The sequence below is a fragment of the Corynebacterium sp. 11A genome (assembly GCF_008930935.1).
Taxonomy (GTDB): domain Bacteria; phylum Actinomycetota; class Actinomycetes; order Mycobacteriales; family Mycobacteriaceae; genus Corynebacterium; species Corynebacterium megadyptis.
In genome coordinates this window covers 1-57,671 of sequence record NZ_PQMR01000004.1, presented here as the reverse complement: position 1 = coordinate 57,671, position 57,671 = coordinate 1, and the positions used below count along the sequence as shown (strand labels likewise).

The window sequence follows — 57,671 nt, the reverse complement described above, 5'->3', positions numbered from 1 at the left end:
AGCGATGCGCTCCGCGAGGGCAAGCTGTCGTTTAAGGAGTTCTTCCGGGTTGATCGTTTCCTGGGCTTCCTCGGCATCGGCCTTCTCGTAGGACTGTTCACCCTGGTTGGCCTGATACTGCTTATCATTCCGGGCCTCATCGTGGGCGTGTTGCTGTGCTTCTCCCAGATCGCTTATCTGCGTGAACCCGAGCTGGGTGTCTGGGGTGCGATCAAACGCTCCAAGGATGTTGTGAGCAAGAACGTCGGCGTTGTGCTCCTGGCACTGCTGCTCGTGATTCTCGTGAGCATGGTCGGCAGCTGGTTGCTTGTGGCCACCGTGGTCACGACTCCGTTTATTTCCGTGTTCATGACCGTGCTCTACGAGCAGTCGCGCGGCCCGGCGGGGCTGTTCGCTGATCCCAGCTCCCCCTATGCTGGCGTCGCAACCAACGCGACGCAGCCGCAGGGCTACTACCAGCACAATGGCGGGGCCTATCCGGCCTATGGCCAGCCCGGCCAGGATGGCTATCCGCAGCAGGGCTACCCGCAGGGCGGCTACCAGCAGTACCCAGAGCAGGGCTATCCGCAGCAGGGCTACCAGCAGCCGCAGGAGGATTACTCCCAGTACAACGACGGCGCGACTGGCTCGGGGCCGAGCAGCTGGCAGGGCTATAGCTCGCCCGAGCCCACTGCGCAGCCGGAGGCGCACTCGGGATCTGAGTACCAGCATCCGGAGGGAACCTCGGAGTGGCCGGAGCAGCCGGAGAAGCGTGACATGCGCTTCAAGGAGCCCGGAGACGGGGAGGATCCCCGGCCGCAGGGATAAATATCACAGTGTGGGCTTAGCACAGCGTCGCCTACACTAAGGCCTGTGAATACTTCATCATCACGGTCCTCCGCCCGCGCGGACGCCGCACCGCGGCGCCGCACACCACGGCCCAAGCGCAATCGAGCCTGGGTGCCAGATCAGCACGGCGCTTGGGTGATGGTGATTCTTCCCTTCCTCATTGGTGTGTTCCTCGCGGGGGTGCATCCCTTGCATATTCCGCTCGCCATCGCATGGTTGAGCGGATACTTTTGTTTCTTCGCCGCCGGGCTGTTTCTCAAGGTCCGCACCGCTACCCGCGGTGATCGGCGCGCTCAATACGCCACTCCCATGTATGTCTATGGGGCGATTTCGGCGCTCGCATCCCTGATAGTGCTGGTGTTCCAGCCCCAGCTCATTGCCTTCGCGCTGCTCTTCGGCCCGCTCGTGGCTATCGCCGTGTGGGAGGCATGGAATAAACGCGGCCGCTCCTTGGCCTCGGGGCTGTCGACGGTGGTGGCTTCGAGCCTATTGGTTGCCGTGGCATGCGCCATCACGGATCAGCTCGACCGCGGTGTGTGGATCACCACCTTATTGCTGGCCCTGTATTTCGCTGGCACGGTGCCCCTGGTGAAAACCTTGATCCGCGATCGCGGCAGCCGCCGCATGCTGGCTATCTCGCTGGGCATGCACGTTGCCGCCGCTGTGGTGGCGGTGGGATTGTTCTTCGCCGGTGAGGCATCGTGGTTCACGGCCATCGTGTTCTGCCTCCTCGTGGTACGAGCAGCCGTGCTGCCCACAATCAACAACCGCCGCATCGCTGAGGGCGAGGCCCCTCTCAGCGCCAAGAAGGTGGGCCGCTGGGAAAGCCTGTGGACACTCCTTGTCACCGTGGCGATACTGCTGCCGGTTTAAGAGCGCAGTACCCGCCGCAGCGTTTTGCCCGCCGCCGAGCGGGGAATGGATTCCACAAAGCGCACCTGCCGGATACGTTCGAAAGGGGCGACCCGCTCGGCCACAAAGCGCATGAGCGCTGCCGCTTCCACACCGGAATCATCGGCCACCACACAGGCCACGGGCATCTCCTCGCCATCGTCTCCGACACCGGAGACCACGGCGCAGTCGAGGACCCCAGGGCAGCCCAGGACGATCTCCTCGAGTTTCACCGGTGAGACCTGGAAGCCGTGGGATTTAATGATGTCTTTCAAGCGGTCCACGATAAACACCTCACCGCGATCATTGGCATAAGCCATATCTCCGGTGCGCAGCCAGCCATCGACGAGTGCCCCATAAGAATCGGGCCCCGCCCCGGAATAGCCGCGCATCACCTGCGGCCCAGCAACCCATAGCTCGCCCACCTCGCCGAGCTCACGTTCCTGCAGGCTCAACGGATCAACGATGCGCTGCTGGGTATCGCGCAGCGGCGGGCCGATAGAGTTCAGCGGCGACCCCGCCACGCAGAGGTGCGTCACCGGCGAGGCCTCGGTGAGCCCATAGCCTTGGCGGATCGGCACGCCCGTGCGCTGCATGGCGGCGCGCGCTATGGTGGACGGCAGTGAGGCCGCTCCACTAATCATCTGGGTGCAGTGGGAGAAATCAATCTCGTCCACCACGGGGTGCTGTGCCAAAAGACGCGCCAAGGGAGGGGCGATGAAAGTCGTGTTCACCTGCCAGCGCTCGTGGTTGCGCAGGAATTCCATTGCGGAAAAAGGTGCGGTGACCACGCGGGCACGGCAGTACAGCGGCACGGTGAGCAGCGCCGTGAGCCCATAGATATGGCTCAGCGGCAGCATCGACAGGCAGGTCTCGCCCGCGGCGATGCCCACCCGTTCGGCGAATTGCAGCACATTAGCGCATAGGTTGCCGTGGGTGAGCTCCACGGCCTTCGGCGCCCCCGTCGTGCCCGAGGAAAACGGCAGGCACGCGAGATCCTGCTCGCGTGCGGCGGCGAAGTTGGCCAGTGCTGTGTGCGGCTGCTCCACGAGGGCGGCGATATCAGCGCCGCTGCGCAGCGCCAGCTGTGCCCCCGCCTCTCGGAGCTGGGCGGCGGCATCCTTGTCGGAGAGATGGGTGCCCAGAGGGGTAGCCACGGCCCCGGCGGCGAGAACAGCGAAGAAGCTCCGGGCGAAGTCGATCCCATTCGGCAGCTGGATGCCCACCACATCCCCCGCACGGACACCGCTGCTCTGGAGCGCGCCGGCAAGGTCGAGAATATCCGCGCGCAGCTGCGGGTAGCTGATACTGCGGTCGGGGTCCACCACGGCGGTATGAGAGGGGAGGGTGGCGTCGAAAAGCAATGCTGCAAGATTCATGAGCGCACCAGCCTCTGCAGCGCCCCGCGCACCACCGCCGGATCGGCGGTTTCCCACATCGGCGGCAGCGAGCGCCGCAGGAAAGAGCCATAGCGTTTGGTCACAAGCCGCTGATCCAGCACGGCCACCACACCGCGGTCGGTGACCGAACGCAGAAGCCGGCCCGCGCCCTGGGCGAGCAAAAGGGCGGCGTGGGTGGCCGCGACCTCCATGAAGCCATTGCGGTGTTCTGCGTCGGCAGCCTCCTTACGAGCCTGCAAGAGTGGATCATCGGGGCGGGGGAAAGGAACCCGATCAATCATCACCAGCGAGAGCGACCGTCCCGGCACATCGACACCCTGCCACAGGGTGAGAGTGCCAAAAAGACACGTGTTCTCGTGTTTGGCGAACTCGGATACCAGCGCCCCAATGGAGTCATCGCCCTGCAGCAGAATGTCGAAGGGCAGCACAGGGCGCAGTTTTTCGGCCGCTTCGCGGGCGGCCCGCCGCGAGGAGAACAACCCCAGGGTGCGGCCGCCGGCAGCCATGATGAGCTCGCGCATCTCTTCGAGCGTCTGTGGCGATATGCCGTCGCGGCCTGGGGCGGGCAGATGGGTGGCGCAGTAGAGAATGCCCGAGGAGCGGGTATCGAAAGGGGTTCCCGCATCCAAGCTGTCCCAGCTTCCCTGCTTCAGCCCCCAAGAGGCTGCCATCGCGTTGAAGTTGCCGCCCAGCGCCAAGGTGGCGGAGGTGAGCACAACGGTGGAGGTGGCAAATAGCTTCTGCGCCAGCAGCGGCGCCACCGAGAGCGGGGCCACGTTCAGTGAATCGCGCCGAGAGCTGGAGGAAAACCCAGCCGCCTCCGGGGAGGAAGCATAGGGGCGATCGAGCCACACCACATCCTGCTGCTGGGCGGGATTATCGGTATCGAAGACCTCCATGATGCGGTCGATGGCATGCACCAGCTCGCTCACGTGATTGCCCAACGAACGCCGCTCGGCCGCAGTCTCCTGATCTTCGCCCAGCTCGCCGCCTTCGAGAGAGGAGAGCATGCTGCGGCACTGCTTGCGCACGCTCAGCAGCATTCCCGACGCCTCCTCGCTGATCTCTAACCAGCGCCCTGCGTCCTCGGCCTCGAGGGTGCGGTCCCATTCTTCGGCGAGCTCGGTGAGCTTCTGTTCCTTGCCGTCCACGCCCACCTTGCCGGCGCGGGTGGCGGTGAGTTTCAGCGCGGTCGAGGACAACGAGTTCGTGGAGACTGCGGTGATGCGCCCATCGAGTTCGTGGGCCTCGTCGATGATCACCGCATCATGCTCGGGGAGGATATCCACATCGGAGAGCGCATCAATGGCTAAGAGGGCGTGGTTGGTCACCACCACATCCACATCGGAGGCGTGGTGGCGGGCCTGCTCGGCAAAGCAATCCTCGCCGAAGGGGCAGGTGGCCGCGCCCATGCAGTCTTTTGAGCTCACACTCATCAGATTCCACACCCGGTCGCTGACCCCGATGTCGAGATCATCGCGGTCACCGGTCTCAGTCTCATTCGCCCACTCGGTGATGCGGCGCACCTGCTGGCCGAGCTCCGAGAGCTCGGTGGGCTGCTCCTCTGCCTCACCCATCGGCAGGGAGGGGTCCTCGGCATCGAGCTTGTGCAGACAGAGGTAATTATTGCGGCCTTTAAGGATGGCGAAGGTGGGGTCACGCTGCAGCTGGGGGCGTAGGCCCTCGACGAGCGCCGGTAGATCGCGGCCCACGAGCTGCCGCTGCAGGGCGATCGTGGCGGTGGAGACGATGACGGTGGTATCGGTCTCGTGCGCATAGCGAAAGGCCGGTACCAGATAGGCCAAGGATTTGCCGGTGCCGGTGCCGGCTTGGACGGCTAGGTGCCGCTGGCGAAAGAGAGCAGAACTGACCGCGTGGGCCATCTTTTCCTGTCCCTCGCGGCGTGCCCCGCCGAGGTGCTCGACGGCTGCGCTGAGCAGGCCACTGACATCGTCCGTGGGCGAGGCGGTGCTGTCGGGGGAACTCATAACGCTCATAGTAATGAGCGCCCCATGCGGGGTGGAGAGTCAGCTCACCCGAGAACACCGGCCGCGCCCGCAGTGGGGCAGCGCGGCCGGTGGTGCGCGCTTAGTTCTCGAAGCCGTAGAAACGGGTATTCACCGCGGGTTCTCCCCGCGAGAGCGCCAGACCCTCCCACGGCAGCGATTCGATTTCTCGCGCCAGATAGTCGCGGGATTCCTTCAGCGTGGGCAGGCCATCAACGATGGCGCCGCCGCGCATCAGCGGCTGAGTCAGCTCCACGTGCTCGAGGCGTCCGGTGGCGGGGGTGTCGTGGTCGAAGGGGTAGATGATCTCCTCCACGGCGGTGCCGGTGGCGCGCCGGGTACGGATGGCACGCTTGGTGCCGCCGTGGGAGCGCTTATTGGAGGAACGCTTGGACACCGGGTGGCCGTCGACCTCCACGAGTTTGTACACCAGACCTGCGGTGGGGGCGCCGGAGCCGGTGACCACCGAAGTGCCCACGCCGAAGACGTCCACGGGATCACCGCGCAGACCGGCGATGGCGAATTCATCCAAGTCGGAGGACACCACGATCTTGGTATCGCTGGCGCCGGCAGCGTCGAGCTGGTCCCGCACCCGTCTGGTGAGCATGCCGAGATCGCCGGAGTCAATGCGCACTCCGCCGAGCTGTGGCCCGGCCACGGCGAGGGCGGTTTCTACGCCCTTGGTGATGTCGAAGGTATCCACCAGCAGGGTGGTGCCCACACCTTGGGCGGCCACTTGCGAGCGGAAGGCCGCTTCTTCATCCGGTTGGCCATTCTCGTCCACGTGCAGGAGCGTCCAGGCGTGCGCGGCAGTGCCGGAGGCCGGCACACCATAGCGGTGGGAGGCCTCCAAGTTCGAGGTGGCGTAGAAGCCGGCCAGATACGCGGCGCGGGTGGCGGTGACGGCCGCATATTCGTGGGTGCGGCGGGAGCCCATCTCGAGGATCGGCCGGCCATCGGCGGCGGTGACCATGCGTGCGGCGGCGGAGGCTACCGCGGAGTCCGCGTTGAGGATGGAGAGAATGACCGTCTCTAAGATCACGCATTCACCAAAGGTGCCGCGCACCGTGAGCACGGGGGAGTGGGGAAAATACAGCGATCCCTCGTGATAGCCGTCGATATCGCCGGAGAAGTGATAGTTCCGCAGATAATCGAGAGTCTCGGCACTGAGGAAGTCGAGGCTGTCGAGCTGCGCTTCGGAAAACACGAAATTGGTCACGGCATCCAGCACACGGGGTGTACCGGCCACCACGCCATAGCGGCGCTCGCTGGGGAGGCGGCGAGAGAAAACTTCAAACGTGCATTGCCGATTCACCGAGCCGTCCTTGATGGCAGCTTCCAGCATGGTCAATTCATACATGTCGGTGAGCAGCGCCGAGGACAGACTTTTCAGGTTCTCGTGTTCTACCATGCCTTTACCATACGCGTTCGTGCAGCGTTTCTCGCTTATCGACGCCGTCTCCTTGGCCGCAGCTCAGCAGCTGCTCAGGCAGAGAAGTCCCGTGGGCGCTGCTTTATGACTACCCTATGGAGTATGGATGCAATGAGTACCCCCTCGGCGCCGATGGCTACGCCTGAGCTCGACGAAGCGATCGACGTGGATGTCACCACCAGCGAGAATCTGCCGTGGCTGTGCATCTGCTGGGACGATCCCGTGAATCTGATGAGCTATGTCTCCTATATCTTCCACACGGTATTGGGCTACGACAAGAAACGCGCCAATGAATTAATGATGCAGGTCCACACCGAAGGTAAGGCCGTAGTCTCCTCCGGTGAACGAGACAAAGTCGAAGCCGATGTGAAGAAACTGCACACGGCGGGCCTGTGGGCCACGATGCAGCAGGCAGGCTAAGCCGCACCGTCGTCATCGCGCCGCCGAGAACCGAGTTCGCCTCGTAATTTAAGAGAACAAGAAAGCCGAAATGGAATCCTTCAAGCGCAAGAAAGGGCTGATGCGCAGCCCAAAGTACACCGCCGTGTTTGAGCCACTCGAGCGCGAAGTGCTGGGAAATCTCACCGCCACGGTGTCGGAGGCGCTTATTCAGCGCGCCCAATCCGCGCCGAAGGATGAGCTTGAAGAGCTCGTGGGCATGACAGGCGGGCATAAAGAAGCGCCGAAGGATCCTGGGTTGGCTCGTCTTTTGCCGGATTTTGAGCGCGAAGGCGATGAGGAATTCGAGGGCGATAATTCCCTGCTGCGCTCTTTGCACGAAAACGATATTTGCCGAGACAAACTACGCAACCTGCAAGTTATTAATAGCGCCCTCGGCCCTGATGGTGGTGTGAACGTGACCGTGGACGATAGCGAGGTACACGCCTGGCTATCGGGGTTGAATGATCTGCGCCTCTATATTGCGTCTTCGGAGATGGGGAACTACGAGGGCGCGGAAGAAGAACGCGATCAACTGGTGGAGTGGTTGGGATTCGTCCAAGACTCCCTGCTCCACGCCTATATGAGCTAAGACTGTTCATCCACCCACTGCAAGGAGAGTACGAGCGCCGTGGCCGGCCGATTGTGTGATGTGGCGGGGCTTCAAGCCGCGCACTACAGCGATAGTGATACCGGAGTCACGGTGATCGTGGCCCCCGAGTCCGCCACCGGCGCCGTAGATGTGCGTGGCGGCGGCCCCGGCACCCGCGAAACTGATCTGCTGGCGCCCCACAACACCGTGGAGGCCGTACACGCGGTCTGCCTGAGTGGGGGGTCGGCCTTTGGTCTGGCCGCGGCAGACGGAGTGATGGCCTATCTGGAGGAACGCTCGCTCGGTTTCCCCGTGCTCGGGGAGGACAGCGAAGGCCCGCGCGTGCCGATCGTTCCCGCAGCGGTCATCTTCGATCTTCTCGTCGGCTCCGCTCAGGCGCGGCCGCGGCCACTTGACGGGTGGATAGCAGCCCATCGGGCACTCAGCGGCACCGAATTACTCTCGGGCACGGTGGGGGCAGGCACCGCCGCGGCGGCAGGGCGGCTCAAAGGTGGATTCGGCCAATCCTCCACACAGGTGGGGCAGTACGTAGTGGCCGCGGGCATGGTGGCCAATCCGGTGGGAGATGTCGTCGATAAGCATGGCCGGCTGTATGGGGATCCGGACGCTCCCGCCGTCGACTGTGAGGTCTATGCCACGCTGCGCGGTCCGGCCAGCAAGCTCAACACCACGATCGGGGTGGTGGCTACCGATGCGCCGCTAACAAAAGCGCAGGCTACACGGCTGGCGTTGGCCGGCCACGATGGTATCGCCCGCGCTGTGCGCCCCGCCCACTCTCCCCTCGACGGTGACACCCTTTTTGCACTTGCGACAGGTCCGCGCACCGGAGTGGATGTCGAGCAGTTGACGCAGCTGTCCGCGGCGGCCGCGGATGTGGTGGCGGCGGCGATTGTGGATGCGGTGACCTCCGCCGAGTCCACGCATGGAATGCGCGCGTACCGCGATATTCTTCGCTGAGCCCACGTGGTGCCGCCATGGCGCGTGCGTACAATCGTGAGCACACATAATCCGATGCAGCACGAGAGTGAAAAGAGTCGCCCCTCATGCCCCACGGCTATTCGAACTACTCGCACCCGACCTCCTATGGCACGGGCGCTCAGCCCGGCCCAGCGTGGAGCCCGGCGCCGCGGCAGACAGCGCAGCCACCGCAGCGCCGCTCCCGCGGTGGTTTCGGCACCGGCCTGCGGATCGCTCTCGGTTACGTGCTCGTGATCTGGGCGGTGTTCGTCGTGCAGCAGATGGGGATACTCAACCTGTCCTGGTTCGGAATCCATCCCCGCGATACCTCCACGCTATGGCATATCCTCACCTGGTCATTTCTCCACGCCAACCTGGATCACCTCATTGGCAATACGGTGACGGGAGCTCTCTTCGCTTTTTTGGTGGGTGTTACCGGCAGGCGCACCTTCTGGGAAGTCACAGTGATAGCGGCCATCACCGGCGGGCTTGCAGCATGGTTTTTGGGCTATCCCGGCACCAACCACATCGGCGCCTCGGGAGTGATCTATGGCTGGCTCAGCTATCTCATCGTCCGGGGCGTATTCAATCGCTCTCTGCGGCAGATCATTCTCGGCGTGGTGCTGGCCTTTAGCTATTCCGGTTTCGTCTGGGGCGTGATCCCCACAGAAGCCGCGGTGTCGTGGCAGGCGCACCTCGGCGGGGCGCTGGGTGGTGTGCTCGCGGGGGCTGTGATTAGCTCCGACGATCCGGTGAAGAAGATCGCCGCTCGGCCGAACTCGAGTCTCGGCTACTAGCCCCACCACGGGCGGCAGTCTGTCTGCTCCCGCCTTTGAGTGAACTTTCCTCACCCCGCGGTGCACGCATCGCGGGGTGTCTATGTGCTCGCCTTCGCCCGCCACTCTGCGCGTGTCCCACAGCATGATCCGCGCAGCATGATCAGCGGCGAGAGGGGGTTGTGACAGGGGGGAACCGCATACAGTAAATAAGGCAAGGTTAAGACGGCCGATATGGAGGAATGATGGGTTTCTGGGTGATGCTTCTCGCCATCGTGGTGGGTGTTGTTCTCCTCGTGGCCGGAGTGCGACGCCGCACACAGTCGCCGCTGGGTTGGGTACTGGCCGTAGCGGGGCTGGTGTGTATCGGTGCGGGTATCTGGCTGGCGCTACCTCAGTAGCGGCGAGCGCGCGGTGGCCAGCTGAACAACGCAGCGCGCGCTGTGAATCACGCGCGCTCTGGACCACGCTCGTGGGGCCGCTGCTAGTCTTCCCGCGCCCGCCTCGCTAGGCTTGCGTGCTGTGGGTACCAGTGAGGAACGAGACAGCGCAGAGCAGCTAATGGTGGACAATCCGTGGAACTTCCGCACCGTGGTGGATGAGTTCGGCCACGAGCGAGTGCTGGCGGATCAGACCAGCAATAATGCCCCCATCGGCATCTTCGATTCCGGATTGGGCGGGCTCACTGTGGCGAGGTCCATCGTGGACCAGCTGCCCCATGAATCGATTATCTACATTGGGGACACCAAGAACGCCCCCTATGGCCCGCAACCACTGTCGAAGGTGCGGGATCACTCACAGCGGATCGCCGACGAGCTGGTCCGGCGCGGTTGCAAGATGATCGTGATCGCCTGCAATACCGCCACCTCCGCTTTTGTGCGGGATGCCCGCGAACGCTACGACATTCCCGTGGTGGGCGTGATTCTGCCGGCCGTTCGGCGCGCCGTCTCCACCACGCGCAATAACAAGATTGGTGTTATTGGCACCCAGGGAACCATCACCTCGGGGGCCTATCAGGAGTTTTTCGCCGCCTCGCCCCAGGTGGAGGTCACGGCCACCCCCTGCCCGCAGTTTGTGAACTTTGTCGAACGCGGAATCACCTCGGGGCGCCAGATTTTGGGGGTAGCGGAAGGCTATCTCGCACCGCTGCAGGCCGCGGGCGTCGATACTCTCGTGTTGGGCTGCACCCACTATCCCTTGCTCTCTGGCGTAATCCAACTGGCCATGGGCGATGATGTGACGCTGGTGTCCAGCGCGGAGGAAACCGCGAAGGATGTGCTGCGGGTACTGAGCCACAGCGACAAGCTGGCCGATCCTGAGCACGCGGTGGAACGCTCCTTCGAATCCACTGGCGACCCCGCCATTTTCGCCATGCTCGCGCAGCGCTTCCTCGGCCCGCATGTGACTGAGGTCCAACACGTACAGGGTCTGTAACTTTTCAAACACCACCGCGGCTTTTTCCACACGACCGCGGGTTTAGTGGCAAAGTGATGGTATGAAGTTGACCATCATTGGATGCACCGGCAGCATGGGCGGCCCTGGGGGGCCGGCGTCGGGATATCTCCTTCAGGGCGAACGCGGACAGTCCATCATCATGGATATCGGCCCCGGTGTGCTGGCCCAGCTGATGCAGATGATCAACCCCTCCGAGGCGCATGTGGTGTTTTCTCACCTGCACGCGGATCATTGCCTCGATTTCCCCTCGCTGCTCGTGTGGCGGCGTTTCCACCCCGAGCTGGCTGCCCAAGGGCGCAATCTGTGCTTCGGCCCCAGCGATGCCGAGCTGCGGCTGGGGCGTATCTCCGCAGATGAGACCGATGGGGTAGACGATATGTCGGATACCTTTGCCTACGCCCCGTGGCGGCTGGGCGAGGCGGAGCATCTCGAGGGCATCACCATTACCCCGTTTGAGGCCATTCACCCGATCGAGGCCTATAGCCTGCGCATTGAGGAAGAGGCCACGGGGACCGTGTTCGCCTACTCCGGCGACACCAGCTTCACCAACTCCACCCTCGAGTGCGCCCGCGGCGCGGATGTCTTTTTCTGCGAGGCGACCTGGGGCTACACCTCGGAAGGCAAGCCGGAGGGGCTGCATATTTCGGGGCGCGAGGCAGGGCTGCTGGCCCGCGAGGCCGGTGTAGGCACCCTAGTGCTCGTCCACATTCCGCCGTGGGGCGATGTGGAGGGCGCGGTGCGCGCCGCCGCCGAAGAGTTCGACGGCCCCATCGTGGTTGGCGCCCCGGGGCAGGTCTATACCGGCTAGGCCCCAACGTCTGAGGGGATGAGGCGCGCCTGCGGTGTACCCTGAAGCCCATGACTACTAGCTTTCAGCGCGCAGATGGGCGCGCCCTCGATGAGATGCGTCCGGTCCGAATCACCCGTGGTTTCACCACCAATCCCGCTGGCAGTGTGCTGGTGGAGTTCGGCAATACTCGCGTGATGTGCACCGCCTCGATCGAGGAATCGGTGCCGCGTTTCAAGCGGGATTCCGGCGAAGGCTGGCTCACCGCCGAATATTCCATGCTTCCCGCCGCCACCCATGACCGCATGCCGCGCGAGTCCATGCGCGGCAAGGTCAAGGGCCGCACCCACGAGATTTCCCGCCTCGTCGGGCGCTCCCTGCGCGCCGCTGTGGATTTGTCCCAGCTGGGCGAGAACACGATCTCCATCGACTGCGATGTGCTCCAGGCCGATGGCGGTACCCGCACCGCCGCAATCACCGGGGCCTATGTGGCGCTTGCCGACGCCATCTCGGTGCTGCGCGAGCGTGGCGTGCTCAGCGGTGACCCGCTGCTGCCGCCCGTGGCCGCTGTCTCGGTGGGCATCATCGATGGCCACGTGTGCCTCGATCTGCCCTATGAGGAGGATTCCCGCGCCGATGTGGACATGAACGTGATCATGACCGAGTCCGGCGAGTTTGTAGAGATCCAGGGAACCGGCGAGCACAACACCTTCAGCCGCGCGGAAGTCACCGCCATTTTGGACATGGCGGAGAAGGGCTGTCGCGAGCTCATCGACGCCCAAAAGCACGCCCTTCAGGCCTAGCAGAGACGATCAAAGGAGTGATGCGATGCTGCTGCATGTAGCTACTCACAACCCCAAGAAACTCGTCGAGCTGCGCCGTGTCTTGGATGTCGCAGGCATTGAGAACTGCGAGCTGGTGACCTCCGAGGACCTGCTTGGTTATGAGGAGCCGGTAGAAGATGGCCGCACCTTTGCCGATAACGCGCTGATCAAAGCCCGCGCCGGGGCCAAGGCCACCGGCGAGGTGACCTTGGCCGATGATTCCGGTTTGTGCGTGAAGGAAATGAACGGCATGCCGGGTGTGCTCTCTGCTCGGTGGTCCGGTGAGGGCGATGATGACGCCAACAATGAGCTGCTGTTGAAGCAGATGAAAGACGTTCCCCTGGGGCGCCGCGACGCCAGCTTCGTGTCGGTGTGCGCCATCGTCACCCCAGAGGGTGAGGAGTTCATTGAAAAGGGTGAGTGGGCTGGCCGCCTGCTGCGTAACCCCGTGGGCGAGAACGGCTTCGGCTATGATCCGCTGTTCGTGCCGGCCGAAGAGGATGAGCGCGTGGACGGCACCGATGAGCGCCCCCGCAGCTCCGCCGAGCTGAGTGGCGAAGAAAAGGATGCGCTCTCGCACCGCGGCAAGGCCCTCGAGGCCCTGGTTCCGGCGATTTCCTCGCTCGTGGCCCAGTGGGAGGCCCGCAGCAGCGAGGACTCCGAGGACAATGACGACGACACCTCGAGCTAAACAGCTCTAAAGCACACACCACACCGCCGAGTCCGATCACAGTGATCAGGCTCGGCGGTCGTGCGTGCGGCGGTGCGCTGCCGCGGGGGAGGGCGGCGTCGTCAAGCGTGCTGCGCTAGAGCTGGAAGGCCTCGGTAACTTCCTTGCGGCGGCGGGACTCAGCCACAAAGGAGAGGAAGGGGATCGTGCCGGCGAGGGCGGTGAGGATCCAGCGCAATGGCTCCCAGCGGGCCTTCACGCCGAGGTTCAAGGTGGCGATGAGATAGAGCATGTAAAACAGGCCGTGGAGCTGACCAATGATGCGGGCCCACTCCGGCATGTCGATGCCCACCAGATACTCGAGAACCATGCGGGTGGTGAGGATCAACAGCCACACACCGGTGACCCAGGCGGCGATAGAAAAGAGCTTCAGGGCTTGGCGTACCCGCGCCTGACGCTGCGGGGTGGGGGCGGGGCGCTGGGACTGAGAAGAAGAAGTCATGGCTAGGAAGAGCTTTCGTTGGTGTCGGTAGAGGGGGAGCTGGAGCGGCGGCGGTGCTGCTCGTTGAGTGCGTTGAAGGTAGTCACATCCATGCTCGGACGCTGGGGAAGGAAGTCCTCGTCGATCTCGGTCATCTCGCCGCGTTCGGCGATACGTCGATCAACGGGGGAGACCTCCTGGTCATCCTCGAGCAATTCATTCTCGTATTTGAGGTAGCTCCGGTAGGCGTAGACGATAAACGCGCCGAAGAAGGGCCACTGCAGTGCATATCCCAAGTTTTGGAACGTGCCCGAGCCGGACTGAAAACGAGTCCACTGCCAATAGGCCAATCCGAGCGTGGCGGCCACCGCGAGGGCGACGAACACAATCATTCCCACCGACGCGCGCTTGCGGGGCCGTGGTGGTGTGGTTGGCTCACCCTGATTAGTACTCACACCCCTCTACGATACCCAAGATGCTTCACGACGCCGCGCTGTGGGGGCGGTGTAAAGCATGTGGCGAAAACCCCGTGCCAACAGTGTTGTTGGCGATCCCCATAGGCGCTGGATACAATACCCGCAGCGCCGTGTACGCGGCGCGGGCGCCTGTGGCGGAATTGGCAGACGCGCTGGATTTAGGTTCCAGTGTCTTAGGACGTGGGAGTTCAAGTCTCCCCAGGCGCACGAACACCCACCTACAGCAGTAGGTGGGTGTTGGTGTATCTAGGAGAAACTAGAGGGCAGGGGAGAGGCCGGCATCGCTTTGATCGCTGACGCGGTAGAGGTGCTCATTCACAAACTCGCCCACACCCCAGCGGGCCAACTCGCGGCCATAACCGGAGCGGTTAATGCCGCCGAAGGGCAGGTTGGCGGCGGTGACCGAGGATTCGTTGACGAAGGTCATGCCGTCCTCGAGTTGCTGCGCCACTGCATAGGCCTGCTCGAGGTCTGTGCCCCACACCGAGGAGGACAGGCCGTAGTCGGAGTTATTGGCCAGGGCAATGGCCTCGTCCACATTAGCCACCTTGTACACGACGGCGACGGGGCCGAAGATCTCGTTGCAGCCGATCTCCGAGTTGGGGTCGACATCGGTGAGCAGGGTGGGCTCCATGTAGGCGCCGTCGCGATCAATGGCGCCGCCACCGACACGCACCGTGGCGATGCCGTCGCGGGCCGCCTTCTCGAGTCGTTCGACGATCTCATCACGGGCGCCGATAGACGACAGCGGGCCGATATCGGCGTTCTCGTCATCGTAGGAGCCCACCGTCATCGCTGCGATCTTCTTCTCGAGGAACTCGACGGTGCGATCGTAGAAGTCCTCCATCACAATAAGCCGCTTCGGGGCGTTGCAGGCCTGGCCGGTGTTGTACATGCGGATCTTCACAAACTGCTCCAGCACCCAGTCCAGGTTCTGCTCATCCAGGACGATGAAGGGATCATTGCCGCCCAGCTCCAACACGGACTTCTTGTAGTGCTTGCCGGCGGTGGTGGCCACGGCGGAACCGGCAGCCTCCGAACCGGTGAGGGAGACACCCTTGATGCGCTTATCCGCCACGAAGGCATCCATCTGTGAGCCGGAGGCATAGACGTTGATATAGGCATCCTTCGGCAAACCGGCCTCCTCCAGCAGGTCTTGGCAGGCTTGGGAGGACAGCGGGCAGATGGAGGCGTGCTTGAGCACGATGGTGTTGCCCAACAGCAGGTTCGGCGCGGCAACGCGGGCCACCTGGTAGTAGGGGAAGTTCCACGGCATGACGCCGAGCAGCGGGCCGAGCGGCTCCTTTTTCACCACAGTCTGCTGTGCCCCGGAGGCCGGCAGATACTCGTCGGCGAGCAGCTCGTGGGCGTGCTCGGCGTACCAGCGGTAAATATCGGCCACAAGCTGGATTTCGGCCTTGGCCCAGCGGGTCAGCTTGCCCATCTCTCGACCGATGTGGTCGGCCAGCTCATCGATGCGCTCCTCATAAAGATCGGCGGTGGCGTTCAATACCGCCACACGCTCCTCGATGGAGGTGGTGCGCCACGAGGTATAGGCGGCGGTGGAGCGGGAGAGAATATCATCCCGCTCAGCATCCGTGATGCGGTCAAACTCCTGCTCGGAACGGCCGGTGTTCGGGTTTTCTAATGCGAAAGTACTCATATCGCCCTGTATAGTCCTGCCCACCAGTAGCTGCAATGCTCTGGGCGCACACCACAGAGATATCGGTCTATCAGTGCCTAAGCTCACTCAATAACTGGCCCCACACAAGGGTGGCGGGCAGGTGCGTGCCGACGCTGTGCGGCGGCTAGCCGGTGTAGCGCAGCCACGCGAGCACAGCCTTGACGCGGCGGTTGTCGTCCTCGGGCTGGAAGCCGAGTTTCATGAACACATTGGCCACATGCTTGCTCACCGCCGAGGGGCTAAGAAACAGGGTCTTTTCCATATCGCGGTTACTCAGGCCCTGAGCCATGAGCGCGAGCACATCTTTCTCCCGCGGGGTGAGGGTGGTGATGCCGCTGCGCTTGGCATTGAGCAAGGTGGCGATCACTTCCTGATCCACCACTGTCTTTCCCGCAGCCACATCCTCGATTGCTCGGACAAACTCCTCCACCTCAGAGACGCGTTCTTTGAGGAGATAGCCGAAGCCGCCGCCGTCCATGAGCTGATCGAGGTAGCTGGCGGCCACATATTGGCTCAGCACAATCACCGGCAGCCCCAGGCGTTCGCGGCGCAGCTCCGAGGCCGCCTTGAGGCCATCGTCGCGCAGCAGCGGCGGCATGCGTACATCCGTGATCACGAGGTCGATATCTGCTCTACGGCCCTGGTCCCGCAGGGCGTCGGCGTCCGCGACGGCGATCACGCTATGGCCCAGGGCGTGCAGGAGTTGTTCGATGCCCGCGCGCAACAGCGTGGAATCCTCGGCGAGAAGAATATGCATGTGGCTACTTCCTTAGTAGTGGCACCGTGAGGTGCAGCAGCGTCCCGGTGTCAGTGGTGCGCAGCGTCACGGTGCCATCGAGCACAGCGGCACGCTCCCGTAGTCCCATGATCCCCGTGCCCGCACTAGCGGTGGGGGAGTCCGCGCTCAGACCGTCGCCATTGTCGCGCACTGTCACGTGCAGTGCAGAGCCTGTGGCGTCGATGCCGATATCGGCGTGGGTGGCGTGACCGTGCCGAGTGGCGTTCGTCAGCCCCTCGCTGATGCAGTGATAGGCCAGCAAAGCCGTGGTCTCATCCAGCGGCGGCACGGCGGCTGTGTCGGTGTGCAGCGTGGTGTCGATGCCGGCGTGGGCGAGTAGTTCCTCCACCGCTGCCACGACGCCGTTATCGTAGAGCACCTGCGGGGCAATGCCGCGCACCGTGGCCCGCAGGGCGGCCAAGGCTTGGGCCGCGTTTTCTTCGGCCTTGCGTATCGCTGGCTCGGGATCCGCGGCGAGGCGAGCCGCCGCGAGATTGAGTTTCAGCGCAGTGAGGTGCTGCTGGGGGCCATCGTGGAGTTCCCTTTCGATGCGGCGTCGTTCGCCCGAGAAAGCGTCGGCAAGCAATGCTCGCGAAGCTTCAACCTCCCGCACGGAGGGAGCGAGGGTGAGTTGGGAGGCCCGCACCGAGAGCCAGGTCATGGCCCAGCTCAGCGCGAGCAGCAGCACCAGCGCCACCGCGACGAAGGAGAAACAGAGCGCCACATTCACCGCGCGATTCGAGCTCTGCCAAGAATTGAACTCGAGCGTATCCACCATGAAGGGCGCGATCGCAACGAAAACAATGAACGAGCCCAGCATGGTCCACAGCATCAAGCTGAGAATAGACACCACGAGCTGCAGAAAAAGATGGAGCACCTGCCGCCAATCGAACCAGCGAGATACCGTGCGCTGGCGAATGGGGCGAGCAAAGATCCGTGCGCCGCAGCGGCCATAGGCATCCACTGGGCGGGCGAGTAGCGGCAGCCACGGCAGCAGCACGAGGGTAACGGCCAGCGCCGGAATGCACGCTAGTGCGAGCAGAATGTTCCAGCCGGCCGAACGCAGAACTGACATAACTAATAAGCCTAAGCGTTGCAGCCGTGCGAGTAAGTGGAGCTAGCTCCACCATAGATTCGGCAGCCAGCTCCCTCGCGCCAGGCGCGGTGCGCGCGGTGTGATGAGGGCATGTTGACAGCAGAGAACCTCAGCAAGAAGTATGGTCGCCGCCTCGTGTTTCGCGATCTTAGCCTCACGATCGCGCCGGGCGAGTTCGTGGCCATAATGGGGCCCTCGGGCTGCGGTAAGTCCACCTTGCTCAATCTACTCTCGGGGCTGGATAAGCCCAGTTCGGGCACGCTAAACGCGCCGGAGCGCACGGAACGGGCCTTCGTGTTCCAGGACTATAACCTGCTGGAATCGCTTGATGCCCGGACCAATGCGATGCTCACGGCGAAATTCTCTGGGCGCCCGTGCACCCGCGCGGAGGCGGATCGGGTATTTCACGATCTCGGACTGGATGGGTGCCAGCGCCAGATGCCCGCGGAGCTTTCCGGTGGGCAGCAGCAGCGCGTCGCTGTAGCGCGGGCGCTGCTGGCCACGCCCGCGTTCATCTTCGCCGATGAACCCACCGGGGCGCTGGACGATGCCACCGCCACGACCGTGCTGGAGCATTTGCGGGCCGCTGCGCGCAAGGGGGCCACCGTGGTGATGGTGACGCACTCGCATGCCGCCGCCGCAGCCGCGGACCGGATCATAGACATGGAGGCAGACCATGCGCGTGTGGCTTAAGGATGTCTGGGCCAACCGCGTGTCGTGGCTGGCGGTGGTGTTAACGCTCGTGATCTCCGCTGCGAGCTGCGGGCTCGCCCTGCCCCTGATTACTGCGGGTGGGGGCGATGCCGGACCGCTGGGAGGGACGATCCTCGCCATGTCCTTGTGCTCCATCGTGCTGGTGGTGTCGATGCAGATGCGGTTGCTTATCGACGAGCACTGGGAGGTGTATCGCAGCTGGCGCTTAGTGGGCATGCCGGGCTGGATGATCGTGGGATTCGCGCTCGGACAGGTGGTGGTTGTGGCACTCGCCTCGAGCTCCTTGGGTCTAGTGCTGGTGCCGCCGCTGCTTAGCCCGACCGAAGAGGCGCTGCGGGCGGATGGCCTCAGCCTCGACGCGCTGGCGTTCAGTAGCACGTCTGCGCTCGCCGCAGTGGCTATCTGTTCGACGGCAGCGGTGCTGGCGGTGCTGTGGCCCGTGCGGCGCATCTTCCGCCCGGTAGTGGTGCGTTCCTCGTGGTGGACAACCCCGGTGGCGGCGCTACTGGTAGCTGCGGTGCTGGCGCCTTCTATAGCCGCCACGATGGAGCCGGATGCTTTTCTCGGCTGGTCTATGGGGCTGATCGTGGTGGTGTCCTTGGTCATGCCGTGGCTGCTGCCGCTGCTGGATCAGTGGACGCGAGTTGTGGGGATTGCAGGGGCGAATGTGCGCAATCGCCGCCGTTTCAGCGCCCCGCAGATCGTGCCCTGGGTGATCTTTGGTGGGCTGATCGTGGTCGTTGGTTCTGGGATGCGGGCGATGATGATGGCCAGTGGGTCCTGGCATGTCTCCTCGTGGGAGGTGTTCGTGGTGCTGCTTGGGCCCTCGATCATTCCGAGCGTGGTGGCGGCACTCGCTATCTCTTTACTCATGCGCCACCGCATTGCGGCGGACGTGCGCGCCCTTCGGTTAGCTGGGGCGCCGCCGCGGGCCCCGCTCACCATTCAAATAGGCGAGGCGTTCGCGCACACCATTACTGCCGCCGCGGTGGTGGCGCTCATGGCTATCTATGTGGTGGTGCGGCTCAACGGGCTACTCGGCGTGGAGGATCCCTTCACGGGGCTGTGGTGGCAGGCATGGCTGGTCATGTTCTTCGTCATGGCAGCGGTGACGACGCTACTCAAAATCGTGCTCGCCCGGCGGGTCATACAGCTGTGTATTAGCGAGGACGGCTACGTCTAGCTGTGCCGGATGCCCGCGGCGGAGTGGGTGGGCACGCCGGAACCATAAAGATGACGAAATCCTCATGATTACGTGGTAGGTTATTTTCCCACGAGATACCTGTTTGATCCCAAAAGGCAGTGTGTCCCGCGTAGCACCCTGTTCCCCCAAGTTTGAGAAGAGCCGACGACATAGCATGATCACTCCTAACTCCACCCCCTCTCAGCAGGACAGTTCCCCCACTGCAGGGCCGCGCACCCTCAGTGATCGGCTAGAGAACGAGCGCTTCGCCTTAAGTTTTTCGGGCCAAGGTTTTGACTGGCTGCGCCCCCTCGCCGAGGCCACCGAAGCCGGGGCTGATGAGTCCCGCTTGCGCGGGATAGTCGCCGACGCCGAGCAGCGCCTCAGCGAGCTCAACGAAGAACTCGCCGGTGTGCTCCCCCTCGGTTTCACCCCCTTCCGCTGGGCGGGGCTCGATGATGTTCCTGCCGGATCGGATCACGGATATAGCGCCAACGCGGCGGTGTCCGTGCCGGGCATTGTGCTCGCCCAGATCGCCACTCTCGATGCGCTGGGTGCCCAGGACGTGCCTTGGCAGCGCGCCGAGCTGTCCATCGGCCACTCTCAGGGACACCTCGGCGTGGAATATGCCCGCACCCCCGAGCGCGCCAGCGAGCTGCTGGTGATCGCTCGGCTCATCGGTGCGGCGATTACCCGCACCGCCCAGCGCAGTGGTGTGATCAGCGAAGGGGAGCGTCGCCCGATGCTCGCCATCGGTGGTGTCGAGCGCTCCATCGTGGAAGAGGAGCTGCACGGCACCGAGGCCGTCGTGGGGCTGCATAATGCCCCCGATGCACAGGTAATTGTGGGCACCCCCGCCGAGTTGGAGCTGGTGCAGCAGCGTCTGAGCCGCCGCGCCGAGAAGGAACAGCAGGCGCTGGAGAATAAAGAGCGCGGTGGCTCCGCCCTGCGCCCCACGTTCAGCCCCATTGCTGTGACCGCCGGCTTCCACCACCCCGTCATGGAGGATGCTGTTCAGCTCACCCTCGACTGGGCCCGTCGCCTCGAGGTAGATGAGCAGCTCGCCGAGCGCTGTGCCCGCGCCGTGCTGGTCGATAGCGTGGACTGGCCCCGCGAGCTGCGTCGGGTGCGTGAAGCAGGCGTTTCCTGGCTGCTCGAAATCGGCCCAGGGGAGGGCGTGGCGAAGCTCTCGGCACCGCAACTCGCCGGCACCGGCATCGCTGTGGTGCGCGCCGGCACCGCCGAGGGGCAGGGCCAGCTCTCTGACCCGCATGCTGCTACTCCGCAGGCTGTGGACTACACCGACTTTGCCCCGCGCCTCAGCGCCGATGGCCGCCGCGTTGAAACCGCCTTCACGCGGCTGACCGGTCGCTCGCCGATTCTCTTGGCCGGCATGACCCCCACCACGGTGGATCCGGAGATTGTTGCTGCCGCCGCGAATGCCGGCTATTGGGCAGAACTCGCCGGCGGTGGCCAGGTCACCCCGGAGATCCTAGATGAGAACCTCACCCGTTTGGGCGAGCTGCTCGAGCCGGGAGTCAATGCCCAGTTCAACTCCATGTTCCTCGATCCCTACCTCTGGGGCATGCACATCGGCGGTAAGAAGCTGGTGCGCAAGGCCCGCGCCCATGGCGCCCCGATTGATGGTGTGGTGATCACCGCCGGTATTCCGGAGCGCGAGGAAGCCGTGCAGCTCATCCACGAGCTGCGTGCCGAGGGCATTCCGTGGGTGGCCTTCAAGCCGGGCGCGGTCAAGCACATCAAGCAGGTCTTGGCCATTGCCCGCGAGGTTCCCGAGGTGCCGGTGATCATGCACGTCGAAGGCGGCGTCGCTGGCGGTCACCACTCCTGGGAGTCCCTCGATGACTTGCTGCTCAACACCTATGAGCAGATCCGCCGCCAGCCCAATACCGTGCTGGTTGTCGGCGGCGGTATTGGCACTCCCGAGCGCGCCGCGGATTACATCACCGGCCGCTGGGCCGAGGCCTATGGTCGCGTCGCGATGCCGGTGGACGGCGTGCTCGTCGGCACCGCTGCCATGGCGGCGCGCGAGGCCTGCACCTCCCCGCAGGTGAAGCAGGCTCTGGTGGATACCGCAGGCCCGAATGATTGGGTTCCCGCCGGGTCCGCCAAGGGGGGAATGGCCTCCGGTCGCTCCCAGCTGGGCGCCGATATTCACGAGATTGATAATTCCTTCGCCCGCGCCGGACGTCTGCTCGATGAGGTCGCTGGCGACGCCGAGGCCGTGGCCGCCCGTCGCGAGGAGATCATCACCGCCATCAACGCCACCTGCAAGAAGTACTTCGGCGATCTGGAGGAGATGAGCTACCGCAGTTGGTTGGAGCGCTATCTCGAGCTGTCCGGGCCCGATGGCTCCGGCTGGGTGGATAAAACTTGGCACACCCGCTTCCAGCACATGCTTCAGCGCACCGAGGCGCGCCTGAACCCCGCCGATCATGGCGAGCATCCCTCGCAGCTCTCCCCGCTGGAGCTGGGGGACGACCCGGCCGCCGCCGTGGCTGAGGCCGCCGCGGCCTATGATCTCGACCGCCGCCTCCACCCTGCGGATGTGGAGTGGTTCATCGCCGAGCTGCGCACCCCGGGCAAGCCGGTCAACTTCGTGCCCGTGATCGACGAGAACGTCCGCCGCTGGTGGCGTTCCGATTCGCTCTGGCAGGCCCACGACCCGCGCTATAGCGCCGATGAGGTGTGCATCATCCCCGGCCCAGTGGCCGTGGCCGGCATCACCATCAAGGATGAGCCCATTGCCGAGCTGCTCGGCCGTTTCGATGCTGCCGTGGTCGAGGCCGCCCGCGATCGCGAGGCAGCTACCGAAGACACCCCTTCGCGCTTGTCGACGCTGCTCTCCAGCCCCACCACCTACTGGGCAGGCCGCAACGTCTCCTCCATCCTGCACGCGCTTGCCCCCGCTGCCGAGTGGGAGATTCTCTCGGCTGATTCCGCCCGCGAGCCCCGCACGGGTGCCCGCCTGCAGGTGCTCGACGATACGAGCGCTGAGCTGGTCGTCAGCCTCGCCGGCGAACGCCGCTGCGAGGGCCTCGAGCTGCGCGTGAAGCTCGAGCTGCCGCAGGTCGATGGTGCCGCCCCCGTGGTCACCCAGCGTGCCGCGGAAGAGGCGATGGATACCCTCACCGAGATTGCCGCCGGCGGCTCCGTGGCGGAGCTGGTGGAGGGTGCGGCCACCCACGAGTTCACGATCGACGCCGATAGGGCCGCTGACTATCACAACCTCACCAGCGCGGCGCTGCGCGATGTCACCGTGGGCGGTAGCGATTCCCTCGCCCCCGATGTGTTGGTGGGTGCCTGCTGGCCGGCGATCTTCGCCGCTGTGCGCGGCGCCGAGATCCCGGGCCGCCCCGGCGAGCGCGTGGTCGAGGGCATGCTCTCTCTGGTGCACCTCGAGCACCACCTCACCTTGCGGGACGAGCAGGCCTCCACTGCGGCGCTGATCGGGGTGCCGCTGACCGCCACCGCCCATGCCGATGAAGTCAGTGACACCGATATCGGGCGTGTCGTGGTGGTGCGCGTGTCCATCAGCGATGCCGAGGGACGCGTGCGCGCCACATTGACCGAGCGTTTCGCTATCCGTGGCCGCCGTGGCCCTGCGACGGCGCGCACCAATACCTCTGCGCTGCCCTCGATCAGCCCCGTGACCCACTCGGCGCGCACCCGCGCGCAGGTGGTGGCACCGGAATCCATGCTGCCCTTCGCCGCCGTGTCTGGGGATCGCAACCCGATCCACGTCTCGAGCACCGCTGCGCATCTGGCAGGGCTGGATGATGTGATCGTGCACGGCATGTGGACCTCCGCGGTGGCGGAGCTAGTTACCGCCGCCGCCTATGCCGACGATGCCGTGCACACCGAGTCGGCCGCGATCACCGAGTTCACCGCCACCATGCTGCGGCCTATTGCCCCCGGTGAGACCGTGGACTTTAAGGTCGAGCGCACCGGTGTGGATAACCGCCCCGGTCGCGGCGAGGTGCGCGAGGTCACTGCCAGCGTCGATGGCGAGACTGTGCTCACCGCAGTAGCCGTGATGGCAACACCGACGACCTTCTACGCCTTCCCCGGCCAAGGAATCCAGCACGAGGGTATGGGTATGGAGGCCTATGCCTCCTCTCGCGAAGCCAAGCAGGTATGGGATCGCGCCGACGCCCACACACGCGCTGCGCTGGGCTTCTCCGTGCTGGAGATCGTGCGCACCAACCCCCGCGAGGTAGTGGTGGGCGGAGAACGCTTCTTCCACCCCGACGGCGTGCTCTTCCTCACCCAGTTCACCCAGGTGGCCATGGCCACCCTTGGTGTGGCACAGGTGGCGCAGATGCGCGAAGCAGGAGTGCTCGACGATACCGCTTTCTTCGCTGGGCACTCCGTGGGCGAGTACAACGCCCTAGCCGCCTACTCGGGGGTGCTGTCCCTAGAATCTGTGGTGGAAATCGTCTACGCCCGCGGGCTGACGATGCACCGGCTCGTAGAGCGCGATGAGCAAGGCGTATCCAACTATGGCCTCGCCGCCCTGCGCCCCAATAAGTTTGGTTTGGCAGCAGATCAGGTGGCCGACTTCGTGGCCGAGGTATCCCACAGCACCGGCGAGTTCCTCGAAATCGCCAATTACAATCTCAAGGGCAAGCAATACGCGGTGGCCGGAACTCGCGCCGGTCTCAAGGCCCTCGCCGCTGCCGCCGAGCAGCGCGCCCCCGGTGCCCGCGGGCTCATCCTCATCCCCGGCATCGATGTGCCCTTCCACTCCTCCGTCCTGCGCGACGGGGTGGATGACTTCCGCGATCACCTCGACAGCCTGCTGCCCGCAGAAATCGACCCCGAGGTGCTGGTGGGACGCTATATCCCGAACTTGGTGGCTCGCCCCTTCGCGATCACCGCGGAGTTCGTGGAGTCTATGCGGGAGGTCGTGGATTCCCCGATCTTGGACCGCTTGCTCGAGCGTTTCGATGCCGCGGTGGCGGAGAACACCGCCGCAGTGGCACGCACCATCCTGATCGAGCTGCTCGCATGGCAGTTCGCCTCCCCAGTGCGCTGGATCGAAACCCAGGACCTCATGCTCGCGGAGCTTGGTGTCGAGCGCTTCGTGGAGATCGGTGTGGCCAACGCGCCCACCCTGGCCAACATCATGGCCCAGACCGCAGCCGTGACCCCCGGTGGGGAAGGGCTGGAGGTGCTCAATATTGAGCGCGATCGCGGCATCGTCTTCGCCGAGGACAGCTTCTCCTTCGCCGCCCCGGAGGAGGAAGAAGCACCCGCCGAGAGCGCCGAGGATATCGAGCCCGCACCCGCAGCCCCGGCCACTCCGCCGGTGGCAGAGCCCGAGCCCGCCCCGGCCCCGGCTCCCGCTGCGGCCGCTGGCGATACCCCGGAGGTGGAGTTCACCCCGGCCCATGCCACCACTGTGCTGCTGAGCTTGTGGACGAAGGTGCAGCCGGGCCAAATCACCGCCACCGACACCATCGAAACCTTGACGGATGGCGTCTCCTCCCGACGCAACCAGCTCTTGCTGGATCTCGGCGTGGAGTTCGGCCTCGGGGCCATCGATGGCGCCGCCGATGCCGAGATCCCGGACCTGCAGGACACCGTGAGCCGCATGGCCAAGGGCTACCAGGCCTTTGGTCCGGTCCTCGGCGATGCCATCAGCGATGGGCTGCGCAAAGTCACCGGCCCTGCGGGCGCGAAGCCCGCGGCTGTCGCCGAGCGCGTGAGCCAGGTATGGCAGCTCGGCGAGGGCTGGCGTCTCCACGCCGAGGCCCAGATGGTGCTCGGTACCCGCGATGGCGACTCCGTGCGGGGTGGCGCGCTGGCAGAGCTCAGCCCCGCCCAGCCCAGCTCGGCCAGCGAGCTGGATCAGCTCATCGATAATGCTGTGCTCGCTGCGGGAGAGCGCCTGGGAGTGAGCGTCGCTAAGCCCGCGGCGGCAGGAGGGGAGCAGACCGCGGTGGATTCCGCCGCCCTCGGCGCCTTCGCGGAGCAGGTCACCGGCAAGGCCGGCGTGCTCGCCGAAACCGCGCGCATGATCCTCAAGCAGCTCGGCCACGATCACGCCCCGCAAACCGTGGGACTGGATGATCACAGCGCCGACGAGAAGCTCTTCGAGTTGGTCTCGGCGGAGCTCGGCCAGAACTGGCCGCGTATGGTCTCCCGCAATTTCGATCCGCGGCGCGCGGTGCTTCTCGACGACCGCTGGGCCTCGGCGCGCGAGGACATCACCCGCGCCGGGCTGGGCTTGGTGGATCCCGAGAGCATTGACGTCAGTGGCGCAGGCGAAACCGTCGCCGCCCACGCCCGTCACTTCGGGCTCGACTCCCTCGCCCACCAGGCCCTAGAGCAGGGCCGCGGCAGCTTCGCTGAGGACGTGGCTGTGGTCACCGGTTCCTCGCCGCAGTCCATCGCCGCCGCCGTGGTGGGAGAGCTGCTGGCCGAAGGCGCCACCGTGATCACCACCACCTCGAGGCTGAGCCATGAGCGCTTGGAGTTCTACAAGCGGCTCTACGCGGAGCACGCCCGCTTCGGCGCCACCCTGTGGGTGATCCCCGCCAACTTGGCCTCCTATGCGGACCTCGATGCGGTCGTGGAGTGGATCGGCTCCGAACAGCGCGTCACCGTGGGCGCATCCTCCGTGGTGACGAAGCCGGCGCTCGTGCCGAGCCTGATCTTCCCCTTCGCCGCCCCGCCGGTGCAGGGCAGCATCGACGAAGCCGGCCCGCAGGCAGAAAACCAGATGCGTTTGCTCCTGTGGTCGGTGGAACGTCTCATCGCCGGGCTCTCCGCTCTGGGCCGCGATACCCACGTGGGCCAGCGCACCCACGTGGTGCTGCCGGGCTCGCCCAACCGCGGAATCTTCGGCGGCGACGGCGCCTATGGAGAGTCCAAGGCCGCCCTCGACGCCCTGGTGAATCGCTGGAGCGTGGAGGAGAACTTCTCCGCCCGCACCACCCTGGCCCACGCCCTGATCGGATGGGTGCGTGGCACCGGGTTGATGGGCGCTAATGATCCGCTCGTCGAGCTGGTCGAAGCCAAGGGCGTGCGCACCTACTCCACCGACGAGATTGCCCGCGAACTCATTTCTTTGGCCTCGCAGGAGTCGCGCCAGGCTGCCGCCGATACGCCGCTGCTCGCCGATTTCACCGGCGGGCTCGCCGAGGCGCAGCTCAACCTCGCGGAGCTGGCACGCTCCGCGGCCGGCAACCCCGAGGCCGAGCAGCTGCAGGAGGTGGACACCACCCCGCGCTTCCACGCGCTGCCGAATGTGCCGGCACTGCCCGCAGCACCGGCCACGGCCGCCGCAGCCTTCCACGGTTCGGTGAGTGCCTCCCTGGAGAACATGGTGGTCATGGTCTCCGCCGCGGAGCTGGGGCCCTATGGCTCCTCGCGCACCCGCTTCGAGGCCGAGCTGAGCGGCGATCTCAGCGCCGCCGGCGTGGTCGAGTTGGCCTGGTCCATGGGGCTGATCTCCTATGAGGACGGCGCTTGGCTCACGGCCGAAGGCGAGGAGATCGCCGAGGACGAGATCTTTGACGCCTATCATGACGAGGTGCTCGGCCGCGTGGGCGTACGCCAGTACCACGATGATTTCTCCATGGTGTCGAACCTCGCCCCGCAGCTGAGCAAGATCTACCTCGAAGAGGACCTCACCTTCGCCGTGGCGACCCGCGAGGAGGCCGAGGGCTATGCTGCCGAAGACTCCAACACGGTGGTGCGCTTCCATCCAGAAACCGAGGAATGGCTGGTCACCCGACCCGCTGGTTCCGAGGTGCGGGTGCCCACCCGCGCGGTGATGTCGCGCTTCGTGGGCGGGCAGATCCCCGAGGGCTTCGATCCCACGCGCTGGGGCATTCCCGCCGAGATGGTCAATAACCTCGACCGCGTGGCCGTGTGGAACCTCGTGTGCACCGTGGACGCCTTCCTCTCTGCGGGCTTCACTCCCGCCGAGATCCTGGCGCACGTGCACCCGGCGAAGGTCAGCTCCACCCAGGGCACCGGCATGGGCGGCATGTCCTCCATGCGCTCGCTCTACGTGGACGGCTTGCTCAACGAGGCCCGCGCCAACGACATCCTGCAAGAAGCCCTGCCCAATGTGGTGGCGGCACACGTCATGCAGGCCTATGTGGGCGGCTACGGCCAGATGGTGCACCCGGTGGCGGCCTGCGCCACGGCGGCCGTGTCGGTGGAAGAAGGCATGGATAAGATCCGTCTCGGCAAGGCCGATGTGGTGGTCACCGGCGGTATCGATGATCTCTCCGTGGAGGGCATCACCGGCTTCGGCGACATGTCCGCTACCGCTGATTCCCAGGCGATGCGGGATAAGGGCATCGAGGATCGCTACTTCTCCCGCGCGAATGATCGACGCCGCGGTGGGTTCGTGGAATCCGCTGGCGGCGGCACGCTGCTGCTCATGCGCGGCTCGGTGGCCTTGGAGCTGGGTATGCCGGTGCAAGCGGTGGTGGGCTATGCCCAGTCCTTCGCCGATGGCCTGCACACCTCCATCCCCGCGCCGGGGCTCGGTGCTTTGGCCGCGGCCCAAGGTGGCACGCATTCGGCGCTGGCTACCCAGCTGGCCGAGCTGGGCGTGCACGCGGATGACATCCGCGTGGTGTCGAAGCACGACACCTCCACCAACGCCAATGACCCCAACGAGTCTGAGCTGCACGAGCGTATCCAGCAGGCACTTGGTCGCGATGCGGGCAGCCCGCTGTATGTGATCTCGCAGAAGAGTCTCACCGGCCACGCCAAGGGTGGTGCCGCAGCCTTCCAGCTCACCGGCCTCGCCCAGGTGTTGTGCTCCGGTGTGATCCCGGCGAACTTCTCGCTGGACTGCGTGGATCCCGTGCTGGCCGAGCATCCGCACCTTGTGTGGCTGCGCCAGCCGCTCAAGATGCCGGAGCAGGACGTGCTCAAGGCCGGGTTTGTCTCTTCGCTCGGTTTCGGTCACGTCTCGGCGCTGGTGGCCTTGGTCCACCCAGCGGCCTTCTATGAGGCGGTTCGGGCCCAGCGCGGCGAGGACGTGGCAGCAGAGTGGGCCGCACAGGCCGCGGCGCGGGAGCAGGCGGGTGCCGAGCGTATCCTCGCCGGCATCTACGGTGCCGCGCCGCTGTACGAGCGCACCTCCGGCCGCAACCTGGGCGGCGATGGCGATGCCGCCCACGATCGGGAGATCGCCATGCTGCTCGACGCCGACGCCCGGCTCCGCGACGGCCGCTACCGCCTGTCCACCGAGGGCTAAGGCAGTGGACACAGCCCAGCAGCCGAGAGAGATCCCGCACCTGCCGGTGCGTGGGTGCGGGATTGATCTGGTGCACGTGCCGGGTTTTGCCGAGCAGCTCGCCCAGCCAGGTACCCGCTTCGCGCGGGTATTCCACGGCAGTGAGCTGCGCCACTCCCAGCAGCGCGGCCTGACTGGCCTGCCCCGGGCCCGGCATCTCGCGGGGCGATGGGCGGCCAAAGAGGCCTGGATTAAGGCCTGGTCACAAGCGCTGTTTGGGCAGCCTCCCGTGCTGGCGGAACACGAGGTGGATTTCCGCGACATCGTGGTGCAGACCGATCCCTTCGGCCGAGTCCAGCTCCGGCTGCGTGGCCGGCTGCGAGCCCTAGCCGCAGAAAGTCTCGGGATCAGCGCGGAGCACCTCGATGCTTCCGTGCAGCTGAGTATCAGCCATGATGGCGACTACGCAGTGGCGGTCTGCGTACTCAGCTAGCCCCGCCCCATAGCCGCCCCACGGCCCCGCCCGACGCAGGCGCGGGGAGCGGGGCGGCTAGGCTACAAGCTGTGAGTATCTCGAAAGACTTCGATGACTACCTCGCCGAACACCAGCTCGTTCCCGCGGCGGAGGTCATCCCCGAGCACCCCTGCCAAGACTTTTCCCATAATGAGCACGTGGTGGATGCCCCCACCCCTGGCCGCCGTGCCGCGGCGCCCGCAGCAGAGACCGCCGGGCCCGGAGCAGAATCCTCGCAGTCAGAGGAGCAGGACGCGCTAGACGAGGCGGCCCGCCTCGCCCACGCCATGCTGGGAGAAAACCGCTGGGTGTGAGTAGAACACCTAGCCTTGGGCGACGGAGAAGAGATAGGCAATGAGCATGCGCTTGATCTCTTCCACCGTGGTGAGATAGGTCTCCGGCGAGGCGGTGGCATCGCGCACCGCGAAATTAAGCAGCGAGGTGGCGGTGTGCACCAAAATCCCGGCGTGCTTGCGGCGCTCGGGAAGTGGCAGCGTCGGGGCGAGGGGGATGAGTACCTCCGCCAGCAAATCCAAGAGCTCCGATTCGGTGGCCGCACCCGTGGCGCGGGTGGCTGGAGTGGACTGGATGGCATGCCACACCGCTCGCCGGGAGGGATCCGCTTTCCACAATTGGGCGAGGTGGTCGATGAAGTTATCCAGAAAATCCGGCCACTGAATTGACGGATCGCGGCTGGGCCATTTCTTCAGTTCGGCCACGATCACCGCGGTGTCCTGGCGATCCAGCTCGCAGATCATCACATACTTATTGGCAAAGAACTGATACAGCGTGCCAATGGGCACCTCGGCCCGCTTGGCCACCTCGTCGAAGGTGAAGGATTCAAACCCGTGATCGACGAGGACGCTGCGCGCCGCTTCCAGCATGCGGGCGAATTTCTCCCGACTGCGTTGCTGGGCTGGGCGGCGGCGTGGAACCAGAATGGCAGTATCGCCATCGGCGGCGTCGGAGGCATCGCTGCGCTGCTGCGCTGCGGAGTCAGGGTGCTGCATCAAAGAAGGCTCGGACGCGGTGGAGCGCGTCTGGGTGGAGCCGGTGTGATCGGAGGTTCTAGCCATGGTAGCTACCGAGTCTATCGAATCAGAACGCCCCTGTGAACACGGTTTATCCTCGTGCCACCCAGCTATCTGGGCGTTGAGAGTACGTCGCGCAGAATCCGATCGACGTGGCCTTTGGCGCGCACATTGTACTGGGCGCTGGCGATGCGTCCGTGCTCGTCGACCAAGAAGGTGGAGCGAATCACGCCGTGGACTACCTTGCCGTAGTTCTTCTTCTCACCGAAGGCGCCCCACTGTGTCATAACCTCTTTATCGGGATCGGAGAGCAGCGTGAAGGTGAGCCCGTGATCGGCGCGGAAGGCCGCGAGCTTATCCGGGCTATCAGGGGAGATGCCCACCACAGCCACGCCGAGATCATTGAGCCGGGCTAGGTTGTCACGAAAATCGCAGGCTTCGGTGGTGCAGCCGGGGGTGTTGGCGCGCGGGTAGAAATAAACCAGAACGCGCTGCCCACGGAAGTCCGCCAAGCTGACTGTCTCGTTGGCGTCGTTAAGCAAAGTGATAGCGGGGGCGGTATCGCCCTCGCTGAGACGAATGGAAGCGGGTTGAGTCATGGCTCTAGGGTAAGCGAGGGCTCGTCATTTCTGCAGTGCGGTAGGCATGCCGACTAGAAACCACAGCGTGGTTTTAGGTAGGCTCATGCAGGTAAACGCCGCACCCTACGGGGCGCACAATACATGGATAAAACTAGCTAGGGGAGTATCGACAACAGTGGCACGCAATATTGAGGACATTCAGCGCGACATCGAGCGCACTCGCAAGAACCTGGCGAACACCCTCGATGAGCTTGCCGAGCGCAGCCAGCCCAAGAACATCGTGAACGATGCGAAGAAGGAAGCCACCAACAAGCTGCAGGACCCGAAGGTGCAGAAGATTCTGGCTGGCGTGGGCGCGGTTGTTGTGGGGGCAGTCGTCGTTGGCGTGCTGCGTTCCCGCAAGCGCAACAAGGATCTCAAGGAGATTCAGAAGCTGCTCGCTTCCCGTTAATCTTAATCGCTTTTCGCTTTTCGACGCCCCGCCGCGCCGATTATCCCCGAGGGGAGTCGGTGTGGCGCGGGCTTTTTTAAGTCCGGCAACGCTGAATATATGAGACCCCAATGAGTAGCAGTGACCGTCCAGAGCGGCTGACCGTCACATCCCGCCACTACAACGTGGTTGGCCTAATCGGGGTGGCCCTATTTTTCGCCGCCGCCTATACGCCTTCACTGCTGCCCCGTACGTGGTATTACCAAGGAATTGTCTCTGGGGTAACCGCGAATATCGGCTACTGCGTGGGCATGGGTGTGAGTCAGCTGGGGTGGATGCTGTTGTGTCGTCTCGGCCCGCGCGCGGCGCGCCTGCAGCTATCCGATCGTCAGCGCCGGATGATCGACTATATCGGCATCGTGGTGCTTGCTCTCGTGGCGCTCGGGGTGGTGTGGGCATCGCTGTCGTGGCAGGAGCAGCTCGCCACTGCGCAAGGGCTGCCCACACCGCACCTCACCCACTTTTTGCCGCTCTCCGCAGCCCTCGGATTGGCCCTGTGCTTTGGGCTGATCTGGCTGTGGCGGCTGCTGGCGGCGTGGGCGGAGTCCACGGCAGAGGTGCTTGAACATCGCGGCCTGGCGCCTGGGATCGCGGCCGTAGTGTCCAACGTGTTCGTAGTGGTGATCATGGTGGCCAGTGTGGGAATTATCATCCCCAATACAGGCCTAACCATCATCGAGCGCCAAGCTGCCGATCGCAATGCCACCTATCGCGAGGACATCGCCCCACCCACGGTGGCGTATCGCTCGGCTGGACCCGGCAGCGAGATCTCATGGGAGGGCCTAGGGTACGAGGGCTCACGCTTCATCGCCGATGGCGCCACCAAAGAGCGGCTGGAAGCGGTGACGCGGCGCCCCGCCCGCGAGCCTATCCGCCTCTACGCAGGGGTGGGCAATGGCGCGGATATGCAGGAGCGCGTCGATAAGCTCGTGGGGGAACTCGATCGTACCGGGGCGGCCGACCGGCAGGCATTGCTCATCCTCCCAGTCACCGGCACGGGGTGGGCCAATCCGGTGGCGGCCCAGGCCTTCGAGCTGCTTTTTGCTGGCGATACTGCCATTGCCAGTGCCCAATTCGGCGTGCTGCCCTCTGCGGTGTCTTTCCTCAGCGACTCGGGGGCGGCTGCGGAAGCAGGGCGCGAGTTGATCCACACGGTGGCGCAATGGTGGTCTGCGTTGCCCGCTGGGAACCGGCCCCAGCTCTATCTCTACGGCGAGTCCCTCGGCACCACGGGCGTGGAGGCGGCACTGGAGTCCTTGCGCGCTCTGAATGTAGAACCCGATGGTGTGTTCATGGTGGGCCCGCCGCGCAGCAATGAGCTGCACCGCTGGCTCACCACCAATCGCGAACCGGGCAGTCCCGAATACCAGCCGCGCATGCCTGAGTCGAGTGCCGTGCGCTTTGCCGCCACCGGCCGCCACGCGCGGCAGCTGGGAGCAGATCCCCGCTGGGGCGAGCATCGACTGCTCTATCTGCAGCACGCTACCGACCCAGTGGTGTGGTGGGAGCCGAATCTGCTGTGGAAACGCCCCGACTGGCTCGTCGAGCCGCTTGGCCCGGGCCGGGCCCCACAGATGACGTGGTATCCCGTGATCACCTTTTGGCAGGTAAGCGCTGATCTAGGTGGGGCGGCGGACGTGCCGGATGGCTTCGGGCACAATTACGCCACGGAGCTTCTCGACGGTTGGATTGCTGTCACACACAGTTCGCTCTCCAGCGATGCGGATGCTGAGGCGCTGCGCGCGGAACTGGATGTGCTGCTGCAGCGCCAAGGCCCGGAAAAGGGGCACATCAACGAACTCACGGAGAAGTAGGGGCTAGGCACCATTGCTCGGCGTAGGGCGAGGACTAGGGTTTTATATATGAATTCCTCAGCGCGCACTGCAGTCCCTCGGTCCCTCATTGTCGCCTTCTGGGGCACCGGAATCTCTTTGCTGGCCTCGATCGTGATCATGGTGATGCTCTACATAGTGGCCTCGAGCACGGCAGAAGTTCCTATGTTCATCTCAGTCATCATGTTGAACCTCAGTGCCTTCGTGGCGTTCATTGCCGCTAGCCTAGCCGCCGCGCAACACCCAGGACCAGTACGTACCCACGCGACCGTTCTCCTCGCGTCCATCGTGGTTGGCCGGATTATTCTCGCCATCGGCGGCGGAATGGTCGAAACCACGGGGGCGCTTGCCACCTTCCAGATCATCAGCATCGTGCTCCTGCTTGGAGCCATGGTCTACGTTGGGCTCGGAATGAAGAAGGGCTTCGCTGCGGCGTAGAGAGGCTGCCGCAGACGGTGGTGACGAGGCGTGCCGCCGGTACAGCCCGCGCCGAATAGCGAGAAACCCAGTCGGGAGCGCTCCCGACTGGGGTGAAGTGTGTGCCCACTTGGTATGTGGATACTGTGGGTAAACCTCAGGGTTACTTATCGCATGCGATGCCGTCGTTGTCTCGATCGAGCCCGGGGCGATAGCCTGGCTGGCCGGCATAGATGGGGGCTACGCCAGCGGCTCGGGCTGCGTCACAGTTCGGGTAGTAGTCGTTGGCGGGAGCTGGCGCGGGAGCTGGTGCGGGAGCCGGCGCGGGGGCTGGTGCGGGAGCCGGCGCGGGGGCTGGTGCGGGAGCCGGCGCGGGAGCAGGGTTGGGCGACGTGGTTGGAGCACGTTCAGGCTCGGGTTCCGGCGTGGGGACAATATTCGCCTGCGACGGCTCATCCCGCTGGGGCTGAGTTGTGCTATTTGAGGTGCTGCTACGCCGCTCAGGCTCAGGGGACTCTTTCTTGTGGCTCGTGCTGGTGCTAGTGGTAGTAGAGCGCTCAGTCCTAGTAGGTGTGGTGGTGCTAGTCGTTGTCTTGCTCGTGGTGCTAGTCGTCGCCTTGCTTGTGCTGGTGGTTGAGCCGTCTGAAGACCCCTTCTTGTCCGAGGAAGGCAAAACCGCCCCTCCTGCGGCAAGCAGCACGACGCTAGATAAAGCAATGATCACCCATTTACGGGGAGCTTTAGTTACTGGCTCAGACGCCCCCTGTAGGAGTTGGCGGTCTCCCCCGGTGAGGTATCCGGCAAGTTGCCGGTCTAGCTCTACCTGCTGTTGGAGCTTCCTATCGCGGGATTGGTAGTAAAACCACGCTGCGCCGGGGAGGATGATAGCGATGGAGATAAATAGGCCGCCGATAAATGATCGCGCTCCGCTGGTGATGCTGAGAAAGTTGGCGAGAAATAGGAGACCACCGATGATGAGGGATGCGGTGGCAAGAACCTTTGGGATTCTGTTTGTGGTGCGGGTGCTGTTCACGTGGGGTCCTTGGGTAGCGTGATGAGGTAGAGATGGTTGGTTATCGGAGGCGCTGCGGCTGTACAGGCGTGTGGTGATGCTCGCTACACGCTGAGGCGGTACGTGCCTCGCGTCTGTGATGTTATATTCCCGTGTGCCGTAGGTCCTTGGTTTTGGTGAGATTGCGACGGCGTTAGCCCCTACAGGGGGCATGCGTTGAAGTACCTACAACCCCAGTGCAGAGATACAACAATCCTCTCTAGGCGTGATAACCGCCTAGAGAGGATGTAAAGAAAAAGTGCGCCATCAGGGACTCGAACCCCGAACCCGCTGATTAAGAGTCAGCTGCTCTGCCAATTGAGCTAATGGCGCATGCTCTGCGTCCCTGCCGTGGTGGCCGGTGCGCTGTGCAACGAGATGTTATATTACAAACAGTTTCACACCTTGTAAAATCGCCAGCTCAAGGGCTATTTAAGAGGTTCGTGGGTCGCGTGTGGCTGCGTGGTGTGAGACGGGGTGTGTCGCTGCGTTGTGGGGATGATGGGCGGCGCTCCTCGCCGGAATGATGGTGTCGCGGCAGCTGCCTAGCAAGGTCCGGGGGAGGGGCTCGATTTTTGACACACAGTGTCGACAACATGGTGTGTGACATGCGATAAGCAACAGTTTGGTCACGGTTTTGGGAAGCGGTTTTTCCGGCGCGGTCCGAGCGCGCGGGGCGTGTAGAATCCACCGAGACTATGGTTTATCGACGGAGTGAAATGTTTAGCACAGGGCGGTTCTCTTTTAGTGGTCTGACGGGCGAGGTCAGCGGGGGTTATACAGCTCAGCCTCGGCTGCTGCGAGCCGTGATGGCGCTGCTCGTGTCGTGTTCTTTGGTTCTTGCTGGATGCACGATTGGTGACGGCAACACGGAAGAAGAGGCCGCTGGGAAGACCAAGATAGAGAAGGTTCGCGAGGAGGAAACTCCGAAGCTGAATGTTGGCGATGAGGCCACGGATGTCAATCCCACGGATCCCATCGAGGTCACTGTGGAGCACACCACGCTGACGTCGGTGACGATGACGAACGAGGCCGGCAAGGTGGTCGAAGCCGAGATCAGCGATAACGGTAAGAAGTGGCATGTCACAGAGCCACTGGGCTATTACCGCACCTACACCGTGGATGCGCAGGCCGAGAACGGCCAGTCCCTCGAGGCAAGTTTCACCACGGTCGCACCCGATGGCCGGGCGGCTGTCTACTTGGGGCCGCTGGATGGGTCGGTAGTGGGCGTGGGCCAGACCATCTCTTTCCGTTTTAACGCCCCGATTTCTGATCGCCAGGCCGCCCAAGACGCTATTACCGTAAGCACTACCCCTGAGGTAGAGGGCGCATTCTATTGGCTGAATAATTCGGAGATGCGCTGGCGTCCGGCCGAGTTCTGGCCCAGCGGCACCGAGGTTAAGGTGAAGGCCGATATCTATGGCGTCGATTTGGGCAACGGCATGTACGGCAACGCCGATAATGAAATCTCATTCAGCATTGGTGATGAGATCATCAGCACCGTCGATGACTCGACCAAGACGATGACGGTGACCAAGAACGGTGAGGTGCTCAAGACGATGCCCGTCTCCTTGGGTGATGCCGATTTCCCCACGCCGAATGGTATCTACATGATTGGTGATCAGAACCCCTCGATGATCATGGATTCTTCTACCTTCGGCCTAGCCGTGGATAGCCCCCGCGGTTATCGACAGAAGGTGGACTGGGCCACCCAGATGTCCTGGTCGGGAATCTATGTGCACTCCGCGCCGTGGTCCATGTGGGCCCAGGGCAGCACGAATACGTCCCACGGCTGTGTGAACGTCTCTCCGGACAACGCCAAGTGGTTCCAAGAGCTCGTCAAGCGCGGCGATGTGGTGAAGGTGAAAAACACCATCGGCGGTGAGCTCTCCGGCTTTGACGGTCTCGGCGACTGGAATATCCCTTGGGAAACATGGAAGAAAGGCAACGCGGACGAAACCTCCTCGTGGTAGACCCTTTCCCCTAGCGCCGGAGACCAACGGCCCAGCCACCTACGCGATGGCTGGGCCGTTGTCGTGTGTATGCCGTTAGAGTGCTGGATCGGCGCTGGGTAGCTCCCATGCGGCGGAGAGGATCTCCATGGAGTGCAGCATCGCCGCATGCGACGGCGACTGCAGCGAGATCATGAGCTCATCAGCGCCGGTGCGCTCCGCGAACTCCGAGAGATAGCTGCGCACCTCGGGCTTCGTACCGATCGCGGTATAGCGCATCATGGTGCTCACCTGCTGGCCTGCATAGGAGTGCAGCAAGGCGTCGAGCTGTTTTTCGCTGATCTCGCGGCCCCGGGCGGCCAGTGATTTCACCCGACTGCGCCGCACCTGCTCCCAGTCCTCCTGGGCTTGGGCTGTGGTATCGGCGGCCGTCACATTCACCGCGGCGATCACATAGGGGTCGGGATTACCGGCGCTCGGCTGGTAGCGCTCGCGGTAGACGGCGATGGCCTCATCGAGGTGCTGCGGCGCGAAGTGTGAGGCGAAGGCATAGGGCAGGCCGAGTTGTGCGGCCAGCTGGGCGCCAAAGAGGGAGGAGCCGAGAATATACAGCGGCACCTCAGTGGCGGCGCCGGGAATGGCCTGCACGCCAGGGATCCGGCTCTCCCCGGAGAGATACCCCTGCAATTCGGCGACATCCTCGGGGAAGCGCTCGGCGGCGCGAGGGGAGCGTCGTAAAGCCTGCACAGTGCGCTGATCGGTGCCAGGGGCACGGCCCAAGCCCAGCCCGATACGGCCGGGATACATCTCCTCTAAGGCCCCGAATTGTTCGGCGATCACCAGTGGCGCGTGATTCGGCAGCATCACTCCGCCCGCCCCCAGTTTGATGGTGGAGGTGTGCGCGCCCACGTGGGCGATCAGCACGGCCGGGGCGGAGGACGCGATACGCGGCATATTGTGGTGCTCCGCGTACCAGATGCGTTCATAGCCGAGTGTCTCTGCGCGCTGCGCAAGCCGTACCGAGCGCGAGAAACTATCGCGAGGCCGTTCCCCGTCGTAGACGAGGGCGAAATCGATGAGCGACAGCGGAATCATGCGTGCCTTTCTCATACGGGAGTAGTGCTTTCACCCACTGTAGAGAAAAGGCCCACACGTGGTGGGCCTGAGTCTCAGCTTATCGACGCCACGCTGCAGGCGTGCGGCGCGAGGGCTTTAGGATTTCGCTGAATCGGGGGTGTCCGTATCGCGTAGCTGCTCGGCGTCCTCTTCGCTGAAGTCCACGGAATCATCCTGCACCAGCGAATCGGTCACTTCCTCCTGCACCGCATTGGAGAGGTAGTCATCGGAGATCTGGGAATCACCCATCAGCTTCTCCATTTCCGCTGCGTGATCGTCGGTGAATTCCTTATCTGGGTGGTGCTTACGGTAGGCGAGGTCGCGAATCTTATTACGGCGCTTCGACTCCGAGGCGATCTTGCGGCGATCGCGGATGTAGAAAATGATCAGCACGGCGATGAGCAGCAGGCCGAGGTAGCCGAGAATCGGGTACACCTTCGCCATCAGGGAACCGAAACCGATGAAGGAGATGGCGTAGCCCACCAAGGTGGTGATGATGAAGTAGAGGCGGAACTTAGACTGCTTGCCCGCGGATAGGCGGCGGCCCAGGGCGTAGAACATGCCGATAGCGGAGTTATAGATCATCGCGTAGACGATGAACACCGCGATAATGGCCATCACCGGGTGGATCTCCTCGAAGAGAGTGAGGTTGGGCACCGAGGAGCCCTCCACCTTGTCAGCGCCGAGGAAGAGCGTCACCGAGATCATCACCAGCAGCACCGTATAGGCGATACCGCCCACGAGCCCGCCGAGGGAGGATTCGCGTGGGTCGAGGTAGCTGCCGCCGATCACGAGCACCATGGAGATCGCCATGATTTCCACCAAGCCTGCGTAGTTAATGGCCGAGAGCCACCACGGACTGATGGGGGATTCGGCCTGCACGGCCACATCGTTGAGGCTGGACAGATCGTCCGGCAGGTTGAACATCATGTAGGTGAAGGCGATGATCACCGCGATGATCATGGCCGGGGTGAGCGCGCCAATCACGTTCGACACCTTGTTGATGTCGAGGAATCCCGAGGCAATCACCAGCGCCAGCATGACGGTGGAGCCCACCCAAGTCGGCCAGCCGAACTGCTGGTTGAAGGTGGAACCCGCACCGGCGAGCATCACGAATCCCAAGCTGAAGAGGGTGATCATCACCGAGACATCCATGAAGCGGGCCACCCACTTCTTGGAGATGTCTTGGAATACCTCGTTGTGCTCGTCGGCCAGAAAATAGCTGCCCAGCTGGAGCGAGAGCATGCCGCCGATGGAGATGAGCAGCCCGGCCAGCACGGCGCCGGCGATGCCGATGGAGCCGTGGGAGACGAAGTATTGGATCGTTTCCTGGCCGGTGGCGAAACCGGCGCCCACGAGCAAGCCAATGAAGGCAAGCGTGATGGATATGACGCGTTTAAGCATGAATGTGTTCAGTCCTTAAAGAAAGCGGAAGTACAAGGCGCGGTGGCATGCGCCCTGCTCAGCAATAGCAGGGTGCAGTGCACGAGACTCACTAAGACTCAAGAAACCGGTCTCAGCATGCAACCCAGAAACTGTCTTGAGCAGCCAAAACGCAAATAGTTGTTATCTGATTGTTATTAAAGCGGAGGAAACTGTGACGTGCGTTTCTTATTAGTTTTGCGCAGCTAATACGGGGGATTGTGCTGCTCTTCAGCGTACCCGCGTAGGCGCATATGCCGGCGGTTACGCCGGGGCGAGTGGATTCTTTGTCGGGCAGGGGAGGGGGCATGGCAGGACTGCTGTGCGCGGGTTCAGTGGCAGAGACCGCTAGGGGTGAGTGTCCCGCCGAGGGGCAGTAGGTAATCAGGCACAATTGCACTATGTCCTCGGATCTTTCGTCTCCTTCATCCAAGCATGGCCAGTGCACACAACTGACAGGACGGGTATATGACGTTCGGGAGCTGGACTCAATCGCGATCATTCTCGTGGGGGAGTCGAGTCTCAGGGGGCTTTATCGCCTGGGGTTTGCCGATGGCAGCGTCTACGTTGGGCAATCCGTGAATGTGGTCTCTCGCTTTCGCTCCCACCGCAGGCGGTGGAATGACATCGTGACTTTCGAGTTTTTCCCGCTGCCGGAAGGCGATCTAGACGACCCAGAGAGGGCCCTTATTGCTGATAGTGAAAGGGCATCATCGGTCCGGAATGTTCGGGATACGCAACGGCCCCACGGTGGTGCCGATGTTGAGTTCACCTCTATAGAGGGGGGCACCACGGTTCTGCCGTGGGATAGAGAGAAGCGAGTGCGTCCGGGGGAAAACGTCATCGGCAGGGATAGCAAAAAATTCTTAGAACTCGCGAGGATGGTCGAATATGAGGTGCTCCGAGATCTCCTCGGATGGTTCATCTACGAGGCACTGCCTGACCCCTACAACACGCACAGACACCTCTGGATAGTGTCATGCTTGCCAGCGACGAATCGCTCTCAATCACACCGAAGGCTGCTGGTGGTGAGTGCGGGAAACCTCGAGATCTTCGTTGTTTGCCAACATATGGTCGCTGGCGTAGCTGAGATCGAGCTGTTCATTAACACTGCGAGAGTCGATGGTGAGCTGGCCTCACTCCAAGATCCGGAGGGACGATGGTATGTCGAAAACAGTGCCTATCCTCTTTCTGAGGTCACGCGCTGGCATTTCACAATGGAGGGGCTCGAAGACATCCTCACTGGGCTCGTTGATTTCCCGCACACCGAGCCGCTCCTGAATAGCGCATATCAGTTGAATGTTCGTCTGATGCGGCAAGGGGGAACGATGTTCGGGCGTTTTCACAATGAATTGCTCGCCAGCGATCTTCTAGCCGCTTCGCTGAAGTGGGGTAACGACGAGTGGCGGGCAGCCATTCGTATAGGGGAGGAGGCTGCCCACTGAGAGGTCCACAGTCGACACGAACCAGTGCTTCGGGTGTACTCAGTATGTAAGGGGGTCGGTCGAGAGTGCTGGTCGCAGGTATGAGCGCGCCCCATTGTGTGGATGGACGTCATGCAGGTTGTCGGCCGCCCGTTGTGCGTGCCTGTTGGCAGTGGCGCCTTCTCTTCGAGAAGCAGGCCTAAGACTTGCTCGGGGGCGCCGGGTGAGGCAATAAAATAAGCCCCCGGACCCTGTTTCCAAGGCCGGGGGCTCATCGTCGGGGTGGCTGACGGGACTCGAACCCGCGACACCCAGGATCACAACCTGGTGCTCTACCAGCTGAACTACAGCCACCATCGCTGCCGTTTTCTGCAGCGAGAGTTATAGTAGCGCACCGCATAAGAAAAGCAAAAACTGCAGCTGGTATGGGTAATTGCTGGCGCGCAAGCAGTGGGGATGTGGCGCTCTCACTTGACGTAGGATGACTCAGTGATACGGTAACCCTGCTGAGAACCTACGGGTGCGCATGCTCTCACCATTCTCCGCGCGTGGGCGGGGAAGCGGGGAGTGTCGCACGCCCACGCCGTTTCTCTCCTCATATTCTTTTGGGCCCGCTGTCGTGGGCCCCCGCGCTCCCCAAGGACCCCTCGTGTTCGATTATCTCGCCGCCAATCCATTGATTGCGCTGATGGCGATACTTGCCCTCGGCTATCTTCTGGGCAAAGTGAATGTGGCTGGCATATCGCTCGGCTCTGCCGCTGTGTTGTTCGTATCCATTGCTTTTTCCGCGGTCGAGCCGGAGATCCAGCTCCCGCCGTTGCTGTATACCTTTGGCTTGGCGCTGTTTGTGTATGCCATCGGTCTGAGCTTCGGCGCGCAGTTCTTTGCGGAGTTCCGCTCCCGTGGCTGGAAAATCAGCGCTCTCGCCGCCCTCGTGCTCACTGGTGTGATCGTGCTGGCCTATGTCGGTGTGAAGTTTCTGGGGCTCGACGCAGCCCAAGGCGCCGGCAGCATGACGGGCGCAGTCACCTCCACTCCTGGTATGGCGGCCATCGTGGAAACCATGAAGGCCTCGGGTATCACCGATCCCGATGCACTGGCGCTGCCGGTGATCGGCTACTCGCTGGCCTACCCAGGTGGTGTTCTAGGCCTGATCCTCGTGGCCGCCGTGGGAGCGAAGCTGCGCAGGGTGGACCACATCGCAGATGCCAAAGAAGCCGGTGTGATCACCGAGGACCTCCACCTCACCGGCCTTGAGCTCGGCCCCATAGAACCCGGCACGGTCGCAGAGGTGCTGCGCCCCACGGGTGCTGAGGTGGTGGCTACCCGCCTGATCCACCACGAGGATCCGGAACACCAAACTCTCATCACCGCGGATACCGAGGTCTCGAGCGGCGATGTGCTGCTTATCCACGGCACGAAGGAGGAACTCCGGCGGGCTACGCACATCCTGGGCCGCGAGGTGCATTTCCCTATCGATGACCACAATCTCGATTACCGCCGCTTCTCTGTGTCTAATCCGCAGATCGTGGGCCGCACTATCGACGAGCTCGGCCTCGCGGAGAAGCGTTTTCTCATCGCGCGGGTGCGTCGCGGTGACTCCGACTTCATCCCCACGCCCACGACCCGTTTGGAATACTCAGACAAGGTGCGGGTAGTCACCCCGACCCACAAGATGGCCGAGGCGAGGACGTTCTTCGGTGATAGCGAGAACGCCCTGGGCAACTTTGATTTCTTCCCCTTCTTCTTGGGGCTGCTCGCCGGACTTCTGGTGGGTATGATTCCGATCCCGATGCCGGGCGGGCTGACTCTCTCGTTGGGATTCGGTGGTGGCCCCATCCTCATGGGCCTGATCTTGGGGTGGCGTGGCCGGACAGGCCGGTTGCAGTGGATCGTGCCCTTCCAAGCCAACAAGATCTTCATCAATATCGGTTTGGCCCTCTTCCTCGCGGGCGTGGGCACCACCGCCGGAGCCGGCTTCGCCGCGGCGCTCTCTGATGTTGAATCCTTGCTCTACGTGGGCTTCGGTCTTGTTCTCACGCTGGTTGCAGCGATCGCCATGGCTGTTCTTGGCGCGTGGGTGCTGGGGGCGAAATGGGATGAAACCATGGGCATGGCCGGTGGCATCTCCACCAATCCTGCGATTATCGCCTATCTGAATGCGCAGACCGGCACCGATCTCGCCGCGCGGGGCTATGCCACGGTGTATCCGGTGGGCATGATCGGCAAGATCATTGGCGCCCAAGTGCTCTTCCTGCTGCTCGTCTAGGCCCACGGCAAACACGCATAACGCCCGCTCCCTTCACACTGGGTAGCGGGCGTTGGTGGTTTTACTGTCCGAGATGCTCCCGGTAGCGGTCGACGGCCTGAGCGGCGGCGTCGCCGCAGTTCTCCGATGTGGGGCCGGGATCGGCTACGAAGAGAGCGCGGCGATAGTAGTCGAGTTCGCGGATCGATTCCACGATATCCGCCAGCGCGCGGTGGGCGAGGCCCTTGTCCGGCTGGTGGTAGTACACCCGCGGCTGCCAGCGCCGTGCCAGCTCCTTGATGGAGGAGACATCCACCATGCGGTAGTGTAGCGCCGCATCGAGCGCCGGCATATGCGCCTTGATGAAGGCGCGGTCGGTGGCGATGGAGTTACCGGCCAAGGGGGCGGGGTGCTCGGGATCGCAGTGCTCCGCGATGAGCTCCAGCACCATCCGCTCCGCCTCGGCGAGGCTGATAGTGGAGGCTGTGATCTCCTCGGTCAGCCCGCTGGAGGCGTGCATATTCGCCACAAAATCATCCATCTGGGCCAGTTCTTTTTCGCTGGCGTGCACCACGATGTCCACACCCTCGCCGAGGATATTCAGCTGGGCGTCGGTGACCACGGCGGCGATCTCCACGATCACATGTCGCGCGGGGTCCAGACCCGTCATCTCCAGGTCGATCCACACGAGGCGATCATATTTTGCGGGTAGCTGCGGCTCAGACATGGTCACGGAGGGCGCTTTCTAGGGTTGAGAGGAACAACAATGGTTAACCCATTCGAGCATAGAAGGAACCCATCAGTGGCGCGAGTAGGCCCGTCGGTGCCACCTTGGACACCGCATTCATGACCTTCGATAGCGGCCCCGGCACCACGCGGCGCCGGTTATTGGCCAAAGCCTCGAGGGTTTCTTTCGAACAGGATTCATAGGTGGTCCACAGGAAGTCGGGCACCACCTTGTCCACGATGGACTTCTCCTCCTCGGCGATCTCCGCCTCGCGCACCGGCCCAGGAGCCAGCAGGGTGCAGTGCACCCCGGTCTTGCGCAGCTCATAGTGCAGCGCCTCGGTAAAGGCATTCACGCCCGCCTTGGTAAAGACGTAGGTGGCGTTATTCGGGATCGGCACATTACCGGCCGCCGAGCCAACATTGAGGATCGCGCCCTCGCCCCGCTGGAGCATGCCCGCCAGCACAGCATGGGTGAGCTCGAATACGGCCCGAGCGTTGAGCTCGAACTGATCCTGCTCGTAGTTCCAGTCCTGATCGCGGAAGGCTCCGAAGCTGGCGATGCCGGCGGAGTTGATGATGATGGAAATCTCGCGCTGGGCCAGCTCATCCACCAGCTCGGCGCGGGCGTTGGCACGGGCCAAATCAACAGCGCGCACCTCCACTTCCACGCCATGCTTATCGACGAGTTCTGCCGCCAGATCCTGCAGCACGGCCTCGCGGCGTGCAACAAGAATGAGGTTATGGCCCGCTGCGGCGAGATCCCGAGCAATCGCGCGGCCGATACCCTGGCTGGCGCCGGTAACTACGGCTCGCTGCTGGGGTTGGGGGAGAGGAAGAGACATGATGAGGTGATGAATCCTAATTAGTTGGAGTTGGCGGCGCGGTAGGAGGCGAGCACGTCGCTGCCAATAACAATATCTCCGAGACCGGAGCCCAGGTTCTGTGCCACCACGATGCCCTTGGGGCGATCGCCGTTCAGCAGATCGCCGGTAGCGCCGGTGGCCTTGGGGTAGTCCTCGGCGATCTTCGCGGGGCGCAGTGCCTCGTACTGGATGGGGTCATCGGCGACAAGAGTGCTGGCGGCGGCCAGTTCCTTGCCCACCACGGTGCCATAGTCCAGCGGCAGCAGGGTCACATCATCGCGCACTTGTGCGGAGGTGATCTCCTGGCCCGGTACCCGCATGGCGAGGCCGGTGATAATCACCCCGGCGTCGCGGATCGCACCGTCGCGATCCAAGGTGGGCTTCAAGGTGATGCCGGGAGTGTGCTCGGCGGCCCATTCCATCAGCGCATCGAGGGAGGAGGAGCTACGGCCCCACACGGTCATCTCCTCATAACCGAGTCCCTCGAGAATCTGGGCATGCGAGCGGGCCTGCACCCCGGTGCCGAGGAAGGTCACATCACGGCGCTCCCCGCCGTCGATAGCGAGGCTGGCGCCGGTGACGGCGGCGGTACGGAAAGCGGTCAGCGGGGCAGCGTCGAGAATGGCGAGGGTGGAGCCATCATCCGGATCGGAGAGCAGCACGCTGCCCTGGACGAAGGGCAGGCCCTTCTCCGGGTTGTTCGGGGTGAGTGTCACCCACTTGGTGCCAAAAAGATTGCGATCTGGCCAGGCGGCGGGCATCGAGTTGGAATAGGAGCGGCCCTCGCCGGCGCTCACTTGAATCTTCGGCACGGTGTTGGCCGAGCCATCAGCGATGGCGATCAATGCCTCTTTAATGGACTCCACGGCTGCGGCGGGGCTGGGCAAATGGGCTTCGACTGTGTCGTGATCAATAATGAGCATGCCGTCGAGCTTACTAAAACACTCTGGCCACCAAGGTGACACATGTCTCAGCCTGCGGGAATGCGCTGTGCACCCCCGCGTGTGAGGGGATGGGACGTCGGGAAGCGGACAGTACTTCTCGAGGACATCGCGGATCGCCCAGAAAAAGTACCCCCGGCAGGACTCGAACCCGCGACACATGGGGTAGAAACCCACTGCTCTAATCCACTGAGCTACGGAGGTATATCGCTGCACGGGGCGCCAAGAAGGCGCGTGCACAGCGATGCCTACGTATGTTAGTCACCGCGCTGATCAGCGCGCAAAAGGCGGGACCGGGACGCGGCCTAGAAGATGCTGCGGGGAATTGAGGACATGGTCAGTTAACGATCCTCGGGCTGGCGGCTATCCTAAGAACATGGCTGAAGCGACGAGCATCTCCGCTGGTACAACCGCACCGGCACCCTCGGCCCCGACCTCCCCGGCGCGCCCGAGCACGGCGCTCTACGTGCTATTTTTCACTACAGCAGGACTGGTTGCGGGCCTCATTTCTTGGCAATTCCTGAGTGCCTCCCTAGCGGCGCTGGGTATTCCCGACCCCGGCCCGGCCACCACCGCTGGGCTGCCCTTTTTGCGCGCCGGGGGAATGATGCTGGCCGCGCTTGCTGTGGGCTCTTTTTATTTCAGCTCTTTTCTTACTCCGCCGCGTACCCAGCACGTCAGCGAGATGTACGTGGACAAACGCCGGCTTGCGGCGGCGGAGCAGCGCTCCCAAGCGAGCGGCTATGGCTATGAGTTTCACCGCGAATCAGAACTGGCCACCCGGCTGCGGGTAGCGGAACTCGGCGTGGATGGCTCCTTGGCCAGCCGCACCGGTGCGGTGGCGGCGCTGTGCTTCGGCATGATCGCGGTGGCGATGGTGCCGATGTATCTCTCGGATGTCTCCGGCGAATCGCTGTGGCAGGCGATGAAGCCGGGGAATTGGTCCATCGCGATCTCCCAAGTTTCTACCTCCTTGGCCTGGATCGTGGTGGCCTGCGTCGCCCTAGTCGTCGGGCTGGGGGCGCTCTTGAGCAAGAAGTGGATTATGCAGCCAGTGTGGCTGCTGCTGTCGGTGCTCATGATCGTCCCGCTGGGTATGGAGGGGCACTCCGCCAGCGGCGGTAATCACGACTACGGCACGAATTCCTATCTGTGGCACCTGCTGTTCATGGTGCTGTGGGTTGGTGGGCTCATGGCGCTTATCGCACACGGCCGCCGTCGGGGTACCCACCTCGATATTGCTGTTCGACGCTATTCACCGCTCGCGCTGGTGGCTGTTATCGGTATGACGCTGTCCGGTCTACTCAACGCCGCCGTGCGTATCGACTTCTCGGACTGGCTCACCTCCGGCTATGGTCTGTTGATTACCGCCAAGGCTGTGGGCGTGGTGGTGCTCGCCCTCTTCGGCTTCGCCCACCGCCGCATCGCCATCCCGCGGCTGGAGCGCGACCCGAATGATCACCGCACCTTCCGCCGCATCGCCATCGTGGAGGTGCTGGTGATGGGCGCGGTCACCGGCGTCGCCGTGTCGCTGGGCCGCACCCCGCCGCCCCCGCCGCTGGTGGCAGACATCAACACCATGGATATCCAGCTGGGCTACAAGCTCTACGAGGAGCCCACCATCTGGAATGTGTGGACGATGTGGCGCTTCGATATCGCCTTCGCCACCTTCGGGCTGATCCTCGCGGGACTGTATATATACGGCCTCATCAAGCTGCGCCGCAAGGGCGAGAGCTGGCCGGTTCGCCGCAGCGCTTGGTTCCTGCTCGGCTGCGCCACCCTAGTGATCACCATGAGCTCGGGTATCGGCATGAATATCCCGGCCACCTTCTCGATGCACATGGTCGGGCACATGATCCTGTCTATGACCATCCCCGTGTTCTGGGTGCTGGGCCATCCGCTGCAGCTGGCGTTGAAAGCCAATGAGCCGTCGACAAGCGATGTGCCGGGGCTCTATGAATTCGCGGAGATTGCCCTCGATAACCCCGTGCTGCGGGTGGTGGTGCACCCAGTGTTTAACACCGTGCAGTTCCTCGTGATCTTCTATCTGATGTATCTGGTGCCGAGTCTGTACGAGGTGGCGATTTCCGAGCACGCCGGACACCTGAGCATGAATGTGCTGTTTTTGTGGTCGGGCTACATGTATTACTGGGACATCATGGCCACCGACCCGCTGCCGGTGCAGCGCTCGCCGATGTCGAAGACGGCGTGGCTGACGTTTTCGCTTCCTTTCCACATGTACTTCGCGGTCTATCTCATGCAGACCCAGCAGGTAATGGGCGAGGAGTTCTACAGCACCCTTGGTTTGCCCTGGGAGGTGGACCTGCTCTGGGATCAGACCGTAGGCGGCGGCATTGCCTGGGCATCTGGCGCATTCCCACTGGTGATCGTCTACATTGTGGTGCTGCGCAAGTGGCTGACCGCGGATCGCCGCGAGTCCCGCGCCTATGACACGCAGGCGGATGCTACCGACGATGAGCAGCTCGAGGCCTATAACCAGTGGCTACAGCAGGTCAGCCGCGGCGAGGACAGGCAAGACGACTACCACAATAAGGACATTTCGCGGCCGCGCCGCCGCTAACGCTGGGTCTGTGTATATGGCCTGTGGATAACCTTAGCCCCGTGGGGGTGGGCGAGGCGGTTATCCACAGGCCCGTGTGCTCTCTCGGGCCGGCAGTCGGATGGATGGGCCACTCTGGTGATCGCACGCAACATAGAACACCAGAAAGGACCGTGCAGCTATGCCAATGATCCAAACCACTCTGATGGGCAATCTCGGCACCGAGCCCGAATACCGGCTATTTCCCAGCGGCAAGGAACTCACGAAGTTTCGCGTCTGCTCCTCCAAATCCCGCCAAAATGAGCAGGGAGATTGGGAGCAAGTCAGCGAGCTGTGGGTGGATGTCGAATGCTGGGGCAGGATCGCCTCCCCGGCCGCACACGCCTTGCGCTGCGGCATGAGCGTGATTCTTGTCGGCCACTTCTATACCGACGTCTGGGAGGTGGAAGACAATGGGGTGACCTCCAAGCGCAGCCAGGTCAAGTTTAAGGCCCAATTTGTCGGCAGCGATGTCACCCGCTCGCTGCTGCGCGTGGGGGCGGGCAGCGAAGATAGTGCGGCGGATACCGCCGCGGATAATCGCGCCGCTGCCGCGAAAGCGCTGGGGGAGGAGGCCGAATCCGTGCCCTTCTAACCCCGTAGTGCAATGTAGGTGCCCGCGCTGGAACTCATGTACCCTTTAAGGCGGCTAGCAGCGTTTTAGCCCTGCCCTCTGCTCGGGCTGGGGCGGCTGCTCATTACTTAACGTGCACGTCATATTTAATAGGGAGTTACATAAGTTGGGCGAGTTTATCTACACCATGAAAAACGTCCGTAAGGCCCATGGTGACAAGGTCATTCTGGACAATGTCACCATGGCCTTTTATCCGGGCGCGAAGATCGGTGTCGTTGGTCCAAACGGCGCCGGTAAGTCCTCGATTCTGAAGATTATGGCCGGGCTGGACCAGCCCTCCAATGGCGAGGCCTTCCTGGATTCCGGAGCCACCGTCGGCATCCTGCAGCAGGAGCCGCCGCTGAATGAGGAGAAGACCGTCCGCGAGAACGTGGAAGAGGGCTTGGGCGGCATCTTCGAAAAGAAGCAGCGCTTTGAGGCCATCGCTGAGGAGATGGCCACCAATTACACCGATGAGCTCATGGAAGAGATGGGCAAGCTCCAAGAGGAGCTGGATGCCGCTGACGCCTGGGAAGTGGACTCCAAAATCGAGCAGGCCATGGAGGCCCTGCGCTGCCCGCCGTCCGATGAGCCCGTCAACCACCTCTCTGGTGGTGAGCGCCGCCGCGTGGCCCTGGCCAAGCTGCTGCTCTCCGAGCCGGATCTGTTGCTGCTGGACGAGCCCACTAACCACCTGGACGCCGAGTCCGTGCTGTGGCTGGAGAAGCACCTGGCGGACTACCCCGGCGCCGTGCTGGCCGTGACCCACGATCGTTACTTCCTCGATCACGTGGCCGGCTGGATCTGCGAGGTCGACCGCGGCAAGCTCTACCCCTACGAGGGCAACTACTCCACCTATCTGGAGAAGAAGGCCGAGCGCCTCGAGGTAGCCGGCAAGAAGGACGCTAAGCTGCGCAAGCGCCTCAAGGACGAGCTGGCATGGGTTCGCTCCGGCGCCAAGGCCCGCCAGGCCAAGAACAAGGCCCGTCTGGAGCGCTACGAGGAGATGGCCAAGGAAGCCGAGCAGTACAAGAAGCTCGACTTTGAAGAGATTCAGATCCCCACCCCGCCGCGCTTGGGTAACCAGGTGGTGGAGGTGCACAACCTCACCAAGGGCTTCGATGGCCGCACCCTGATTAAGGATCTCTCCTTCACTTTGCCGCGCAACGGCATCGTGGGCGTGATCGGCCCTAATGGTGTGGGTAAGTCCACGCTGTTTAAAACCATTGTTGGTCTCGAGGAGCCGGACTCCGGCGAGGTCAAGGTGGGCCAGACCGTGCAGCTGTCCTATGTGGACCAAAACCGCGAGAATATCGACGGCGAAAAGACCGTCTGGGAGGTTGTCTCCGATGGCCTCGACTACATTCACGTCGGCCAAAACGAGATGCCCTCTCGTGCCTACCTGTCTGCGTTCGGTTTCAAGGGGCCGGACCAGCAGAAGCCGGCCAAGGTGCTCTCCGGTGGTGAGCGCAACCGCCTGAACCTTGCCCTGACCTTGAAGCAGGGCGGCAACTTGATCCTGCTGGACGAGCCGACCAACGACCTCGATGTGGAAACTCTGAGCTCGCTGGAAAACGCGCTGCAGAAATTCCCTGGTTGTGCCGTGGTGATCTCCCACGACCGCTGGTTCCTGGACCGCACCTGTACCCACATCCTGGCTTGGGAAGGCAATATCGCCGAGGGGCAGTGGTTCTGGTTCGAAGGCAACTTCGAGGACTATGAGAAGAATAAGGTGGAGCGCCTCGGCCAAGAGGCCGCACGCCCCTCGCGTGTGACCCACCGCAAGCTCTCTCGCTAGACACTAAGTCGGAGCACCCGCCCCCCACAGCGGGGCCGGTGCGCCGCGAAAAAACACCACCACCTCCGCCGAGCTGGATATCAGCTCAGCGGCGGTGGTTGTTGTCTAGAGACGAGAGCTATTTAGCGCACTTGGCGTACCTCAAACTGCATGCGCGGGTGCGCGAAGGCATCCTGGGTTTCGATGAGCTTCAGCTCACGGCTGCCCGCGGTGTAGGTCGCCTCCACCAGGTCGAAAATGGAGGAGGTGGTGGCGGCGAGTGCGGCGGCGGCGTCGCGGCCCTCGGTGTAGTGGCCGGTGAAGAGCGCGGCGGTGACATCGCCGGAGCCGTTGATCTTAATCGGCAGCTTCGGGGTGGTGACCAGCCAGGCGCCCTTCTCATCGACGGCCAGCATCTCCACGGTGCCCTCCTCGCGGTCGGGGCGCTCCACGGAGGTCACGAGTGCCGCCGAGGGGCCAAGATCGAAAGCGGCGTCCACGGCGGCGAGGGTGGAATCCAGATCGGAGACCTCGCGGTCCACCAAGTAGCCCAGTTCGAACTGGTTGGGCACGATCACATCGGCTTGCGGCACCACCTTGTCGCGCAGTAGCGGTGGGATGGCGTCGGAGACGAAGCACCCTGACTTGGCATTGCCCATCACTGGATCGCACACATAGATGGCGTTCGGGTTGTGTTTTTTCACTCGCGCCACCGCGTCGAGGATCGCATCCGCGATGTCGGGGCCGCCCTGGTAGCCAGACAATACGGCATCCACCGAGCCCAGCACCTCGCGCTCCTCGAGGCCGGTGACGATGTCTGTGACATCAGAGGCGGGCATCAGCGGTCCGCGCCAGGCGCCATAGCCGGTGTGGTTGGAAAACTCCACGGTGTTGATAGCCCACACCTCGTGGCCCATGCGCTGGAGGGGGAACACGGCAGCGGAATTGCCGACGTGCCCGTAGGTGACGTGCGATTGGATTGACAGGATGTTCATGCTCTCTATTGTGCTCGAGAACGTGAGGGAAAAGAAAAATGGGTGCGCCCAGACCACGGGCTGCGAGGTGGGACGCGCAACGGCGAAGATCGCCGAGCCGGTGGTGCCGCTGTCAATCGTGGGTGCCAATCCCGTGCACGGGCGCGCCCGCACTGGCACAATGGCCTAAGTACGCACCTGAGCGAACGCATTGTATGTGAGAAGGTAACCACGATGACCGAAACTGCCGCCCATGTGGAAAGCTCCACGCCCGGCCCCATTCATTCCTGCGCCATTCCGGTGCGCTGGACAGACTTTGACCGCTTCGGGCACATGAGCAACTCCATCTATGTGGAGATTGCTCAGGAGGCGCGGATGCGTTTTGCTATCGACGAGTTCGTGCCCCGCGGCCTCGAGATCCCCACCGTGTTCGTGCGTCGCCTTGATGCCGACTATCTCGCCCCGGTGCTTACCGACACCACCGCAGTGACCGTGGATACCCAAGTCATTAGCATCGGCCACACCTCCTTTACCTCGCGGCAGAAGCTGAAGGATCGCCACGGCAAGATTTGCTGCATTATCGAAGTCGTGCAGATCGCGATGGACCTGCACACCTCGAGCCCGCGTCCTATTAGCGAGCGGGAGATCTCGGTGCTCACCCGCGCCGAGGAGACCAAGGCGATCTCGGACGGCAGTAACTAGAGCGGCGAGGTTGTGGTGCAGTTTTCCTCAGGACAGCAGGGGATCCTCGCGCTGATCACGCGCGCCCTCGCGCTCGATAGTGACGCCCATATCCGCATCGCTCGCCGCTCCGGCGGGCTTGAGTGCTTTGTGCACACCCCCTTTTCGGTGCTCGCAGGGCGGCGCGCGGAAGGGACTATCGACAGCGATGGGGCCGTGTATCGGGCCCAGGATCTACTCACCTTCGATGGCTCGGGGTTGCACCCCCAGCCCAGCCCCGCCCCCGGCGGCGCGCTGTCCTGGCCGGGTGCCCTACCCCCAGAAGACGGGTGGGAGCTCATCGAATCCATTCCAGGAGCCGCGGTGCGGCAGCTCGTGGATGCGGGGCGCGGCTTGGCGAATCAATTTTCTACCGCCATGGGGCCGCCAGTGTCCCTGCTCAACTCCACAGTGATCAGTTGTAGCACCGGCGAGATCACGGTGGAGGTGCCGATGCGCGCGGTGTTCGCGCTCAACGCCTTCGCCTTTATCCCCACAGATACCTCCGAGCCCAGTCATAATCGTTTGTTGGTGTCGCGCTCGGGCAGGTGGGTGCGTATCGACGCCTACTACGGCTCGGTGTGGTACCGGGCCGGTGCGGACTCCCTCACCAGCCTGCTCTAGGTGTGATTGACCAGCATATAGGCCACCCGCACCATGTGCTCCCACACCGCGGCACGGTGGGCGTCGGAAAGCTGCTCGGGGGATAGCTCATCCATGGAGGCTTTCATCAGCTCCAGCCAGCGCTCGGCGGCGGCCGCATCAATCTGAAAAGGCGCATGGCGCATACGAAGCCGCGGATGCCCCCGTTGGGCGGAATACTCGCTGGGTCCGCCCCAGAATTGGATGAGAAACATTTTTAGCCGCCACTCGGCTCCCGCCATATCCTCGGCTGGGTACATGGGCCCGAGGATGTCATCCTCCTTCACGCGGGCATAAAAGCCGGCGACTAAACGATCGAAGGTGGCCTCGCCGATCTCCTCAAAGACGCTGCGCGGTTCAGTCATGTCTATCCATTTTAGGTGCTCGGAGAGCCGCAGGCGATGCGTAGCAGCGAGCGCGCCACCCGGTCGCTTTCCTGGAGCATAGTGGGGTCGGTACGCGGCATCGGCGAGATCGTGGTGTCGGCGAGAAACGCCCCCAAGGGAATGCCCACCGCATGCAGCCGGGGATCGGCCTTTCCCTCGCTACCGAGAACACGGCCAGTATGGGGATCGACTTCCCACGAGCGCGAGGCGCTGCCATCGTCAAAACGGAAGAGCCGAGCCCTCGCGCCCACTGAGCGCACCAAAGGCGAGGCGGATCTGCCCATATCGGGGTTGCGCACGAAGGCATCGAGAAGCACTCGGGCCTCGCGGGCGTCGCGGGTGGTGGGAGAGGACATACGAAAGCCGGTCTCGGTGGTGCTCACCTGTGGGGTGGCGCCGAGAAACTCCACGAGGCCGGCGTCGATAAGCGCCAGCAACTGCCGGGTGCGAAACAGCGGCGGCCCCGATCCCGCCATCTGGCCCAGAGCCATGAATTCGCGGAGGCTGGTGGTGCGCGAGGCGTGGGTGTAGCGGCCGTGTTCGCCGAGAATGCCCACGGCCTTGCGGGAGGCGGCCAGGGCCCACATGCCATTTTTGAAGGCGGATTCACGGGCGCGTTCAGCCTCGTGGATATCGCCGCTGAGTCCTGCGGCGATGTGCTCGGTCAGGGCGGGCGGATCCATGCGGAGCCCCGCCAATGGCTGGGAGTAGGCGAAGGGGTCGAAGGAGCGAGAGGTGGCGTCAAGAAGCGGTGCGATCTGCTCCGGCAAAAGCCGAGGATCGGTGGTGCTATCGATGAGCTGGAGAATTTCCTCCACACGGGCAGGGCGGCTGGTGAGGTAGTAGGCCTCGTGGGCATCGCGCAATAGTGCGGGCAGGACCTCGGTGCCGAAATCGATGCAGCCCAAACCGGTGCGTTCCGATAGCTCGGCGATCACGGCGCGAGTGCGGGGATTATGTGGCGCAGGGGGTAGGGAGTGGTACTCCGATTTCGGCAGATAGGGATAGCCGCGGCCACTGGCCACCACCACCTGCGGTTCCTGGCCGCTCGGCTCATAGCGCAGCCCCGAACGCCGGTAGGTATCAGAGATGAAGCGGCCGCCGCGCCCCTCGGTGAGTAGCAGGAGGGAATCGAAGAAGCTCATGCCTAACCCCCGCACCAGCACGGTCTCGCCGGCGACGATGGGGGAGAGATCCTGATCAATGGGGTTGCCCGGGGCGATCCACTGGCCGCTCGCTTGGGCGAGGGCCTCCTCCTCGGCGGAGGGAGCTGGGGTGTCCCAGCCGAGGGCCAACACGGTGGCATCGGCCAGCAGGGTGGTGCCATCGGCGAGTGTTATCAGATCCTGGGAGCCCTGCGGCTCGATGGCGGTGGCGGCATGGGGGTGCTCGCGCACAGTCATCGTCTCTGGCAGGGTGTCGCGCAGCTGCTGGTAGACGGCACGGAGATACTCGCCGTAGAGGGCGCGGCTGGGATTGGACTCCGGTTTGGTGGCGCGCATCTCCTCCCAGAACTCGCTCGCCCGCGCGTCTGGGTCCTGCAGCTGTGCGCGGATCCACTCATACATGGTGGGGCCGGTGCGTGGTGGAATGCCGACGCTGGCGCCAGGGTCGGGGTAGAGGGTGACAGCATCGGCAAGGGTGTTCATGCACATGGTCCGCGGCTGGTCGGTGCGCCATACCTGCCCCGCCCCGATCTGGTGGGGGTCGAGGAGATGCACCGTCAAGGGGGTGGGCTGATCGCTGTGGCGCTGAGCCGTGGATAGTCGCTCAAGCAGGGAGATCCCGCGGGGTCCTGCTCCGATGATGGCGATGCTGCGGGGGTGAGCGTGAGCCGAGTGTGAAATACCCATAATAGACAGATTAGTCCTTTATAAATAGAATGGCCAGTCTAATATCGTGCTGTGCGCGCCGCGGCGGGGCTGAGGGGCCGCGTCTGGCGGGCACCTGCTGTTGTGTTTATCGCATAGGAAGGCTCCGTCCATGACACTCTCACGACGCCCTCATCTCGCCCCGCTTCTTGCCGCGCTCGCGATTCCCATGCTGATGCTCGCCAGCTGTGCCGCGCCCCTCAAAGCCAACCCCGATGATCGCGCCGCCGCCGCGGAGCTGACCTATGCCGATTCGGCCCCGTGGACCAGCCTCTACCCGCCGACCGCGGGCTTCTACCCCAATGGGGGCATCGTGGGAAACATCACCGATCGCCTCTTATGGCAAGACCCCGAGACCCTCGAGCTGCACCCGTGGATCGCCACGGAGCTGCCCGAGATCAACGAGGATGCCACCGAATACACCTTCCGGCTACGTGAGGGCGTGACCTACTCCGATGGCAGCGCCCTCGACGCCGCGAATGTGGTGGCCAACTTTGATCTCTTCGGGCGCGGCGACGCCGAGCGCACCCTGCCGCCCAGCGAGCAGATCAACAACTATGAGCGCGGCGAGGTGCTCGATGAGCACACCGTGCGCTTCCACTTCTCCGCCCCCGCGCCGGGCTTCGCGCAAGCCACCTCCACCCTGAATGCTGGGTTATTGTCGACTGCCACGCTGCGTCGCGACGCCGAGGGCTTCGGCCCCGGCAATGCGGTAAACGTGGTGGCCAGCGGCCCCTTCGTGATCGAGGAGGAGGAACTGGGCACCCAGATCCGGCTGGTGCGGCGCGAAGACTATGACTGGGGCCCGCCGGCGGCCTCCCATCACGGCCCGGCGAAGCTCACCACCCTCACCATCGTCACCGCCCCAGAGGACTCGGTGCGCACCGGTGCTCTGCTCGCTGGCCAGGCCGACGTGATTCGCCAGGTGGAAGCACCCGATGAGCGCCGCTTTCGGGAGCTGGGTGTGCGCATCCATGCCGGCGGCACCGGCGGGATGAATAACTCCATCAACTTTCACTTCGCCCACCCCTATCTCGCGGATCAGCGGGTCCGCGAGGCGCTCATCAAGGGCGTGAACCGAGAGGAAATCCTCGACACCTTGTTCACCGACTCCTACCCGCTGGCCACCTCCACGCTTTCGAGCGAGGCGCGCGGCTATGAGGATCAATCCGAGCACTATGTCTACGACCCCGAGGCCGCGCGGCAGCTGCTCGACGAGGCCGGCTGGCAGCTGCCCGCAGGCGCGGGCCCAGGCGCCATCCGGGAGAAGGACGGCGAGCGCCTGAGCCTCACGGTCAACGAGGCGGTGCCGCAGCCACGCTCCAAGGAGATTGTGACCATGATGCAGGCACAGCTGCGCCGCATCGGGGTAGACCTGCAGCTCTACCCGGGAGACTATGCCGCCCAAACCGCCGCGGCCAAGGACATCGAGAAGATTCAATTGGCCCATCACATTGTGGGCCGTGCCGATGCGGACGTGGTGACCTCCCTCTGGCATTCGGAGAAACGCAATGTTTTGCTCAATGGCGATACAGATACGGGAGAGATCCACGATCCTGAACTTGAACGACTGATGAACGCCATCTCTGGCACCGCGGACCCTGTCGCCCGAGAGCGCGTGGTGGGGGAAAGCCAGAACTATGTGTCGGACAAAGCCTATGCCTTGCCGCTTTTTGAGGAACCCCAAGTGTTTGCCCTAGGCGATAACGTGCGGGATTTCCACACCGGCCCCACCGCCCGTCCGTGGTTCTATGCCACCAGCCTGAGCGCCGCGAAGGAGAACTAGATATGACTCGGTCTGCTGTGTTGTCGCGCATCCTCCAAGCCTTCACCGTGATACTGCTGGTGTTCATCTCCGCCTTCGTGCTGCTCGCCGCCTTGCCCGGCGATGCGGTCGAAGCCCGCTATGCCAGCCCCGAGCTCGGTCTCTCGCCGCAACAGGTGGAGGAGATTCGCCGCTCCTATGGCGCGGATAAGCCCCTGGTGGTGCAGTTCTTCGTGCTCCTCGGTGGCTATCTCACAGGAAACTTCGGTACCTCGGTGGCCCAAGGCAGTGCCGTGTCCACTCTCTTGGGCGAGGCTCTTCCGCACACGCTGGCTCTGGCTGTCAGCGGCTTTCTCCTCGGCGTGGTGCTGGCGGTCCTCATCGCCACCGCCGCCACCTTCGGACCCTTCCGCTGGCTGCGGGCGCTGGCCGGATCGCTGCCGCCACTTTTTGCTTCTACCCCTACCTTCTTCGTCGGCATCGTGCTAATCCAGTTGCTGAGTTTCCGCTTCGCCATCATCCCCGTGATCGGCGGCTCCGCCCTGCATGAGCTGGTGTTGCCGGTGATCACCCTCTCGATTCCGGTGGCTGCGCCCCTCGCGCAGGTGCTCATCCGTTCCATCGATGACGTGGAGGCCAGCCCCTTTGTCACCGTGTTGCGGGCCCGCGGCGCCACCGAACGGTGGGTGCTGTGGCGCGGCATCATGCGCAATGCGCTGCTTCCCACCCTCACTATCGCCGGCATGATCTTCGGCGAACTCATCGGCGGCTCGGTGGTGACCGAGGCCGTCTTCGGCCGAGCCGGGATCGGGGCGCTCACCGTGAACGCGGTATCCAATCGCGACACCCCTGTACTCATGGCCATCGTGGTGCTCGCCGCGGCACTGTTCGTGCTGATCAACCTCATCGTGGATTTGTGCTACCCGCTGCTTGATCCACGCCTGCGCACGGTGCGCACTGCCCGCACTGGCCCCGCCGCCGAGCCCCTCGCAGCC

General features: G+C 63.6%; 49 protein-coding genes and 4 tRNA genes (1 of these 53 running past the window's edge). 31 read left to right on the top strand and 22 right to left on the bottom strand.

Annotation, left to right across the window (positions count from 1 at the left end):
* Nucleotides 1-807, top strand: partial view of a hypothetical protein gene (locus GBB18_RS04820; RefSeq protein ID WP_151640917.1) — the 3' portion only. The gene continues 354 nt to the left of window position 1, outside the view; 807 of the gene's 1,161 nt are visible here — the last part of the coding sequence; its start codon lies beyond the left edge, outside the window; its stop codon occupies nt 805-807.
* Nucleotides 808-852: 45 nt separating this feature from the next.
* Nucleotides 853-1,701 carry a YwiC-like family protein gene (locus GBB18_RS04815; RefSeq protein WP_151640916.1) on the top strand — a complete coding sequence of 283 codons (849 nt, stop codon included), beginning with the start codon at nt 853-855 and terminating at the stop codon, nt 1,699-1,701.
* Here GBB18_RS04815 and GBB18_RS04810 read toward each other — a convergent pair.
* The 3 genes from GBB18_RS04810 to GBB18_RS04800 form a co-directional block, all read right to left on the bottom strand.
* Nucleotides 1,698-3,098: a class I adenylate-forming enzyme family protein gene (locus GBB18_RS04810; RefSeq protein ID WP_151640915.1), complete on the bottom strand. Its 1,401-nt coding sequence runs from the start codon at nt 3,096-3,098 to the stop codon at nt 1,698-1,700. The genes GBB18_RS04815 and GBB18_RS04810 overlap by 4 nt on opposite strands.
* A complete protein-coding gene (locus GBB18_RS04805; protein WP_151640914.1) occupies nt 3,095-5,107 on the bottom strand; it encodes an ATP-dependent DNA helicase in 2,013 nt (670 codons plus the stop codon). The genes GBB18_RS04810 and GBB18_RS04805 overlap by 4 nt, the downstream gene beginning before the upstream one ends.
* Nucleotides 5,108-5,207: 100 nt before the next feature.
* Entirely contained in the window at nt 5,208-6,536 is a 1,329-nt protein-coding gene (locus GBB18_RS04800) for a nicotinate phosphoribosyltransferase (RefSeq protein ID WP_151549902.1), read from the bottom strand.
* A 132-nt stretch (nt 6,537-6,668) separates the two neighbouring features.
* Here GBB18_RS04800 and clpS point away from each other — a divergent pair, with 132 nt between their 5' ends.
* From clpS to rdgB, 9 genes are all read left to right on the top strand, one after another.
* Nucleotides 6,669-6,977: an ATP-dependent Clp protease adapter ClpS gene (gene clpS, locus GBB18_RS04795; RefSeq protein WP_151529773.1), complete on the top strand. Its 309-nt coding sequence runs from the start codon at nt 6,669-6,671 to the stop codon at nt 6,975-6,977.
* 70 nt (nt 6,978-7,047) lie between these two features.
* Nucleotides 7,048-7,587, top strand: coding sequence for a DUF2017 domain-containing protein (locus GBB18_RS04790; RefSeq protein ID WP_151529772.1), 540 nt, complete (start codon nt 7,048-7,050; stop codon nt 7,585-7,587).
* 39 nt (nt 7,588-7,626) lie between these two features.
* On the top strand, nt 7,627-8,565 hold the full coding sequence (locus GBB18_RS04785) for a P1 family peptidase (protein WP_225990238.1): 939 nt from the start codon (nt 7,627-7,629) through the stop codon (nt 8,563-8,565).
* Nucleotides 8,566-8,651: 86 nt separating this feature from the next.
* Nucleotides 8,652-9,362, top strand: a complete 711-nt coding sequence (locus GBB18_RS04780) for a rhomboid family intramembrane serine protease (RefSeq protein ID WP_151549903.1) — start codon at nt 8,652-8,654, stop codon at nt 9,360-9,362.
* Nucleotides 9,363-9,583: 221 nt separating this feature from the next.
* Nucleotides 9,584-9,742 (top strand): hypothetical protein, encoded by a 159-nt coding sequence (locus tag GBB18_RS10630; protein WP_192795928.1) that lies wholly within the window; start codon nt 9,584-9,586, stop codon nt 9,740-9,742.
* A 160-nt stretch (nt 9,743-9,902) separates the two neighbouring features.
* Nucleotides 9,903-10,775 carry a glutamate racemase gene (murI, locus tag GBB18_RS04775; RefSeq protein WP_225976625.1) on the top strand — a complete coding sequence of 291 codons (873 nt, stop codon included), beginning with the start codon at nt 9,903-9,905 and terminating at the stop codon, nt 10,773-10,775.
* 61 nt (nt 10,776-10,836) lie between these two features.
* Nucleotides 10,837-11,604 carry an MBL fold metallo-hydrolase gene (locus GBB18_RS04770; RefSeq protein ID WP_151529770.1) on the top strand — a complete coding sequence of 256 codons (768 nt, stop codon included), beginning with the start codon at nt 10,837-10,839 and terminating at the stop codon, nt 11,602-11,604.
* Nucleotides 11,605-11,654: 50 nt separating this feature from the next.
* On the top strand, nt 11,655-12,386 hold the full coding sequence (gene rph / locus GBB18_RS04765) for a ribonuclease PH (protein ID WP_151529769.1): 732 nt from the start codon (nt 11,655-11,657) through the stop codon (nt 12,384-12,386).
* Nucleotides 12,387-12,411: 25 nt separating this feature from the next.
* On the top strand, nt 12,412-13,098 hold the full coding sequence (rdgB, locus tag GBB18_RS04760) for an RdgB/HAM1 family non-canonical purine NTP pyrophosphatase (RefSeq protein WP_151549904.1): 687 nt from the start codon (nt 12,412-12,414) through the stop codon (nt 13,096-13,098).
* A 115-nt stretch (nt 13,099-13,213) separates the two neighbouring features.
* Here rdgB and GBB18_RS04755 read toward each other — a convergent pair whose 3' ends face one another.
* Nucleotides 13,214-13,579: a DUF3817 domain-containing protein gene (locus GBB18_RS04755; protein ID WP_151640913.1), complete on the bottom strand. Its 366-nt coding sequence runs from the start codon at nt 13,577-13,579 to the stop codon at nt 13,214-13,216.
* A 2-nt stretch (nt 13,580-13,581) separates the two neighbouring features.
* Complete coding sequence (locus GBB18_RS04750) at nt 13,582-13,950, bottom strand: hypothetical protein (protein ID WP_151529867.1); 369 nt, start codon at nt 13,948-13,950, stop codon at nt 13,582-13,584.
* 209 nt (nt 13,951-14,159) lie between these two features.
* On the opposite strand from GBB18_RS04750, the gene GBB18_RS04745 reads away from it, so the two are divergent.
* Nucleotides 14,160-14,241, top strand: a tRNA-Leu gene (locus tag GBB18_RS04745).
* A gap of 49 nt (nt 14,242-14,290) precedes the next feature.
* Here the strand turns inward: GBB18_RS04745 and GBB18_RS04740 are convergent.
* The 3 genes from GBB18_RS04740 to GBB18_RS04730 form a co-directional block, all read right to left on the bottom strand.
* A complete protein-coding gene (locus GBB18_RS04740; RefSeq protein ID WP_151640912.1) occupies nt 14,291-15,697 on the bottom strand; it encodes an NAD-dependent succinate-semialdehyde dehydrogenase in 1,407 nt (468 codons plus the stop codon).
* A 145-nt stretch (nt 15,698-15,842) separates the two neighbouring features.
* The gene (locus GBB18_RS04735; RefSeq protein ID WP_151640911.1) at nt 15,843-16,475 is read right to left on the bottom strand and encodes a response regulator transcription factor; all 633 of its coding nucleotides are present in this window, start codon (nt 16,473-16,475) and stop codon (nt 15,843-15,845) included.
* A 4-nt stretch (nt 16,476-16,479) separates the two neighbouring features.
* The gene (locus tag GBB18_RS04730) at nt 16,480-17,571 is read right to left on the bottom strand and encodes a sensor histidine kinase (RefSeq protein ID WP_151640910.1); all 1,092 of its coding nucleotides are present in this window, start codon (nt 17,569-17,571) and stop codon (nt 16,480-16,482) included.
* Between the two features lie 111 nt (nt 17,572-17,682).
* Here GBB18_RS04730 and GBB18_RS04725 point away from each other — a divergent pair, with 111 nt between their 5' ends.
* From GBB18_RS04725 to GBB18_RS04705, 5 genes are all read left to right on the top strand, one after another.
* Nucleotides 17,683-18,285 (top strand): ABC transporter ATP-binding protein, encoded by a 603-nt coding sequence (locus GBB18_RS04725; protein WP_151640909.1) that lies wholly within the window; start codon nt 17,683-17,685, stop codon nt 18,283-18,285.
* Nucleotides 18,269-19,489 (top strand): ABC transporter permease, encoded by a 1,221-nt coding sequence (locus GBB18_RS04720; RefSeq protein WP_151640908.1) that lies wholly within the window; start codon nt 18,269-18,271, stop codon nt 19,487-19,489. Before GBB18_RS04725 ends, GBB18_RS04720 begins: the two co-directional genes overlap by 17 nt.
* Before the next feature lie 175 nt (nt 19,490-19,664).
* Complete coding sequence (locus GBB18_RS04715; RefSeq protein WP_151640907.1) at nt 19,665-28,739, top strand: type I polyketide synthase; 9,075 nt, start codon at nt 19,665-19,667, stop codon at nt 28,737-28,739.
* Between the two features lie 46 nt (nt 28,740-28,785).
* A complete protein-coding gene (locus GBB18_RS04710; protein ID WP_192795932.1) occupies nt 28,786-29,211 on the top strand; it encodes a holo-ACP synthase in 426 nt (141 codons plus the stop codon).
* Nucleotides 29,212-29,282: 71 nt separating this feature from the next.
* Complete coding sequence (locus tag GBB18_RS04705; RefSeq protein ID WP_151549912.1) at nt 29,283-29,546, top strand: hypothetical protein; 264 nt, start codon at nt 29,283-29,285, stop codon at nt 29,544-29,546.
* A 9-nt stretch (nt 29,547-29,555) separates the two neighbouring features.
* On the opposite strand, the gene GBB18_RS04700 is transcribed toward GBB18_RS04705, so the two are convergent.
* Nucleotides 29,556-30,242 carry a TetR/AcrR family transcriptional regulator gene (locus GBB18_RS04700; protein WP_225990242.1) on the bottom strand — a complete coding sequence of 229 codons (687 nt, stop codon included), beginning with the start codon at nt 30,240-30,242 and terminating at the stop codon, nt 29,556-29,558.
* 131 nt (nt 30,243-30,373) lie between these two features.
* Complete coding sequence (gene bcp / locus GBB18_RS04695) at nt 30,374-30,862, bottom strand: thioredoxin-dependent thiol peroxidase (RefSeq protein ID WP_151640905.1); 489 nt, start codon at nt 30,860-30,862, stop codon at nt 30,374-30,376.
* A 157-nt stretch (nt 30,863-31,019) separates the two neighbouring features.
* Between bcp and GBB18_RS04690 the strand changes: the two genes are divergently transcribed.
* The 3 genes from GBB18_RS04690 (at nt 31,020) to GBB18_RS04680 (ending at nt 33,604) form a co-directional block, all read left to right on the top strand.
* Entirely contained in the window at nt 31,020-31,295 is a 276-nt protein-coding gene (locus GBB18_RS04690; protein ID WP_151529758.1) for a DUF3618 domain-containing protein, read from the top strand.
* Between the two features lie 110 nt (nt 31,296-31,405).
* Nucleotides 31,406-33,148, top strand: coding sequence for an alpha/beta hydrolase (locus GBB18_RS04685; protein ID WP_151640904.1), 1,743 nt, complete (start codon nt 31,406-31,408; stop codon nt 33,146-33,148).
* A 48-nt stretch (nt 33,149-33,196) separates the two neighbouring features.
* Nucleotides 33,197-33,604 carry a hypothetical protein gene (locus tag GBB18_RS04680; protein ID WP_151640903.1) on the top strand — a complete coding sequence of 136 codons (408 nt, stop codon included), beginning with the start codon at nt 33,197-33,199 and terminating at the stop codon, nt 33,602-33,604.
* A gap of 142 nt (nt 33,605-33,746) precedes the next feature.
* Here the strand turns inward: GBB18_RS04680 and GBB18_RS10740 are convergent, their stop codons facing one another.
* Complete coding sequence (locus tag GBB18_RS10740; protein ID WP_225990237.1) at nt 33,747-34,808, bottom strand: excalibur calcium-binding domain-containing protein; 1,062 nt, start codon at nt 34,806-34,808, stop codon at nt 33,747-33,749.
* An 86-nt stretch (nt 34,809-34,894) separates the two neighbouring features.
* Nucleotides 34,895-34,967: transfer RNA gene (locus GBB18_RS04670), tRNA-Lys, on the bottom strand.
* Nucleotides 34,968-35,353: 386 nt separating this feature from the next.
* Here GBB18_RS04670 and GBB18_RS04665 point away from each other — a divergent pair.
* Entirely contained in the window at nt 35,354-36,607 is a 1,254-nt protein-coding gene (locus GBB18_RS04665; RefSeq protein ID WP_151549938.1) for an Ig-like domain-containing protein, read from the top strand.
* 75 nt (nt 36,608-36,682) lie between these two features.
* Here GBB18_RS04665 and GBB18_RS04660 read toward each other — a convergent pair whose 3' ends face one another.
* Both GBB18_RS04660 and GBB18_RS04655 read right to left on the bottom strand, forming a co-directional pair.
* A complete protein-coding gene (locus GBB18_RS04660) occupies nt 36,683-37,681 on the bottom strand; it encodes an LLM class flavin-dependent oxidoreductase (protein WP_151549917.1) in 999 nt (332 codons plus the stop codon).
* A gap of 117 nt (nt 37,682-37,798) precedes the next feature.
* A complete protein-coding gene (locus GBB18_RS04655; RefSeq protein ID WP_151549918.1) occupies nt 37,799-39,106 on the bottom strand; it encodes a hypothetical protein in 1,308 nt (435 codons plus the stop codon).
* Between the two features lie 647 nt (nt 39,107-39,753).
* Between GBB18_RS04655 and GBB18_RS04650 the strand changes: the two genes are divergently transcribed.
* Nucleotides 39,754-40,569: a GIY-YIG nuclease family protein gene (locus tag GBB18_RS04650; RefSeq protein WP_225979246.1), complete on the top strand. Its 816-nt coding sequence runs from the start codon at nt 39,754-39,756 to the stop codon at nt 40,567-40,569.
* A 260-nt stretch (nt 40,570-40,829) separates the two neighbouring features.
* On the opposite strand, the gene GBB18_RS04645 is transcribed toward GBB18_RS04650, so the two are convergent.
* Nucleotides 40,830-40,902 (bottom strand) — tRNA-His (locus tag GBB18_RS04645).
* A 295-nt stretch (nt 40,903-41,197) separates the two neighbouring features.
* Between GBB18_RS04645 and GBB18_RS04640 the strand changes: the two genes are divergently transcribed.
* Nucleotides 41,198-42,817, top strand: a complete 1,620-nt coding sequence (locus GBB18_RS04640; protein WP_151640902.1) for an aspartate:alanine exchanger family transporter — start codon at nt 41,198-41,200, stop codon at nt 42,815-42,817.
* Nucleotides 42,818-42,878: 61 nt separating this feature from the next.
* Here the strand turns inward: GBB18_RS04640 and orn are convergent, their stop codons facing one another.
* The 4 genes from orn to GBB18_RS04620 all read right to left on the bottom strand — a co-directional run bounded on the left by orn (nt 42,879) and on the right by GBB18_RS04620 (nt 45,533).
* On the bottom strand, nt 42,879-43,523 hold the full coding sequence (orn, locus tag GBB18_RS04635; protein WP_151640970.1) for an oligoribonuclease: 645 nt from the start codon (nt 43,521-43,523) through the stop codon (nt 42,879-42,881).
* Between the two features lie 43 nt (nt 43,524-43,566).
* Nucleotides 43,567-44,367 (bottom strand): mycolate reductase, encoded by an 801-nt coding sequence (gene cmrA / locus GBB18_RS04630; protein WP_151549922.1) that lies wholly within the window; start codon nt 44,365-44,367, stop codon nt 43,567-43,569.
* A 20-nt stretch (nt 44,368-44,387) separates the two neighbouring features.
* Nucleotides 44,388-45,311: an ornithine cyclodeaminase gene (locus GBB18_RS04625; RefSeq protein WP_151549923.1), complete on the bottom strand. Its 924-nt coding sequence runs from the start codon at nt 45,309-45,311 to the stop codon at nt 44,388-44,390.
* 148 nt (nt 45,312-45,459) lie between these two features.
* A tRNA-Arg gene (locus GBB18_RS04620) sits at nt 45,460-45,533 on the bottom strand.
* Nucleotides 45,534-45,705: 172 nt separating this feature from the next.
* On the opposite strand from GBB18_RS04620, the gene GBB18_RS04615 reads away from it, so the two are divergent.
* From GBB18_RS04615 to ettA, 3 genes are all read left to right on the top strand, one after another.
* A complete protein-coding gene (locus GBB18_RS04615; RefSeq protein WP_225990236.1) occupies nt 45,706-47,910 on the top strand; it encodes a cytochrome c oxidase assembly protein in 2,205 nt (734 codons plus the stop codon).
* Nucleotides 47,911-48,070: 160 nt separating this feature from the next.
* The gene (locus GBB18_RS04610) at nt 48,071-48,523 is read left to right on the top strand and encodes a single-stranded DNA-binding protein (protein WP_151640901.1); all 453 of its coding nucleotides are present in this window, start codon (nt 48,071-48,073) and stop codon (nt 48,521-48,523) included.
* Between the two features lie 145 nt (nt 48,524-48,668).
* Nucleotides 48,669-50,339, top strand: coding sequence for an energy-dependent translational throttle protein EttA (gene ettA, locus GBB18_RS04605; protein WP_151529746.1), 1,671 nt, complete (start codon nt 48,669-48,671; stop codon nt 50,337-50,339).
* A 122-nt stretch (nt 50,340-50,461) separates the two neighbouring features.
* Here the strand turns inward: ettA and pdxY are convergent, their stop codons facing one another.
* A complete protein-coding gene (gene pdxY / locus GBB18_RS04600) occupies nt 50,462-51,313 on the bottom strand; it encodes a pyridoxal kinase PdxY (protein WP_151549925.1) in 852 nt (283 codons plus the stop codon).
* Here pdxY and GBB18_RS10625 point away from each other — a divergent pair.
* The 3 genes from GBB18_RS10625 to GBB18_RS04590 are packed head-to-tail and all read left to right on the top strand — an operon-like array spanning nt 51,312 to nt 52,636.
* A complete protein-coding gene (locus GBB18_RS10625; protein ID WP_192795926.1) occupies nt 51,312-51,482 on the top strand; it encodes a hypothetical protein in 171 nt (56 codons plus the stop codon). The genes pdxY and GBB18_RS10625 overlap by 2 nt on opposite strands.
* Before the next feature lie 44 nt (nt 51,483-51,526).
* Complete coding sequence (locus GBB18_RS04595; protein WP_151529744.1) at nt 51,527-51,994, top strand: thioesterase family protein; 468 nt, start codon at nt 51,527-51,529, stop codon at nt 51,992-51,994.
* Between the two features lie 15 nt (nt 51,995-52,009).
* Entirely contained in the window at nt 52,010-52,636 is a 627-nt protein-coding gene (locus tag GBB18_RS04590; RefSeq protein WP_192795925.1) for a hypothetical protein, read from the top strand.
* On the opposite strand, the gene GBB18_RS04585 is transcribed toward GBB18_RS04590, so the two are convergent.
* Both GBB18_RS04585 and GBB18_RS04580 read right to left on the bottom strand, forming a co-directional pair.
* On the bottom strand, nt 52,633-53,019 hold the full coding sequence (locus GBB18_RS04585) for a globin (protein ID WP_151640899.1): 387 nt from the start codon (nt 53,017-53,019) through the stop codon (nt 52,633-52,635). The genes GBB18_RS04590 and GBB18_RS04585 overlap by 4 nt on opposite strands.
* Nucleotides 53,020-53,030: 11 nt before the next feature.
* Nucleotides 53,031-54,893 (bottom strand): FAD/NAD(P)-binding domain-containing protein, encoded by a 1,863-nt coding sequence (locus GBB18_RS04580; RefSeq protein ID WP_151640898.1) that lies wholly within the window; start codon nt 54,891-54,893, stop codon nt 53,031-53,033.
* 130 nt (nt 54,894-55,023) lie between these two features.
* Between GBB18_RS04580 and GBB18_RS04575 the strand changes: the two genes are divergently transcribed.
* Both GBB18_RS04575 and GBB18_RS04570 read left to right on the top strand, forming a co-directional pair.
* Nucleotides 55,024-56,697: a TIGR04028 family ABC transporter substrate-binding protein gene (locus GBB18_RS04575; protein ID WP_151640897.1), complete on the top strand. Its 1,674-nt coding sequence runs from the start codon at nt 55,024-55,026 to the stop codon at nt 56,695-56,697.
* Nucleotides 56,698-56,699: 2 nt separating this feature from the next.
* Nucleotides 56,700-57,671, top strand: a 972-nt coding sequence (locus GBB18_RS04570) for an ABC transporter permease (protein ID WP_151640896.1), incomplete at its 3' end; no start/stop codon positions are given.

Coding starts and splice junctions, on each gene's coding strand:
- GBB18_RS04810 (WP_151640915.1), bottom strand. CDS start 3,098: ATGAATCTTGCAGCATTGCTTTTCGACGCCACCCTCCCCTCTCATACC.
- GBB18_RS04770 (WP_151529770.1), top strand. CDS start 10,837: ATGAAGTTGACCATCATTGGATGCACCGGCAGCATGGGCGGCCCTGGG.
- GBB18_RS10740 (WP_225990237.1), bottom strand. CDS start 34,808: ATGCCCCCTGTAGGGGCTAACGCCGTCGCAATCTCACCAAAACCAAGG.
- GBB18_RS04660 (WP_151549917.1), bottom strand. CDS start 37,681: ATGATTCCGCTGTCGCTCATCGATTTCGCCCTCGTCTACGACGGGGAA.
- GBB18_RS04615 (WP_225990236.1), top strand. CDS start 45,706: ATGGCTGAAGCGACGAGCATCTCCGCTGGTACAACCGCACCGGCACCC.
- bcp (WP_151640905.1), bottom strand. CDS start 30,862: ATGACTCAACCCGCTTCCATTCGTCTCAGCGAGGGCGATACCGCCCCC.
- GBB18_RS04805 (WP_151640914.1), bottom strand. CDS start 5,107: ATGAGTTCCCCCGACAGCACCGCCTCGCCCACGGACGATGTCAGTGGC.
- GBB18_RS04720 (WP_151640908.1), top strand. CDS start 18,269: ATGCGCGTGTGGCTTAAGGATGTCTGGGCCAACCGCGTGTCGTGGCTG.
- GBB18_RS04595 (WP_151529744.1), top strand. CDS start 51,527: ATGACCGAAACTGCCGCCCATGTGGAAAGCTCCACGCCCGGCCCCATT.
- clpS (WP_151529773.1), top strand. CDS start 6,669: ATGAGTACCCCCTCGGCGCCGATGGCTACGCCTGAGCTCGACGAAGCG.
- GBB18_RS04655 (WP_151549918.1), bottom strand. CDS start 39,106: ATGCTTAAACGCGTCATATCCATCACGCTTGCCTTCATTGGCTTGCTC.
- GBB18_RS04610 (WP_151640901.1), top strand. CDS start 48,071: ATGCCAATGATCCAAACCACTCTGATGGGCAATCTCGGCACCGAGCCC.
- GBB18_RS04725 (WP_151640909.1), top strand. CDS start 17,683: ATGTTGACAGCAGAGAACCTCAGCAAGAAGTATGGTCGCCGCCTCGTG.
- GBB18_RS04665 (WP_151549938.1), top strand. CDS start 35,354: ATGTTTAGCACAGGGCGGTTCTCTTTTAGTGGTCTGACGGGCGAGGTC.
- cmrA (WP_151549922.1), bottom strand. CDS start 44,367: ATGTCTCTTCCTCTCCCCCAACCCCAGCAGCGAGCCGTAGTTACCGGC.
- GBB18_RS04780 (WP_151549903.1), top strand. CDS start 8,652: ATGCCCCACGGCTATTCGAACTACTCGCACCCGACCTCCTATGGCACG.
- GBB18_RS04730 (WP_151640910.1), bottom strand. CDS start 17,571: ATGTCAGTTCTGCGTTCGGCCGGCTGGAACATTCTGCTCGCACTAGCG.
- GBB18_RS04715 (WP_151640907.1), top strand. CDS start 19,665: ATGATCACTCCTAACTCCACCCCCTCTCAGCAGGACAGTTCCCCCACT.
- GBB18_RS04740 (WP_151640912.1), bottom strand. CDS start 15,697: ATGAGTACTTTCGCATTAGAAAACCCGAACACCGGCCGTTCCGAGCAG.
- GBB18_RS04685 (WP_151640904.1), top strand. CDS start 31,406: ATGAGTAGCAGTGACCGTCCAGAGCGGCTGACCGTCACATCCCGCCAC.
- GBB18_RS04580 (WP_151640898.1), bottom strand. CDS start 54,893: ATGGGTATTTCACACTCGGCTCACGCTCACCCCCGCAGCATCGCCATC.
- GBB18_RS10630 (WP_192795928.1), top strand. CDS start 9,584: ATGATGGGTTTCTGGGTGATGCTTCTCGCCATCGTGGTGGGTGTTGTT.
- murI (WP_225976625.1), top strand. CDS start 9,903: ATGGTGGACAATCCGTGGAACTTCCGCACCGTGGTGGATGAGTTCGGC.
- GBB18_RS04735 (WP_151640911.1), bottom strand. CDS start 16,475: ATGCATATTCTTCTCGCCGAGGATTCCACGCTGTTGCGCGCGGGCATC.
- GBB18_RS04680 (WP_151640903.1), top strand. CDS start 33,197: ATGAATTCCTCAGCGCGCACTGCAGTCCCTCGGTCCCTCATTGTCGCC.
- pdxY (WP_151549925.1), bottom strand. CDS start 51,313: ATGAACATCCTGTCAATCCAATCGCACGTCACCTACGGGCACGTCGGC.
- GBB18_RS04790 (WP_151529772.1), top strand. CDS start 7,048: ATGGAATCCTTCAAGCGCAAGAAAGGGCTGATGCGCAGCCCAAAGTAC.
- GBB18_RS04585 (WP_151640899.1), bottom strand. CDS start 53,019: ATGACTGAACCGCGCAGCGTCTTTGAGGAGATCGGCGAGGCCACCTTC.
- GBB18_RS04800 (WP_151549902.1), bottom strand. CDS start 6,536: ATGGTAGAACACGAGAACCTGAAAAGTCTGTCCTCGGCGCTGCTCACC.
- rdgB (WP_151549904.1), top strand. CDS start 12,412: ATGCTGCTGCATGTAGCTACTCACAACCCCAAGAAACTCGTCGAGCTG.
- GBB18_RS04625 (WP_151549923.1), bottom strand. CDS start 45,311: ATGCTCATTATTGATCACGACACAGTCGAAGCCCATTTGCCCAGCCCC.
- rph (WP_151529769.1), top strand. CDS start 11,655: ATGACTACTAGCTTTCAGCGCGCAGATGGGCGCGCCCTCGATGAGATG.
- GBB18_RS04750 (WP_151529867.1), bottom strand. CDS start 13,950: ATGATTGTGTTCGTCGCCCTCGCGGTGGCCGCCACGCTCGGATTGGCC.
- GBB18_RS04755 (WP_151640913.1), bottom strand. CDS start 13,579: ATGACTTCTTCTTCTCAGTCCCAGCGCCCCGCCCCCACCCCGCAGCGT.
- GBB18_RS10625 (WP_192795926.1), top strand. CDS start 51,312: ATGCTCTCTATTGTGCTCGAGAACGTGAGGGAAAAGAAAAATGGGTGC.
- GBB18_RS04575 (WP_151640897.1), top strand. CDS start 55,024: ATGACACTCTCACGACGCCCTCATCTCGCCCCGCTTCTTGCCGCGCTC.
- GBB18_RS04700 (WP_225990242.1), bottom strand. CDS start 30,242: ATGCAGCACCCTGACTCCGCAGCGCAGCAGCGCAGCGATGCCTCCGAC.
- orn (WP_151640970.1), bottom strand. CDS start 43,523: ATGTCTGAGCCGCAGCTACCCGCAAAATATGATCGCCTCGTGTGGATC.